This is a genomic window from [Clostridium] citroniae WAL-17108 (assembly GCF_000233455.1).
GTDB classification, from domain to species: domain Bacteria; phylum Bacillota; class Clostridia; order Lachnospirales; family Lachnospiraceae; genus Enterocloster; species Enterocloster citroniae.
This window is the reverse complement of the sequence record NZ_JH376420.1, coordinates 1,369,297-1,425,220: the sequence shown is the minus strand read 5'-3', so window position 1 is coordinate 1,425,220 and position 55,924 is coordinate 1,369,297. Positions and strand designations below refer to the sequence as shown.

The 55,924-nt window shown below is 48.4% G+C and carries 61 protein-coding genes and 4 pseudogenes (1 of these 65 cut by a window edge); 56 read left to right on the top strand and 9 right to left on the bottom strand.

All coding sequences use genetic code 11. From position 1 onward, the window contains the following. Position 1 precedes the first annotated feature (1 nt). The 6 genes and pseudogenes from HMPREF9469_RS06440 (at position 2) to HMPREF9469_RS06415 (ending at position 5,076) form a co-directional block, all read left to right on the top strand. A complete protein-coding gene (locus HMPREF9469_RS06440) occupies positions 2-946 on the top strand; it encodes a DUF6017 domain-containing protein (protein WP_007860264.1) in 945 nt (314 codons plus the stop codon). A gap of 36 nt (positions 947-982) precedes the next feature. Next, positions 983-1,456: a PcfB family protein gene (locus tag HMPREF9469_RS06435; protein ID WP_007860263.1), complete on the top strand. Its 474-nt coding sequence runs from the start codon at positions 983-985 to the stop codon at positions 1,454-1,456. Continuing rightward, a pseudogene (locus tag HMPREF9469_RS32835) lies at positions 1,453-2,409 on the top strand (type IV secretory system conjugative DNA transfer family protein); the annotation flags it as partial. The gene HMPREF9469_RS06435 and the pseudogene HMPREF9469_RS32835, both read left to right, overlap by 4 nt. Before the next feature lie 90 nt (positions 2,410-2,499). Then, entirely contained in the window at positions 2,500-4,380 is a 1,881-nt protein-coding gene (locus HMPREF9469_RS32830; protein ID WP_007860261.1) for a recombinase family protein, read from the top strand. A gap of 26 nt (positions 4,381-4,406) precedes the next feature. Further along, positions 4,407-4,760 carry a TnpV protein gene (locus HMPREF9469_RS06420; RefSeq protein ID WP_007860259.1) on the top strand — a complete coding sequence of 118 codons (354 nt, stop codon included), beginning with the start codon at positions 4,407-4,409 and terminating at the stop codon, positions 4,758-4,760. 16 nt (positions 4,761-4,776) lie between these two features. Beyond that, positions 4,777-5,076 (top strand): hypothetical protein, encoded by a 300-nt coding sequence (locus HMPREF9469_RS06415; protein WP_007860257.1) that lies wholly within the window; start codon positions 4,777-4,779, stop codon positions 5,074-5,076. Positions 5,077-5,103: 27 nt separating this feature from the next. Here the strand turns inward: HMPREF9469_RS06415 and HMPREF9469_RS06410 are convergent, their stop codons facing one another. Continuing rightward, positions 5,104-5,472, bottom strand: coding sequence for a helix-turn-helix transcriptional regulator (locus HMPREF9469_RS06410; protein WP_007860255.1), 369 nt, complete (start codon positions 5,470-5,472; stop codon positions 5,104-5,106). A 144-nt stretch (positions 5,473-5,616) separates the two neighbouring features. Here HMPREF9469_RS06410 and HMPREF9469_RS06405 point away from each other — a divergent pair, with 144 nt between their 5' ends. The 12 genes from HMPREF9469_RS06405 to mobQ all read left to right on the top strand — a co-directional run bounded on the left by HMPREF9469_RS06405 (position 5,617) and on the right by mobQ (position 14,356). After that, positions 5,617-5,805 carry a helix-turn-helix domain-containing protein gene (locus HMPREF9469_RS06405; RefSeq protein WP_007860253.1) on the top strand — a complete coding sequence of 63 codons (189 nt, stop codon included), beginning with the start codon at positions 5,617-5,619 and terminating at the stop codon, positions 5,803-5,805. Continuing rightward, a complete protein-coding gene (locus HMPREF9469_RS06400; protein WP_007860251.1) occupies positions 5,798-6,490 on the top strand; it encodes a response regulator transcription factor in 693 nt (230 codons plus the stop codon). Before HMPREF9469_RS06405 ends, HMPREF9469_RS06400 begins: the two co-directional genes overlap by 8 nt. A 5-nt stretch (positions 6,491-6,495) precedes the next feature. Further along, positions 6,496-7,413 carry a sensor histidine kinase gene (locus tag HMPREF9469_RS06395; RefSeq protein WP_007860250.1) on the top strand — a complete coding sequence of 306 codons (918 nt, stop codon included), beginning with the start codon at positions 6,496-6,498 and terminating at the stop codon, positions 7,411-7,413. A 135-nt stretch (positions 7,414-7,548) separates the two neighbouring features. Next, positions 7,549-8,475, top strand: coding sequence for an ABC transporter ATP-binding protein (locus HMPREF9469_RS06390; protein ID WP_007860248.1), 927 nt, complete (start codon positions 7,549-7,551; stop codon positions 8,473-8,475). Next, positions 8,468-9,253 carry an ABC transporter permease gene (locus HMPREF9469_RS06385; RefSeq protein WP_007860246.1) on the top strand — a complete coding sequence of 262 codons (786 nt, stop codon included), beginning with the start codon at positions 8,468-8,470 and terminating at the stop codon, positions 9,251-9,253. The genes HMPREF9469_RS06390 and HMPREF9469_RS06385 overlap by 8 nt, the downstream gene beginning before the upstream one ends. 2 nt (positions 9,254-9,255) lie before the next feature. Next, positions 9,256-10,035: an ABC transporter permease gene (locus HMPREF9469_RS06380; RefSeq protein ID WP_006874367.1), complete on the top strand. Its 780-nt coding sequence runs from the start codon at positions 9,256-9,258 to the stop codon at positions 10,033-10,035. Between the two features lie 7 nt (positions 10,036-10,042). Further along, positions 10,043-10,504 carry a hypothetical protein gene (locus HMPREF9469_RS06375; protein ID WP_007860242.1) on the top strand — a complete coding sequence of 154 codons (462 nt, stop codon included), beginning with the start codon at positions 10,043-10,045 and terminating at the stop codon, positions 10,502-10,504. Positions 10,505-10,959: 455 nt separating this feature from the next. After that, positions 10,960-11,373, top strand: a complete 414-nt coding sequence (locus tag HMPREF9469_RS06370; RefSeq protein ID WP_007860240.1) for an RNA polymerase sigma factor — start codon at positions 10,960-10,962, stop codon at positions 11,371-11,373. 103 nt (positions 11,374-11,476) lie between these two features. Next, positions 11,477-11,929, top strand: coding sequence for a hypothetical protein (locus HMPREF9469_RS06365; protein WP_007860239.1), 453 nt, complete (start codon positions 11,477-11,479; stop codon positions 11,927-11,929). A gap of 10 nt (positions 11,930-11,939) precedes the next feature. Then, positions 11,940-12,401, top strand: coding sequence for an RNA polymerase sigma factor (locus HMPREF9469_RS06360; protein ID WP_007860238.1), 462 nt, complete (start codon positions 11,940-11,942; stop codon positions 12,399-12,401). Between the two features lie 28 nt (positions 12,402-12,429). After that, a complete protein-coding gene (locus HMPREF9469_RS06355; RefSeq protein WP_007860237.1) occupies positions 12,430-12,720 on the top strand; it encodes a DUF3847 domain-containing protein in 291 nt (96 codons plus the stop codon). Between the two features lie 190 nt (positions 12,721-12,910). Then, positions 12,911-14,356, top strand: coding sequence for a MobQ family relaxase (gene mobQ / locus HMPREF9469_RS06350; protein ID WP_076917517.1), 1,446 nt, complete (start codon positions 12,911-12,913; stop codon positions 14,354-14,356). Positions 14,357-14,463: 107 nt separating this feature from the next. Here the strand turns inward: mobQ and HMPREF9469_RS06345 are convergent, their stop codons facing one another. Together HMPREF9469_RS06345 and HMPREF9469_RS06340 are read right to left on the bottom strand one after the other, a co-directional pair. Beyond that, the gene (locus HMPREF9469_RS06345) at positions 14,464-14,754 is read right to left on the bottom strand and encodes a type II toxin-antitoxin system YafQ family toxin (RefSeq protein ID WP_002596328.1); all 291 of its coding nucleotides are present in this window, start codon (positions 14,752-14,754) and stop codon (positions 14,464-14,466) included. Next, positions 14,751-15,029, bottom strand: a complete 279-nt coding sequence (locus HMPREF9469_RS06340) for a type II toxin-antitoxin system RelB/DinJ family antitoxin (protein WP_005924829.1) — start codon at positions 15,027-15,029, stop codon at positions 14,751-14,753. The genes HMPREF9469_RS06345 and HMPREF9469_RS06340 overlap by 4 nt, the downstream gene beginning before the upstream one ends. Before the next feature lie 126 nt (positions 15,030-15,155). Here HMPREF9469_RS06340 and HMPREF9469_RS06335 point away from each other — a divergent pair, with 126 nt between their 5' ends. The 29 genes and pseudogenes from HMPREF9469_RS06335 (at position 15,156) to HMPREF9469_RS06200 (ending at position 42,473) form a co-directional block, all read left to right on the top strand. Next, on the top strand, positions 15,156-15,554 hold the full coding sequence (locus HMPREF9469_RS06335; protein WP_007860226.1) for a cysteine-rich VLP domain-containing protein: 399 nt from the start codon (positions 15,156-15,158) through the stop codon (positions 15,552-15,554). 113 nt (positions 15,555-15,667) lie between these two features. Then, on the top strand, positions 15,668-16,417 hold the full coding sequence (locus tag HMPREF9469_RS06330; protein WP_007860225.1) for a phage replisome organizer N-terminal domain-containing protein: 750 nt from the start codon (positions 15,668-15,670) through the stop codon (positions 16,415-16,417). Then, complete coding sequence (locus tag HMPREF9469_RS06325; protein ID WP_007860224.1) at positions 16,414-17,277, top strand: ATP-binding protein; 864 nt, start codon at positions 16,414-16,416, stop codon at positions 17,275-17,277. The genes HMPREF9469_RS06330 and HMPREF9469_RS06325 overlap by 4 nt, the downstream gene beginning before the upstream one ends. A 64-nt stretch (positions 17,278-17,341) precedes the next feature. Beyond that, entirely contained in the window at positions 17,342-17,515 is a 174-nt protein-coding gene (locus HMPREF9469_RS06320; RefSeq protein ID WP_008978040.1) for a transposon-encoded TnpW family protein, read from the top strand. Positions 17,516-17,592: 77 nt separating this feature from the next. Next, on the top strand, positions 17,593-17,958 hold the full coding sequence (locus tag HMPREF9469_RS06315) for a hypothetical protein (RefSeq protein ID WP_007860222.1): 366 nt from the start codon (positions 17,593-17,595) through the stop codon (positions 17,956-17,958). Positions 17,959-18,053: 95 nt separating this feature from the next. Beyond that, a pseudogene (locus tag HMPREF9469_RS06310) lies at positions 18,054-18,887 on the top strand (VirD4-like conjugal transfer protein, CD1115 family); the annotation flags it as partial. Positions 18,888-18,950: 63 nt separating this feature from the next. Further along, positions 18,951-19,091 (top strand): Maff2 family mobile element protein, encoded by a 141-nt coding sequence (locus HMPREF9469_RS31140; protein ID WP_007860219.1) that lies wholly within the window; start codon positions 18,951-18,953, stop codon positions 19,089-19,091. A gap of 583 nt (positions 19,092-19,674) precedes the next feature. Continuing rightward, complete coding sequence (locus HMPREF9469_RS06300; RefSeq protein WP_002569239.1) at positions 19,675-20,163, top strand: hypothetical protein; 489 nt, start codon at positions 19,675-19,677, stop codon at positions 20,161-20,163. 627 nt (positions 20,164-20,790) lie between these two features. Further along, positions 20,791-21,186: a plasmid mobilization protein gene (locus HMPREF9469_RS06295; RefSeq protein ID WP_002594236.1), complete on the top strand. Its 396-nt coding sequence runs from the start codon at positions 20,791-20,793 to the stop codon at positions 21,184-21,186. Next, a complete protein-coding gene (locus HMPREF9469_RS06290) occupies positions 21,158-22,783 on the top strand; it encodes a relaxase/mobilization nuclease domain-containing protein (RefSeq protein ID WP_002594235.1) in 1,626 nt (541 codons plus the stop codon). Before HMPREF9469_RS06295 ends, HMPREF9469_RS06290 begins: the two co-directional genes overlap by 29 nt. Continuing rightward, entirely contained in the window at positions 22,773-23,159 is a 387-nt protein-coding gene (locus HMPREF9469_RS06285) for a cysteine-rich VLP domain-containing protein (protein WP_002594234.1), read from the top strand. Before HMPREF9469_RS06290 ends, HMPREF9469_RS06285 begins: the two co-directional genes overlap by 11 nt. 130 nt (positions 23,160-23,289) lie before the next feature. Beyond that, positions 23,290-24,030 carry a replication initiator protein A gene (locus HMPREF9469_RS06280; RefSeq protein WP_002594233.1) on the top strand — a complete coding sequence of 247 codons (741 nt, stop codon included), beginning with the start codon at positions 23,290-23,292 and terminating at the stop codon, positions 24,028-24,030. After that, positions 24,027-24,881, top strand: coding sequence for an ATP-binding protein (locus tag HMPREF9469_RS06275; RefSeq protein WP_002594232.1), 855 nt, complete (start codon positions 24,027-24,029; stop codon positions 24,879-24,881). Before HMPREF9469_RS06280 ends, HMPREF9469_RS06275 begins: the two co-directional genes overlap by 4 nt. Continuing rightward, positions 24,878-25,072: a transposon-encoded TnpW family protein gene (locus HMPREF9469_RS06270; protein WP_002594231.1), complete on the top strand. Its 195-nt coding sequence runs from the start codon at positions 24,878-24,880 to the stop codon at positions 25,070-25,072. The genes HMPREF9469_RS06275 and HMPREF9469_RS06270 overlap by 4 nt, the downstream gene beginning before the upstream one ends. A gap of 127 nt (positions 25,073-25,199) precedes the next feature. After that, on the top strand, positions 25,200-26,825 hold the full coding sequence (locus HMPREF9469_RS06265) for a recombinase family protein (protein ID WP_002594230.1): 1,626 nt from the start codon (positions 25,200-25,202) through the stop codon (positions 26,823-26,825). A gap of 85 nt (positions 26,826-26,910) precedes the next feature. Next, positions 26,911-27,006 (top strand): annotated as a pseudogene (locus HMPREF9469_RS32825) (Maff2 family mobile element protein); the annotation flags it as partial. A gap of 82 nt (positions 27,007-27,088) precedes the next feature. Next, on the top strand, positions 27,089-27,940 hold the full coding sequence (locus HMPREF9469_RS06260) for a VirB6/TrbL-like conjugal transfer protein, CD1112 family (RefSeq protein ID WP_003431220.1): 852 nt from the start codon (positions 27,089-27,091) through the stop codon (positions 27,938-27,940). Positions 27,941-27,956: 16 nt separating this feature from the next. Beyond that, positions 27,957-28,853, top strand: coding sequence for a radical SAM protein (locus HMPREF9469_RS06255; protein ID WP_007860209.1), 897 nt, complete (start codon positions 27,957-27,959; stop codon positions 28,851-28,853). A gap of 1 nt (position 28,854) precedes the next feature. Then, entirely contained in the window at positions 28,855-29,247 is a 393-nt protein-coding gene (locus HMPREF9469_RS06250) for a PrgI family protein (RefSeq protein ID WP_007860207.1), read from the top strand. Then, entirely contained in the window at positions 29,207-31,603 is a 2,397-nt protein-coding gene (locus HMPREF9469_RS06245) for a VirB4-like conjugal transfer ATPase, CD1110 family (protein ID WP_007860205.1), read from the top strand. The genes HMPREF9469_RS06250 and HMPREF9469_RS06245 overlap by 41 nt, the downstream gene beginning before the upstream one ends. Then, positions 31,600-32,556, top strand: coding sequence for a DNA-methyltransferase (locus HMPREF9469_RS06240; protein ID WP_007709580.1), 957 nt, complete (start codon positions 31,600-31,602; stop codon positions 32,554-32,556). Before HMPREF9469_RS06245 ends, HMPREF9469_RS06240 begins: the two co-directional genes overlap by 4 nt. Continuing rightward, positions 32,553-34,520: a C40 family peptidase gene (locus HMPREF9469_RS06235; RefSeq protein ID WP_007860203.1), complete on the top strand. Its 1,968-nt coding sequence runs from the start codon at positions 32,553-32,555 to the stop codon at positions 34,518-34,520. The genes HMPREF9469_RS06240 and HMPREF9469_RS06235 overlap by 4 nt, the downstream gene beginning before the upstream one ends. A 21-nt stretch (positions 34,521-34,541) precedes the next feature. Beyond that, the gene (locus HMPREF9469_RS06230) at positions 34,542-34,808 is read left to right on the top strand and encodes a DUF4315 family protein (RefSeq protein WP_003508256.1); all 267 of its coding nucleotides are present in this window, start codon (positions 34,542-34,544) and stop codon (positions 34,806-34,808) included. Continuing rightward, complete coding sequence (locus HMPREF9469_RS06225; RefSeq protein ID WP_007860202.1) at positions 34,798-35,538, top strand: DUF4366 domain-containing protein; 741 nt, start codon at positions 34,798-34,800, stop codon at positions 35,536-35,538. The genes HMPREF9469_RS06230 and HMPREF9469_RS06225 overlap by 11 nt, the downstream gene beginning before the upstream one ends. After that, positions 35,535-37,610, top strand: a complete 2,076-nt coding sequence (locus HMPREF9469_RS06220; protein WP_007860201.1) for a type IA DNA topoisomerase — start codon at positions 35,535-35,537, stop codon at positions 37,608-37,610. Before HMPREF9469_RS06225 ends, HMPREF9469_RS06220 begins: the two co-directional genes overlap by 4 nt. Next, positions 37,607-37,975 carry a cysteine-rich VLP domain-containing protein gene (locus tag HMPREF9469_RS06215; RefSeq protein WP_007860200.1) on the top strand — a complete coding sequence of 123 codons (369 nt, stop codon included), beginning with the start codon at positions 37,607-37,609 and terminating at the stop codon, positions 37,973-37,975. The genes HMPREF9469_RS06220 and HMPREF9469_RS06215 overlap by 4 nt, the downstream gene beginning before the upstream one ends. 126 nt (positions 37,976-38,101) lie before the next feature. After that, positions 38,102-41,131: an antirestriction protein ArdA gene (locus HMPREF9469_RS06210; RefSeq protein WP_007860198.1), complete on the top strand. Its 3,030-nt coding sequence runs from the start codon at positions 38,102-38,104 to the stop codon at positions 41,129-41,131. A gap of 4 nt (positions 41,132-41,135) precedes the next feature. After that, the gene (locus tag HMPREF9469_RS06205) at positions 41,136-41,345 is read left to right on the top strand and encodes a transposon-transfer assisting family protein (protein ID WP_007860197.1); all 210 of its coding nucleotides are present in this window, start codon (positions 41,136-41,138) and stop codon (positions 41,343-41,345) included. 366 nt (positions 41,346-41,711) lie between these two features. Next, positions 41,712-42,473, top strand: coding sequence for a hypothetical protein (locus tag HMPREF9469_RS06200; RefSeq protein ID WP_007860195.1), 762 nt, complete (start codon positions 41,712-41,714; stop codon positions 42,471-42,473). 70 nt (positions 42,474-42,543) lie between these two features. Here HMPREF9469_RS06200 and HMPREF9469_RS06195 read toward each other — a convergent pair whose 3' ends face one another. The 3 genes from HMPREF9469_RS06195 to HMPREF9469_RS06185 all read right to left on the bottom strand — a co-directional run bounded on the left by HMPREF9469_RS06195 (position 42,544) and on the right by HMPREF9469_RS06185 (position 44,726). Then, positions 42,544-43,878, bottom strand: coding sequence for a relaxase/mobilization nuclease domain-containing protein (locus HMPREF9469_RS06195; RefSeq protein ID WP_007860193.1), 1,335 nt, complete (start codon positions 43,876-43,878; stop codon positions 42,544-42,546). Continuing rightward, positions 43,839-44,168 carry a plasmid mobilization protein gene (locus HMPREF9469_RS06190; RefSeq protein WP_002584958.1) on the bottom strand — a complete coding sequence of 110 codons (330 nt, stop codon included), beginning with the start codon at positions 44,166-44,168 and terminating at the stop codon, positions 43,839-43,841. Before HMPREF9469_RS06190 ends, HMPREF9469_RS06195 begins: the two co-directional genes overlap by 40 nt. A 201-nt stretch (positions 44,169-44,369) precedes the next feature. Beyond that, entirely contained in the window at positions 44,370-44,726 is a 357-nt protein-coding gene (locus tag HMPREF9469_RS06185; RefSeq protein WP_002584957.1) for a helix-turn-helix transcriptional regulator, read from the bottom strand. A 398-nt stretch (positions 44,727-45,124) separates the two neighbouring features. On the opposite strand from HMPREF9469_RS06185, the gene HMPREF9469_RS31125 reads away from it, so the two are divergent. From HMPREF9469_RS31125 to HMPREF9469_RS06155, 7 genes are all read left to right on the top strand, one after another. Beyond that, complete coding sequence (locus tag HMPREF9469_RS31125) at positions 45,125-45,310, top strand: cysteine-rich KTR domain-containing protein (protein ID WP_003431289.1); 186 nt, start codon at positions 45,125-45,127, stop codon at positions 45,308-45,310. Between the two features lie 16 nt (positions 45,311-45,326). Next, positions 45,327-46,310 (top strand): 23S rRNA (adenine(2503)-C(2))-methyltransferase RlmN, encoded by a 984-nt coding sequence (gene rlmN / locus HMPREF9469_RS06180; protein WP_002584956.1) that lies wholly within the window; start codon positions 45,327-45,329, stop codon positions 46,308-46,310. Between the two features lie 473 nt (positions 46,311-46,783). Continuing rightward, the gene (locus HMPREF9469_RS06175) at positions 46,784-47,221 is read left to right on the top strand and encodes a sigma-70 family RNA polymerase sigma factor (protein ID WP_002604474.1); all 438 of its coding nucleotides are present in this window, start codon (positions 46,784-46,786) and stop codon (positions 47,219-47,221) included. Then, positions 47,205-47,447, top strand: a complete 243-nt coding sequence (locus tag HMPREF9469_RS06170; protein WP_002604473.1) for a helix-turn-helix domain-containing protein — start codon at positions 47,205-47,207, stop codon at positions 47,445-47,447. The genes HMPREF9469_RS06175 and HMPREF9469_RS06170 overlap by 17 nt, the downstream gene beginning before the upstream one ends. Before the next feature lie 47 nt (positions 47,448-47,494). Beyond that, positions 47,495-48,181 (top strand): DUF6870 family protein, encoded by a 687-nt coding sequence (locus HMPREF9469_RS32820; RefSeq protein ID WP_205123935.1) that lies wholly within the window; start codon positions 47,495-47,497, stop codon positions 48,179-48,181. A gap of 95 nt (positions 48,182-48,276) precedes the next feature. Beyond that, positions 48,277-49,959: a recombinase family protein gene (locus HMPREF9469_RS06160; RefSeq protein ID WP_007860184.1), complete on the top strand. Its 1,683-nt coding sequence runs from the start codon at positions 48,277-48,279 to the stop codon at positions 49,957-49,959. A 153-nt stretch (positions 49,960-50,112) separates the two neighbouring features. After that, a complete protein-coding gene (locus HMPREF9469_RS06155; RefSeq protein ID WP_007860183.1) occupies positions 50,113-50,820 on the top strand; it encodes an exosporium glycoprotein BclB-related protein in 708 nt (235 codons plus the stop codon). Between the two features lie 296 nt (positions 50,821-51,116). On the opposite strand, the pseudogene HMPREF9469_RS06150 reads toward HMPREF9469_RS06155, so the two are convergent. The 3 genes and pseudogenes from HMPREF9469_RS06150 to HMPREF9469_RS06135 form a co-directional block, all read right to left on the bottom strand. Then, positions 51,117-51,284: pseudogene (locus HMPREF9469_RS06150) on the bottom strand (ABC transporter permease); the annotation flags it as partial. 199 nt (positions 51,285-51,483) lie between these two features. Continuing rightward, positions 51,484-52,722, bottom strand: a complete 1,239-nt coding sequence (locus HMPREF9469_RS06145) for an SLC13 family permease (protein ID WP_007860181.1) — start codon at positions 52,720-52,722, stop codon at positions 51,484-51,486. A gap of 523 nt (positions 52,723-53,245) precedes the next feature. Next, positions 53,246-54,127, bottom strand: coding sequence for a LysR family transcriptional regulator (locus HMPREF9469_RS06135; protein ID WP_227884119.1), 882 nt, complete (start codon positions 54,125-54,127; stop codon positions 53,246-53,248). Positions 54,128-54,516: 389 nt separating this feature from the next. Here HMPREF9469_RS06135 and HMPREF9469_RS06130 point away from each other — a divergent pair, with 389 nt between their 5' ends. Both HMPREF9469_RS06130 and HMPREF9469_RS06125 read left to right on the top strand, forming a co-directional pair. Beyond that, the gene (locus HMPREF9469_RS06130) at positions 54,517-54,753 is read left to right on the top strand and encodes a DUF6870 family protein (protein WP_040415630.1); all 237 of its coding nucleotides are present in this window, start codon (positions 54,517-54,519) and stop codon (positions 54,751-54,753) included. 17 nt (positions 54,754-54,770) lie between these two features. Next, positions 54,771-55,924, top strand: the 5' portion of a protein-coding gene (locus tag HMPREF9469_RS06125) for a recombinase family protein (RefSeq protein WP_007860174.1). The gene runs 511 nt beyond the window's last position; only the first 1,154 of its 1,665 coding nucleotides appear in the window; it begins with the start codon at positions 54,771-54,773; its stop codon lies off the right edge, out of view.

The following is a 55,924-nucleotide window of genomic DNA, read 5'->3' as shown; positions in this document are numbered from 1 at the left end:
CATGGCAGTTTTCAGAGTGGAACGCAATACGGGATATACCGTTATGAGCAACCACCACTTGCGCAATAAGGAACTCACCTTAAAGGCAAAAGGCTTGCTTTCGCAAATGCTGTCTTTGCCCGAAGATTGGGATTATACCCTTGCGGGCTTATCTCACATCAACCGCGAGAAGATCGACGCAATCCGCGAAGCGGTAAAAGAACTCGAAAAAGCCGGATATATCGTGCGCAGCCGGGAGCGCGACGAGAAAGGACGCTTGCGGGGCGCGGATTATGTCATATACGAGCAGCCGCAGCCGCGAGAGCCGGAAGCAGCTACCAGCGGCGAACAGCCGTCTATATCGGATTACCCTACATTGGAAAATCCAACATTGGAAAATCCAACATTGGATAATCCAACGTTGGAAAAACCTACGTTGGAAAATCCAACGCAATTAAATAAAGATATATCAAGTAAAGAACAATCAATTACTGATTTATCAAGTACCCATTCCATTCCTTTCCATTCCCCAAACCCCTTGCCCTTTGCACAGGACGAAGCGGCTACGCCGCCGGAAAGGAAAAGAACGGAAGCGAAAAGCAATAGCGCAGTAGAGATTTACAGGGAGATTATCAAGGACAATATCGAATACGACCATCTCATTCAAAACTGTAAAATCGACGCAGACCGCCTAAATGAGATTGTTGACCTTATGCTGGAAACCGTCTGCACAGCCCGAAAGACAATCCGTATTGCCGGGGACGACTACCCCGCCGAACTTGTCAAATCCAAGTTTTTGAAGCTGAACAGCAGCCATATTGAATTTGTTTTGGACTGCATGAGGGAAAACACAACCAAAGTGCGCAATATCAAGCAGTATCTAAAAGCGGTGCTGTTCAACGCGCCGAGTACCATTGACAGCTACTATACCGCCCTTGTCAATCACGATTTTTACGGCGGCGAATGAGCATAGCCACACTTTACCGGGAAAGGAGTTGATACCTTGCAGGAGGAAGTAACCCAAAAAACGATTGCCCTATACGTCAAAGTGGGAAAAGGCGCGGCGCGGCTTACCGAACAGGCGTTGCAGAAAGCAATCCGAAAGTTTTTGGAGCAGAAAAGCAAGCCCGCGCATGGGAAACAGACCATGCGCCAGCTTATGAAGCAGAACGCGGGCGTTTCCAACATCGAGATCACCGACAGCAATATTAAAGCCTTTGAGAGTACGGCGAAGAAATACAACATAGATTTTTCGCTGAAAAAGGTTAAGGGCGAGCAGACCCGTTACCTTGTGTTTTTCAAAGGCCGGGACGCGGACGTTATGACCGCAGCATTTCAAGAGTTTTCCGCAAAGAAGCTGAACCGGGATAAAAAGCCCTCTATCCGCAAAGCCCTTGCCGCTGCAAAGGACAAGGCGAAGCAGCTTAACGCCGCCCGCGACAAGGTAAAGAAAATAGACAGGGGGCGCGAGATATGAAGCAAATAAACTACAAAAAGCTGATACTTCCGAATATCCCCTATGTGTTCTTTGTCTATCTCTTTGATAAAGTCGGACAGGCGGTGCGACTTGCCCCCGGCGCGGATATATCCGCAAAGATACTGAATATCACAAAAGGATTTTCCGCAGCATTTGAAAACGCCTTGCCGAGCGTGTACCCGCTGGATTTGCTTGTTGGCATTGTAGGCGCGGTGGTTATCCGCTTGATTGTCTATGTCAAAGGGAAAAACGCAAAGAAATACCGCAAGGGCGCGGAGTACGGCTCTGCCCGATGGGGCAACGCCGAAGATATAAAGCCCTACATTGACCCGGATTTTCAGAACAACATCATTTTGACGCAGACCGAACGCCTTACCATGAACAGCCGCCCGAAGCAGCCGAAATATGCGAGAAATAAAAACGTCGTGGTGATCGGCGGCAGCGGCAGCGGCAAGACAAGGTTTTTCGTAAAGCCTAATTTAATGCAGCTTCATTCTTCCTACGTCTTGACCGACCCAAAAGGCACCGTCCTAATCGAGTGCGGAAAGCTGCTGCAACGGGCAGGCTACCGCATTAAGGTACTGAACACGATAAACTTTCGGAAAAGTATGCACTATAACCCCTTTGTCTATATCCGCAGCGAAAAGGACGTGTTAAAGGTTGTCAATACCCTTATTGTCAATACCAAAGGCGAGGGAGAAAAAAGCGCGGAAGATTTTTGGGTGAAAGCCGAGAGATTATTATATTGCGCGTTGATCGGCTACATTTGGTATGAAGCCCCCGCCGAGGAAATGAACTTTACAACGCTGCTTGAACTTATCAATGCAAGCGAAGCACGCGAGGACGACGAGGAATACCAAAGCCCCGTTGATCTGCTCTTTGCCGATTTAGAAGAACGCAGCCCCGACCATTTCGCGGTGAAGCAATATAAAAAATACAAATTGGCGGCGGGTGATATATGCTCTAAGTGACTTCTTAATCATGATTTTGTCATGGTTAGTGAAGCAATCACTTAGAGCATTTTTGTTTCAGGAGGTACAGCTATGAGAAACGAAAAAATCACCCCACTGTACGAGCGCCTGAGCCGGGACGATGAGTTACAGGGCGAGAGCAATTCCATATCCAACCAAAAACAGATGTTAGAGGATTTTGCCCGCCGGAATGGACTGCCAAACCCTACGCACTTTACCGATGACGGTATCTCAGGCACCCGTTTTGACCGCCCTGGATTTTTGGCGATGATGGAGGAAGTGGAGGCAGGGCGTGTAGAGGCAATCGTCATCAAGGACATGAGCCGGTTGGGGCGCGACTATCTGAAGGTCGGTCAGGTCATGGAGGTTTTGCGGCAGCGTGGAGTTCGGCTGATCGCCATCAACGACGGTGTGGACAGTCTGAAAGGCGATGACGATTTTACCCCGTTCCGCAACATCATGAATGAATTTTACGCCCGTGATACCAGCCGGAAAATCCGCTCTGTGTTTAAGTCAAAAGGCATGAGCGGTAAGCACCTGACAGGCACCGTGATTTACGGCTACTTGTGGGATGAAAAGCGGGAACATTGGCTGGTAGATGAGGAAGCCGCCGAAGTGGTACGCCGTATCTTTTCCCTCACGCTGGAGGGATATGGGCCTTATCAGATCGCCTGCAAATTATCCGCAGACCGGATTGAAATTCCTGTCGTACACCTTGCCCGCTTCAACGAGGGTGTGAACCGTTCAAAGCCGGTCAAAGACCCCTATGGATGGGGATCATCTACCATCGTGAACATTTTGAAAAAACGAGAGTATTTGGGGCACACCATCAATTTCAAGACCCGCAAGCACTTTAAGGACAAGAAAAGCCACTATGTTTCTGAGGACGAGTGGACGATCTTTGAGAATACCCATGAAGCCATTATCGACCAGCAGACCTTTGATCTGGTGCAGAAAATCCGCAGCAATGTACGGCGTTATCCAAACGGCTGGGGCGAAGCAGCTCCCCTCACAGGCTTACTCTATTGTGCCGATTGTGGCGGCAAGATGTATGTCCACCGCACCAACAATGGCAAGCGGATTTCTCAATATACCTGTTCCAATTATACCAAAGTTCCGTGTGGGACACTATGCCTTACACAACACCGTATCAATGAGAGTGCTGTTCTGACATTGGTTTCCGACACACTCCGGGCTATCGCTGAATATTCGAGAAATGACCGGACGGAATTTATTCACACTGTTCAGGAGACGCAGGTTGCTCAACAGAGTGCCGATATATCGAAAAAGCGCAGGCGTCTGGCTACTGCCCAAAAGAGAGCCGGAGAACTGGAAAAACTGATTTGCAAAATCTATGAGGATAACGCCCTCGGCAAGCTGCCGGATACACGATATAAGGCGCTTGATGCACAGTATGCCAAAGAGCAGGACACACTTGAGATTGAAATTGCGGAGTTGGAAAAGGCTGTTACCGGCTATGAGCAGAGCCAGAAATCAGCAGAGAAATTTATAGCCCTGATTGATAAGTACGAGAATTTTGACACGCTGACAAATACCATGCTCAACGAGTTTGTAGAGAAAATCCTTGTCCATGAACGCTCCCGAAAAGGCAGTCAGGATACCACGCAGGAAATTGAAATCTACTTTAATTTTTTAGGACGCTATATTCCACCATCCTTACAGCCGGTTCCTTTAACCACGGAGGAACAGGAAGAACTGCGGAAAAAAGAAGAACGCAAGGACAGGCTTCATCAGAACTATTTGAAGCGGAAAGCCAGCGGCGCACAAAAACGATATGAGGACAAAATCAAGGCGAAGAAAAAAGCGGAAATGGACGCTAAGAAATCCCTGATCCGGGCTGAGGACATGAAAAAAGGCGTTTATTCTACTGTTAGCCAGCTGCCTAAAGAAGAACCGCGCAAAGGCAGCATAGCAGCCAGCGCAGCGGTTTAACCATCACGGAGCAAAGGAGCATGAATATGAATAAGTTGACTTACATTCGTTGTGGAGATTATGATATACCCAACCTAAAACTTTCTGAACAGCCGGAAACTTCTATCGGCAAGTACGGCAGGATGCGAAAATCCTACCTGAAGGAACATCGTCCTATTCTCTACAACCAACTGCTGATGAGCGAGAAGTTGTATCCACACCTGTTAGAGATTGACCGGACAGCGCAGGAGCGTATGGACACCATGTTACCTCACATGATGGAGGCTGCGGGTGTCACGGAGGAACTGAAAGCCTGTGATCCTATGCGTTGGGTGGGGCTGATGAACACATTAACGGCACAGATTGAGGAAATTTTAATCAGGGAACTGATTTGCAGCTGAATGGGAGGTGCGGGAAATGCTGACCTTTGAAAAGGTTTTGAAAGTGTTTCAGGCATATCTGGATGATGATCCTCTGTATGAGGTGGTGCAGACCAGCCACGGTTATACATTGATGGCATGGGAACCTCACCGGAATGACTGGTACAGCGCCGAAATACAGAAAACTCCGGAGGATTTACGGAACGCTTTGTTGGGTACATACGCCAACTTTCTGGAAGATAAGATTACCGGAAATGACCGCGAGCTGACTGTGACAGAAACCGGAGAAATCCAGCAGAGGTGCCGGGAACTTTGGGAAAAGTGCCGGGAAACTTGATATAGAAACGCCAGAAGGAGGCCGCGATTATGCGTCCTCCTTCTGCTTCGCAGTGTGTTCCATTTTGAGCGCCCCGTCTATGGCACCTTCGATAATCGGCAGGTATTCTTCAGGGCAAAGCTTCAGCTTGTGGCTGACCCGTTGCCGCTGTTCGCTTTCTTCCCGCATGATCTCCGGGTTAAAATACCGTTCCACAGGAAGTCCGCAGATCTTAATCAACTGGATCATCACAGGCAGGCTCGGAATCGCACCTTGATTCTCAATGTTGGCAAGATACCGCCATTCAATCCCAACCATTTCTGCCAATGTTTTTCGTGCCAGACGCTTTGCCTCTCGTGCGGCTTTGACATCTGCGCCGAAGGTTTCAAAACCGGGACAATCTTCAACTTTCGCCATATAACATCACCCGGTTACATTGTATAATTCATACTTTGCCCGTGGAATGTTGCTATATGCAGGTTAGTTGAAGTTTATAATTCATATTTCGTTTCTTGCATTGTTCGAGAAAGAGAACTATAATATATCCTATGGAGGTGCGAAATGGACTATATGACATTGAAAGAGGCCGCCGAGAAATGGGGCGTAACACCTCGTAGGGTAAATTATTATTGCGCCGGAGGGCGTATCCCCGGCGCTGTGAAAATGGCTGGTGTTTGGCTTCTCCCAAAAACTGCGGAGAAGCCGATTGATGGTCGGACAAAACAAGGAAAGGAACTGCGCCATGAATAAAATTTTGATTATAGATGATGACAGAGAACTGTGCGCTTTGATTAAACGCAGCGTACAATCGGAACATATAGAAGCTGATTTTTGTAATACCGGAAAAGAGGGCTTGCAGAAATTAAAAGACCAGGAGTATCAGCTTGTGGTGCTGGATGTGATGATGCCCGGTATGGATGGTTTTGAAACGCTGGAAGAAATCCGCAAAGAGAACAGCCTGCCGATTTTGATGTTTACATCCAAAAATGACAGCATTTCTAAAGTGCGGGGATTACGGGCTGGGGCGGACGATTATCTGACAAAACCGTTTGATATGGACGAACTGATTGCCCGAATTGTTTCTCTCATTCGCCGCTACACTCGCTTTAATCAGCAAGCCGGAGCTGTGCAAAAACTGGATTTTGACGGATTGCAGATTGACCTTGAAAATCGTTCTGTTACGACGGCAAACGGCACTTTTGAACTTCCGCCAAAGGAATTTGATCTGCTCCTGTACTGTGCAAAGCATCAAGGAAAAATTTTGACCAAACAGCAGATTTATGAGGAAGTATGGGGTGAAGAATATTTCTATGACGACAGCAACATTATGGCGATCATCAGTCGGCTTCGTAAAAAATTAGAAGTCAATCCTTCAAGCCCAAAGTATATACAAACGGTCAAAGGGATTGGCTACCGGTTTAATAAGGAGGTGTAGCCAGCATGGAAATCATCGTTTTCTTGTCCATTGTGATTGCTGTTGTGGCTGTGTTGACCTCCATCTTTCTTGTCCGGCGTGTAAAAAAGCAAATTGCAGAAATGACCGATGCACTGGTTGATGTGAAAAATGGAAATGGCAATCGGCGTATTTTGTCTGCAACAAATGAACTGACAGCACCTATTGCCTATGAAATCAATGAGATCGTTGTGGCCTATGAAAGCAGACTTTCAACTGTACGGCAGACAGAGGAAACCAACCGCCAGCTTATGACGAGCCTTTCCCATGATGTGCGAACGCCCCTTACTACTCTGATTGGGTATCTTGACGCTGCACACAAAGGACTGGTCACAGGAAGAGACCGGGATGATGATATTGAAACCGCCCGACGAAAAGCCCATGATCTGAAAGAATATATTGATGTACTCTTTGACTGGTTCAAGTTAAATTCTGACGAGTTTGCTTTAGAAATCCAGAGCGTTGAGGCCGCAGAGCTGACAAGAAATATCCTGATTGACTGGATACCGATTTTTGAGGATAAACAGGTTGATTATGACATTGATATTCCCGAACAGCCTGTCCGGGTAAGATTGGATATGGACAGCTATATGAGGATCGTCAACAATCTCATTCAAAATGTAATCGCTCACAGCCATGCAGACAAAATCAAAATTGTCCTGTCAAAGAAGGAAAATAACATGGAGCTGCTGCTGGCGGATAATGGAGTAGGAATTGAGAAAGAAGATTTGAAACACATTTTTGAACGGCTTTATAAGTGTGATAAAGGACGCTCTGAGAAAGGCAGCGGTCTTGGTCTTTCTATTGTCCACCAGCTTGTAGAAAAGATGGGTGGAAGCATAACAGTTGAAAGTGTACCAGGAAAAGGGACTGAATTTATGTTGTTTTTTCCTTTGGAGATTTAAGCGGGTTCCCGTCTTTATGGCGGGAACCCTTGTCATTTTGGCCGGATTCTAAATTGCAAGGTTAATGCAAGGTTGCGGCAAGGTTAATGCAAGGTTGGCGTGATAGAATACCTTACAGAACAGGAGGTTTTGAATATGGATACAAATTACATCATTGAAACAAAAAATCTGACGAAGCAATACGGCTCACAAAAGAGTGTGGCTGACTTAAATATCCATGTGAAGCGTGGGAGAATTTATGGTCTGCTGGGCAGAAACGGAGCCGGAAAAACCACTACTATGAAAATGTTGTTGGGCTTAACGAAGCCGACCTCCGGTGAGGTCAAAATCTGGGGAAAATCTTTGCAGGGGAATGAAAAGAAATTGCTGCCCCGTATCGGCAGCCTAATTGAGTCCCCCGGCTTTTATCCCAATCTGACCGGCACAGAGAACCTGCGTATCTTTGCTACTCTGCGGGGCGTACCAAACAATCATGCCATCAAAGACGCTCTGGATTTGGTAGGACTGCCCTACAAAGATAAAAAGCTCTTTTCCCAGTATTCTCTTGGTATGAAGCAGCGGCTTGCCATCGCCCTTGCTGTTATGCACGATCCGGAACTTTTAATTTTGGATGAGCCGATCAACGGTCTTGATCCCATCGGTATTGCGGAGGTACGCTCCTTTATTCGGGAGCTTTGCGACGCAAGAGGAAAAACCATTTTGATTTCCAGTCACATTCTTTCGGAGATTTCCTTGCTGGCTGACGATATTGGAATTATAGACCACGGTGCATTGCTGGAAGAAGAAAGCCTTGCTGAGTTGGAGCAAAAAAGTAGTAAGCATATCCGGTTTACACTCTCTGATACTGCGCAGGCGGCAAGAATTTTGGAACGAAATTTCCATGAAAACCATTTCTCTATACAGGACGACCACAATCTGCGCCTGCACAACCTTGATCTGCCTGTGGGGAAAATTGTAACTGCCTTTGTAGAAAATGGATTGGAGGTATCGGAGGCGCATACTTGTGAAGAAAGTCTTGAAGATTACTTCAAGCGTGTGACAGGGGGCGAAGGAATTGCTTAAACTAATCAAATGCGAATTTTTGAAATTGAAACGGAAGAAATTTATTCCGCTGATTATTCTGGCTGCTTTTCTGTTTCCAATCCCGCTGACTTATCTGATGACAACGCCCTCTATGATGGAGCGATATACGGATCAGGCAGATGCTTTCGACGGACTATTTAACATGGTGTTAGGATATGGTATCCAGTTTTTATTGCCCTGCATTATCGGTGTGATTGCCGCTATCCTGTTTTTTATGGAACGCGACAACGACACATTCAAAAATCTGCGTACAATTCCCGTAACCAGCACGCAAATGGTGCTTGCAAAAATTGTTGTCCTGTTTCTCTTTGGAATTGTTTTTTGTGTGGCTTCTACCATTGCAACAATTCTTTGCGGATTTGGAACATTAGAAGTTTATGGAACAGGCTATAAATTGTTTTTAGCAGTTGAAACAGGAATTTTCATTACGGCAGGAACACTCCCGTTGATTGTTCTTGTTGTCTTTTTCAGTAAGACCTATGTTTTTTCCATTTTGCTGTGTGTCTTTTACAGCGTTCTGAACATGAGTGCTACGGCATTGTTTGACACACTGCCTAAAACCATGTTATGGCTTCTGCCCACGCCACTGACTACATTTTGGAGTGCAGGAGATATGGCGGCTCATGGAATAAAAATGGACTTGGAGCAAATGACAGGGCTAATTCCTTCAACATTTCAAGTTGTATTCATTCTTGGGATCATGGCATTAGTTTCGTTCTTACTGATTGACAGATTATATAAGCAGAGGGGGGAATAAACATGGTTCGCATTGTAAAAACAGAATTTTATAAATTGAAAAGGTATCATATCCTTTGGGCGGGTGTTGCGCTCATGCTCCTATCCGTCTTGCTGACCTTGTTTACCTCTATGGCGAATGATGGTTCCGTTTGGGATTTCGCCTATCTTACAGAACAGGTCATCAAAAACAATATGTCCATGATTTTTCCGATGTGTATCAGCCTAATTGCTGGATATATGATTTCTCGTGAGCAGACGGATGACACATTGAAAAATATTCTGACTGTGCCGATCTCTTTTAAGAAACTGCTGACCGGGAAATTGATTGTGTGCGGCGTATTGTCTATTATTTTCGGGCTGATATGCAGCCTGTTTACAATCATAGCAGAAATGATTGTGGGATTTCCCGGCTTTGAAATTTCCTTAGCACTAAAAGCAACCTTGCAGATTACCGCGGTTAATTTCTTTTTATATCTTGCGGTTCTGCCGATTATCGCTCTTACTTGTCGGAGGGCGGGCAGCTTTTTAGTCGGTGTAATCATTGCTTTTGTCTATGGATATGGAGGGATGTTTGCCGCAGGAAATATGACATTAGCAAACCTTTATCCGATTACCGCAAGTCTCGGAATGGTAGGCTACCGTAGCTATGATACCGCAGTCAACTGGAATATCGGAACCTGTTCTTGCAGTCTTGTGCTTGCTGTTGTTATTTCTGCCATCTTGATTTTGTGCATGAAAGAGCGAGAAGCAACCCAAACAAAGAAAAAGGCCAAAAAGGTAGCACCAAAGAAAGGCTGGTGATGATTTTATGAAGAAAACAGTTTTAGCATTGGCATTTGTTCTTTTTGGAAGTTTTATGCTTTCTGGCTGTTCAAAAGATGAAATTCTCGATCATTATAATAATATCGTTCAGTCAGCTGGAACCATAGAGCTTACAGGAAAGTTATCTTTGGAAGGAACAAAAGAAAAAGGGATCGATGATTATACGGGAACTTATACGGCTGATTATGAGAATTTTTCAGATACAGAGTATGTGTTCGGAGGAACTTCCATAAAAAGAGAAGCCGGTAAGGAGCTGTCTATTGACTGCACTTTGGAGGTTACGGAAGGTACTGCAAAAGTATTTTGGATTTCTGGATCGGATGAAGCAGTCACTTTGATTGAAACAACCGGAACTTATAGTGACACAATTACACTTCCTGATGGTGGAAATTATATCGGCATTGAGTGTGAGGACTTTACTGGAAACATTGAATTGAATATTGAATAACATTCTGCCGCACGACGGCAAAAGAAAAAAGCCGTCGTACAGCAGACACATTTCCACGCGCCTATGAAGCGGCGGCTTTGAGAAGATCAGAGCCGCCGTTTCTTTTCGTCTATCCCAATCTAACGACGACCTAACACCGTGTAAATCCACGGCGGCACATAGGAGGATTGCCGCCGTGTCTATTTTTGCCTTTTTTCACAGTCCCCATGACCTGCACCAGCTAAAAAAAGCCTGTTCCCAGCAGCGGAGCAATGCGGTCAGAAGTATGCACTATACCATGTAACTAAACAGCAAAATATACTCTATTACGCTCGTATGGCTTTATGCCGTCCGGGCGCTTTTTTGTCCCTATGGAGCCGAAACATCGGGCCAGCATGGCCCGAACCCTGGCCCCAGTGCCGTTCTCCGCCGCCCCATTCAGATTTACCAAAAAAATCTGAATGGAGGAAAGACAGATGGAAGTTACCATCAATTATAACGGACAAGCTGTGGCCGTGGAGGTTACGCTGGAAGTCTATGAATTTCTTGACCGGGCCGATCATAAAACGGAGAACCTGTTCCATGAACAGCGGCGGCATTGGGATGGCCGGGAGTTTGACGAGTACATCATTACCACCGAGGGTGTAGGGGTCTACGGCGAAACGCCGGAGGAATACCTTTGCCGCATGGAAACGCTGCATGAGCTGATGGCTGTTCTGGACACCTGTACCGAGGCCCAGCGCCGCCGGTTCCTGCTCTATGCGCTTGACGGGCTGAGCCTTGCAGAGATTGGTGTGCTGTGCGGCTGCTCCAAAGTGGCTGTGTATCAAAGTGTGGAGGCGGTCAGAAAAAAATTTATAAATTTCTTTGAGAACAGGCTTAACGAATGACCTGTTTTCTGGCTACCAAGTGAAAGGGATCATTTCCCTTATCTCAGCGAGGGGCGGACAGCGGACGAGCTGTCCGCCTCTCCGATTTTCAGGAGGTAAGCCTATGAAAACAATCAATCTGCGGTGGATGTATCCCCACTACCGGCATGACGAGTTTGTGGATGTTACGGACGAGGTATGGGCAGCGATGTATCAGGCCAAGCGGGAGATGGAGAACTATGAGCGTTGGAAAGTCTACCACCGCGCCTACTACTCTCTGGACGCATACAGCTGGCTGGAAAATTACGCACTGGAACACAGCAGATCGCCGGAAGATATTTTGCTGGAACGAGAAGAAATGACCACCCGCCTATACCTAATTGCAGCTTTGCCGGTGGCTCTGGCTCATGCCACTCCGACACAGGCCCGCCGTGTTCACGCCTACTACATTGCTGGTATCAAGCAGCCGGAAATCTCTCGGATAGAGGGCGTCCACAGCAGCAAGGTCAGCGTTGCCATCCGTCGAGGTCTGCGGAATATGCGCCGCTGCTATGATGGCTTTTTCCAAACAGAGTGAGGGCATGCCTATGCAGACCATCAATCTCAAACAATATTATCCATTTTGCAAAGAGGACATTTTTGTGGAGGTGTCCGATGAGATCGTCGAAGCGTTTCTTCTGGACAAGAGAGCCGAGGCCGCCAGAGATCGCAAGATGTTCCGGTATAAGGCGTTTTATTCCCTCGATTGTAACGATGGAATCGAAAATGCCGCCATCGGCTGGGCGCAGCCATCGCCGGAGGACTACCTGATAGAAAAAGAAGAATTAGCCGAATACGAAGAACTGATACGGCGATTGTATGAAGCCATTTCCTCCCTGCCGCCTATGCAGGCTCGCCGTGTTCACGCCCGCTATATGCTGGGTATGAAAGTGAAAGATATTGCCGCAATGGAGGGTATCACGCCAGCACAGGCGGGAAAATCCATCCATGCCGCACTGCGGAGACTGCGCCGGTACTTTGCTCGACAGAAATGGACGGTCAATCTATGAGTATTTCCAAAGAAAAGAGGTGCCTGACATGAACGAAAAAATTACAGCCCACCCACAAAAAGAAGAACGGGAGGAAGTCCTGAAGGAGATCCGGCAGCTTGAAAACCGCAAGAAGATTTTGGAGAACAAGCAGCGGAACGAAGAACGCAGGGTTCGCACCCGCCGCCTGATTGAGCGCGGAGCCATTTTGGAGGGGATTTTCCCACTGGCTTCCAACCTTTCCGGCGCAGAGGTCAAAGCATTTCTGATTACCCTGTCCCATCTTCCGGGGGCTGCGGAATTAACTGCAAACCTGCCAAAATCCGGGGACACGCCATAAGTCCCTTGTTTACAAGGGCGCACTTATACACCGTTGCCGGTGCTGTGCGCCCTGCCGGGGGCGTTGCGTACTTCGTCCGCGATGGGAAGCTACGCTCCCCAAACCCCTTGTGCGCTCTGCGCAGTCGTCGGACACCCGCTTTGCGTTTGTCCGGCTCCACAGAGCCTGCTATCCCCCTCACTGAAAGGAGGTGTTCCCCATAGATTTCTGTCATATCCCCGTCAGTATCATCAAGCGCAGCGCAGGCCGTTCTGCCGTTGCCGCAGCTGCTTACCGCAGCGGAACCAAGCTGACAAATGAATGGGATGGAATGACCCACGACTACACCCGGAAAGGCGGCATTGTCCATGCGGAGATCATGCTGCCTGCCCACGCCCCGCCAGAATTTGCAGACCGTTCTATCCTCTGGAACAGCGTGGAGCAAATCGAGAAAGCAAGGGACAGCCAGCTTGCCCGTGAGATCGAGGCAGCCCTGCCCCGTGAACTGTCCGGCGAACAACAGCTTGCCCTTGTGCGTGCCTATGTGAAGGACAATTTTGTAGACAAAGGAATGTGCGCCGACTTTGCCATCCATGACAAGGGAACCGGCAACCCTCATGTCCATATCATGCTGACGCTCCGGCCTCTGAAAGAAAACGGACAGTGGGGCGCAAAGTGCCGCAAGGCATACGATCTGGACGAGAATGGACAGCGTATCCCGGATGGGAAAGGCGGCTGGAAAAATCATCGGGAGGATACGACCGACTGGAACGATAAAGGAAATGTGGAGATTTGGCGGGCAGCGTGGACAGCCTACACCAACCGGGCGCTGGAATCTGCCGGTAGACCGGAGCGCATTGACCACCGCAGTTACAAGCGGCAGGGCATTGATAAAATTCCCTCTGTCCATCTGGGGCCAGCTGCCAGCCAAATGGAAAAGCGCGGTATCCGCACCGACAAGGGGGAAGTAAACCGACAGATCGTCGCCGACAACAAACTGCTGAAAGAAATTAAAGCCCGCATTACCCGTCTTTATCGCTGGTCGAAAGACGAAGCGGAAAAACCACAAACACAGCAAAGCAGCTTGACTGCTTTGTGGGAGGCCCAGCAGCAGTTGAACACTCCCCGCACCCGCACCGGCAAAATCCGGGCTTTGCAGGAAAGCGCTGCACTATTCAGCTTTTTACAGGCAAACGGCATCCAGTCTATGCAGCAGCTTCATGAAAAAATCGCTGATATGAACAGCCGTTACTATGACCTTCGCGGAAAGATTGTCAAGGCTGAGCGCCGGATCGCCATTCTTACCGAACGCGGGGAGATGTGGGAACAGTACAACCAGTACAAGCCCATCCACAAACAGCTTGCCAAAGTAAAGCCGGAAAAGCGGGAACAGTTTGAGCAGCGCCACAGCCGGGAACTGATCCTGTATGACGCAGCAGCCTGGTATCTGAAAGAACTGAAAGACAGCGGCGAGGGGATCACCCCGAAGGCATGGCAGCGGGAGATCGACCAGCTGACCGCCGGAAAGCAGACGGACACGCTTGCCATGAAATCCATGAGGGAGGATTTGAAAGCAGTGGAACGGCTCCGCAAAACCGCCGAGCAGCTGTCCCGACAGGAACGGGACAAGTCTCACGACCGTGGGCCGGAGCGGTAAAGGCTACCGCGTTTTGGCGTACCTCTGTCAAGTGCGTCGCGTTTCACGACATACCTTTGCATACAGAAAAACCGCCGTACAGGTTTCCCCATACGGCGGCAGACTGTTTATTTGCCGAACAAGTCGCTGTGTGTGCCGGTGCGGGCCAGCGTCAGCACCAGAACATCATCCTCTATGCGATAGACAAGCAGCCAGTCCGGGAGAATATGACATTCCCGATGGCCCGCCCAATCGCCGGACAGGTCATGGTCGCGGTTCTTATCCGGCAGCGGTTCGCCCATTGCCAGCAATGCTACGACCTGCTCCAGCAGCTCAATCTTCAAGCCACGCTTTATGGCTCGTTTGTAGTCTTTTTTGAAACTGGTCGTGTACTTGACGGTATATTTGGTTTCTTTCATCTTTTCAGGTCAGCAAACAACTCGTCAAGGTCATTGTAGCCCTTTACAGACGGGTCTTTTGCAATCCTTTCCGCTTCCAGCATGGCAGCAACCGTTTCTTTGTTCGGCTGTTCCAGCCTTACCTCAAAGGGAATGCCGCCTTCACGAAGCGACTGGCGCACAAAGATGTTAAACGCCGTAGTCAGGTTCATGCCAAGTTCAGTAAACAGTGCGTCCGCCTGCGCTTTCAAATCTGCGTCCATGCGGATACTGATGTTTGTGGTATTTCCAGCCATACGATCAACCCCTTTCTGCTGGCAATTATAGTATATGCCATTTGCACGAAGAAAACAATACTTTGCACGAATATTTAACAATAAATTCATTCGAGGAGGTTACACGCTTTATGAAAGAAATCATTTATGAAGAACAACAAGACTGAACCTATCCCTGTCATGGATTACCGCCAGTACCGCAGAGCGCGGAGGCTGGTGCATGAGTGCTGTAACTACATTGACGGAAACTGTATCGCCCTGGACGATGGGGAGGAATGCATCTGTGTCCAGTCCATTTCCTACTCCCTGTTGTGCAGGTGGTTTCGGGCGGCGGTATTGCCGCAGGATAAGGAACTGGAAACGGCGCTGTTCCACCGACTGAATGCTAAGAAATGCGCTGTATGTGGGGCGCTGTTTACCCCCGGTTCTAACAGGGCCAAATATTGCCCGGAATGTGCCGCGCGCATGAAGCGGATCAACGCCGCAAAGCGCAAGCGGAAACAACGGGAGAAATGTCACGCTTTAGGGGCTGAAAAACCCTTGTAAATCAAGGCTTTTTTCGAGGGTGTCAAAGGCAGGCTGATAGATTTATCCTCTGACTCCTAAAATAGCCTTAAAATGCGTACAGAATCCCAAGAGAATCCCCAAGGAGGAACCCTATGTCAGACAATCGAAAATATTATTACCTGAAACTCAAAGAAAACTATTTTGACGATGATTCTATCGTGCTGCTGGAAAGTATGCAGGACGGTGTGCTGTATTCTAACATTCTGCTCAAGCTGTATCTGAAATCGCTGAAACATGGCGGGCGGCTCCAGCTTGACGAGGACATTCCTTACACGGCGCAGATAATCGCCACCATCACCCGCCAGCAGATCGGCACTGTGGAGAGAGCCTTGCAAATCTTTTTGAAGCTGGGTCTTGTGGAAGTGCTGGACAGCGGCACATTCTACATGAGCAACATCGAACTTTTAATCGGCCAGTCCTCTACCGAGGCTGAGCGAAAGCGGGCTGCAAGGCTTCAAAATAAGGCTCTTTCTGCGCTCCGGACAAGTGGCGGACATTTGTCCGACATTCGTCCACCAGAGATAGAGATAGAGTTAGAGAAAGAGATAAAGATAAAGAGAGAGATAGAGAAGGTACGCCCTGAAATGGGGCACCCTTCCCACACCTATGGCCGTTACCAGAATATTTTCCTGACGGATGAAGAACTGGCTGACTTGCAGGCCAGTTTTCCTGCTGTATGGGAACAGTACATCGAAAAACTGTCCGAGTACATGGCTTCTACCGGCAAGCGTTATCAGAGCCATGCAGCGACCATCCGGCGCTGGGCCGGTGAGGACGCTAAAAAAACTGTCACACCCTCACGCAACCGGGATTACAGCGTAAAGGAGGATGAAACTGTATGATTGAGATTACCGCAGAAATCCGGGCGTTCATCGACAAGGCAGCTGCCGGTGTGGAATTGGCTGAGGACGAGTATATAGACTTGTCAGACGGGCTCATTCACTGTAAGAAATGCGGCGGCCAGAGGCAGACCGTTGTGCCATGCTTTGGGAAATCCGGCTACTTTATGCCGCGTTGCATCTGCCAGTGCCAGCGGGAAGCTGAGGAGCAGCGCAAGGCTGCTGAAGAACGGCAGCGCCGTATGGAGCGTATCAAACGCCGAAAGGCACAGGGCTTGCAAGACCGTTATCTGTACGACTACACATTTTCCAATGATAACGGGCAAAACCCATTGATGGACAAGGCTCATGCCTATGTGGAGAACTGGAAAGAGGCATATAAGAGCAATATCGGGCTTTTGCTGTTTGGAGATGTGGGAACCGGCAAGTCTTTTTTCGCCGGATGTATTGCCAACGCTCTACTTGACCAGGATGTGCCGGTGCTGATGACGAACTTTCCCACCATTCTGAACCGCCTGACCGGGATGTTCGCTGAGGACAGGTCGGAGTTTATTGCCAGCTTTGATGAGTATGACTTGCTTATCATTGACGATTTGGGTGTAGAGCGCAGTACCGAATATGCTATGGAGCAGATGTTTTTCGTCATTGACAGCCGCTATCGCAGCCGCAGACCCATGATTATCACAACAAACTTGAAACTGTCCGAGCTGAAAAACCCGCCTGATCTGGCCCACGCCCGTATCTATGACCGTATTTTGGAACGGTGTGCGCCGATCCTCTTTGACGGGAAGAATTTTCGGGAAGAAAATGCCGGTGCTACCCGACAGACAGCAAAAGACATTGTAAACAGTAAGCACGACTGATTTTTTACCGGGCGGCACAGACCCGTTCGGAGAAAGGAGCGCCATGAACAAAGAACCCCGCACTATGCAGGTGGCAGACGCCGTTACTGCGTCCAGAGCGCCGGAAAACACGCCGGCGATGGTAAAGAAAATCGGTAAGACGACCTACAAGGTTCATGTCCATTTCAGCAATACCAGCACAGAAACCATGAGCGATAAAATCAAGCGTATGCTCAAAAATGAAATTCAGCAGATGTGACAGACTGATAAACGAAGCCGCCTTGTGCTAAACTGATGATGGTATGCACCAAAATTTTTGTCAAGGAGGACACAAAAATGCTTTACACAGAAAAAGAGAAACATGAAATTGAGCGAGTAAAGGAAGTCTTTGCGGAACATCTGCGGCAAAGCCCCGATTTTGAACTGCTCTGGTCGGACAAGGTGGGCTATGTCTGGCTGACGATTGGCGTAAATCCGCTTTATGTGGATACCGGTATCAGGATAGAATCAGCCGCCGATCTCTGCGGCAGGTGTTTGGACGATGTTGCTACGGATGTTTTGTATATGACGGGCAACGATCATGCACTGGAAGCAGCCGACCCGCTGGAATTGGCCGAAATCAAGCGGCGCTGGGAGTCATATATCAACCAGCTGCCAGACTACGCGTATCTCTGCAAAGACCTGCTGAACGGAAAAATGTAATCTATCAAACGAGGTGTCAGGAGCCATACAATGCTTCTGGCACCTTTTTTGTAGATTTTTTGTGAATTTGATTAAAAAGTCCTTGACAATTTGTCTCTGGCAAAACGGCAAAATCAATCCTTATTTCTTGCGGTGCGCGTCTTGCCCCTTTTGATATAGAGGAACTCCGGGAACTCATGTCCTATGATGAATTGGAACTTGATACATTGGGCGACAGGAAAACCGCGCTTTTCCTCATAATGAGCGATACCGACGACACCTTTAATTTTGTTATCGCTATTCTGCAATCGCAGCTTTTCAATTTGCTTTGTGATAAAGCGGACAACGAATACAACGGCAAATTGCCTATTCATGTCCGGTTTTTGCTTGATGAATTTGCCAACATCGGGCAGATACCCCGCTTTGATAAGTTAATTGCGACCATTCGCAGCAGGGAAATGTCCGCTTCTATCATTCTGCAATCGCAGAGCCAACTAAAAGCCATTTACAAGGACGCGGCAGAAATCATACTTGATAATGCCGACAGCACCTTGTTTTTGGGAGGACGTGGGAAAAATGCAAAGGATATTTCGGATAACTTGGGACGGGAAACAATCGACAGTTTCAATACTTCCGAAAATCGCGGCACGCAGGTTTCTCATGGACTTACTTATCAAAAATTAGGAAAGGAGCTGATGACACAGGACGAAATAGCAGTTATGGACGGTGGGAAATGTATTTTGCAGCTACGCGGTGTGCGTCCCTTTTTAAGCGACAAATACGACATCACGAAACACCCGAACTACAAATACCTTTCCGACTTCGACAAAAGAAACGCTTTTGACGTGGAACGGTATATGTCTACCCGTCCGGCAATCGTAAAGCCCGATGAAGCCTTTGACATATACGAAATAGATTTGTCCGACGAGGACGCAGCCGCCGAGGAATAACGGCGGCATTTTCATTTTCAACAACTTTTTTTGAGCCGCACAGCGGCAGAAAGCGAGGTTTATATGGAGTTTTTCAACAGCGCAGTTGGTGTATTGCAGACTTTGGTTATCGCGCTTGGCGCAGGTCTTGGCATTTGGGGTGCCATTAACCTCATGGAGGGTTACGGCAACGACAATCCGGGCGCAAATGCTCATGTGCGGTAAAGTAATAAAAAGATTTAGGTAGCCGCCTTAACTATTCCTAAATAAGATAATATGCACAGTATTTTCTCGTAAATAGAAAATAAATTATTGCATTTTACCAATTATTATGTTAAAATGACAATGTAACAAAGAGCTATGTATTTTTAAGGAAAGGGAGGAACTTATAAATTTAAGAAAATCTATTTTAGCACTTTCAGTAGTAGCTGGAATTGTAGCTGCTCCAATGACTGTATTTGCCGCTCATACTCATAGTTGGGGTTCTCCCCAGTACTATGGATATGAAGATGAAATGCCTGGTATATATGATGACTGGGATAAATGTGCGACACGTCATGTATATAATTACAAACAATGTTTAATTTGTGGAGAAGTAAGCATTTATGAAGTTGAGACGATTGAAATGTCTCACAAATGGGTGAATGGTGCATGTGTATATTGCAACAAAGGTTACGCGAAAGAGATAAATTAACATAGTATCATTACCGGCAAGTTTATAATCAAAAAATAGAAAGCATTGAGAATATTTCATAATTTCTTGAAAGTACTCTCAGTGCTTTCTTTGATAATATGAAAGGAGAAATAAATGCAAAAAAAACAACTTTCTGTATTAGTACTAATTATTTTATGCTTTTTATTAGGATGTAACAGAGAAACACCAAAAGATGAATCTCAACAAAATTATGAAGATGAATCTAATATTTCTAAAACAAATGGAGAAGAACTTGTAAATATAAACAGTGAATTGTTAGGTTCGACTCCTTTTGATATCCAAATCGATAAAACAGCATTGCAGACTAGAAAAGAAACAGAAACAGAAGTTACAATAAAGACAAATTTAACAGACTGGGGTTATACTGTTTCTTCTGAAAAAGGGAAAATATCTGATATAAATAAAAATTCATTCATATATATAGCACCTAAAGATGAGAGGGATGATACTATAAAAATACAATTATCGGACTATGAAAATGGCATATCATATGAATATACAATTCCACTTATTTTTGCGGGAAACAATGAACATTCTTTAGATAAATTCAAGGAAAATCTTTCAAGATTACCTAATAGTTAGTAAAGAGTCGATAGACTAAAGTACCACCATCCTCTTTTATTTCAACTGAATATCCATCCCGCCGCACCGCAGCGGCACATGAAGCAGTAAATCCGAAAAAGATTTGCTGCTTTTTTTGCGTCCATTTTTGGCAAATTTCCAAAAGTTCCGTATTAGACAGTGAAACCAAAAAAGGCTGCCATTTTTTTCAGACAGCGGGCAAAACGCAGCTTCCGAAACGCCTTATTGTCGGGAAAGACCGAGCCGCCGGAAAAGTTCTTGCCGGAAAGTCCGTCCATTCTGCTCTTTTGTGGTTTGTAGGGAGTAAGGGAAAAACGCCAGCCCGCAGCCTTTTATAAAAAAAGCTGGTTATAGATTTTCTGAAAAAGTGGCAGTAGCAAGTGAACGGCAGGCCGGCAGTTTCTTAGAGCAAGATTCTACCGAGGTGCCAAAATTCGCTTATCGCTCATTTTGCCCCTGCGGGAATCTTGTTGGGGAGTGCCTTCCCCAAACCCTGCTTATGCGGCTTGCGCCGCTGAAAAACCCCTCAAAATATTTTTCGGATTTTTCAAAAACAGTTCCGCTTCACACCCTGTTTTTCTCCTATTAGTGAGAGGACACCACGCACAGAAAGGAGGTCAACCACCTATGAAACGATACAACACGCCGCACCGCAGCCGGGTAGTCAAAACACGCATGACCGAGGAAGAATACGCCGAGTTTGCCCAGCGGCTTTCTGCTTACCACATGAGCCAAGCCGAGTTTATCCGGCAAGCCATAACCGGGGCAGCCATACGCCCCATCATAACCGTTTCCCCCATCAATGACGAGCTGCTTGCCGCTGTCGGGAAGCTGACCGCCGAATACGGGAGGATCGGCGGCAACTTAAACCAGATAGCCCGGACGCTGAACGAGTGGCACAGTCCCTATCCGCAGCTTGCCGGGGAGGTACGGGCGGCGGTTTCCGACCTTGCTGCCCTAAAGTTTGAAGTCTTGCAGAAAGTGGGTGACGCTGTTGGCAACATTCAAACATATCAGCTCTAAAAACGCCGACTATGGCGCAGCGGAAGCCTATCTCACATTTGAGCATGACGAGTTTACCATGAAAGCCACCCTTGATGAAAACGGGCGGCTGATACCGAGGGAGGATTACCGCATTTCTTCCCTCAACTGCGGGGGCGAGGATTTCGCTGTTGCCTGTATGCGAGCCAATCTCCGCTATGAGAAAAACCAAAAACGGGAAGATGTGAAAAGCCACCACTATATCATCAGCTTTGACCCACGGGACGGGACAGACAACGGCTTGACCGTAGACCGGGCGCAGGAGCTGGGCGAGCAGTTCTGCAAGGAGCATTTCCCCGGACACCAAGCCCTAATCTGCACCCACCCGGACGGGCATAACCACAGCGGGAATATCCATGTGCATATCGTCATCAACTCCCTGCGGATTTACGAAGTCCCGCTTCTGCCCTACATGGACAGACCAGCCGACACGCTGGAGGGCTGCAAGCACCGCTGCACCAACGCCGCTATGGAATATTTCAAGAGCGAAGTCATGGAAATGTGCCACCGGGAGGGGCTTTACCAAATCGACCTCTTGAACGGCAGCAAGGAACGGATAACCGAACGGGAATACTGGGCGGCAAAGAAAGGGCAGCTTGCCCTTGACAAAGAGAACGCCGCCAGAGAAGCCGCCGGACAGCCGACCAAGCCCACCAAGTTTGAAACGGACAAGGCGAAGCTGCGCCGGACGATACGGCAGGCACTTTCCCAAGCTGGCAGCTTTGACGAGTTTTCTTCCCTTTTGCTGCGGGAGGGTGTGACCGTCAAGGAGAGCCGGGGGCGGCTTTCCTACCTCACGCCGGACAGGACAAAGCCTATCACAGCCCGAAAGCTGGGGGACGATTTTGACAAGGCTGCTGTCCTTGCCCTGCTCACGCAGAACGCCCACAGAGCTGCCGAACAGACCAAAGCCATACCCGAATACCCTGCCGCAGTTAAAAAGCCGTTACAAGGGGAAAAAGCTGCAAAAACCACCCCGGCAGACAACACCTTGCAGCGCATGGTTGACCGGGAAGCCAAGCGAGCCGAGGGCAAGGGCGTGGGCTATGACCGCTGGGCGGCAAAGCACAACCTAAAGCAAATGGCAGCTACCGTTACCGCCTATCAGCAGTACGGCTTTTCCTCCCCGGAGGAACTGGACGAAGCCTGTTCTGCCGCCTATGCCGCCATGCAGGAAAGCCTTGCGTGGTTGAAGCAGGTGGAAAAGACGCTGAACGGGAAAAAGGAGCTGCAACGGCAGGTGCTTGCCTATTCCAAGACCCGCCCTGTCCGGGACGGGCTGAAACAGCAGAAAAACGCCAAAGCAAAAGCAGCCTACCGTCAGAAGCATGAAAGTGACTTTATCATAGCAGACGCAGCCGCCCGCTATTTCAGGGAGAACGGCATTTCCAAGCTGCCGAGCTATAAATCCCTGCAAGCAGAGATTGAAAGCCTTATCAAAGAGAAAAACAGCGGCTACAACGATTACCGGGCAAAACGGGAGGAGTACCGCCGCTTGCAGACTGTCAAGGGCAATATCGACCAGATTTTACGCCGGAGCGAGCCGCAGCGCAGAAAGGAGCAGAGCCATGAACGGTAATATCCCCCGCATGGACTACCGCCAGTACCGGGCAGCCCGCCGCCTTGTGCATGAGTGCTGCAACTATGACAGCGGGAACTGCCTGCTGTTGGAGGACGGCGAGCCTTGCGTGTGTGTACAGAGTATCAGCTATTCGCTGCTCTGCCGCTGGTTTACCGCCGCTGTCCTGCCCCTTGATGAAGCACTGGAAGCCGCCCTCTTGCGCCGGGGAAGCCGGAAACGCTGCGCTGTCTGCGGGGCGTTCTTCTTCCCAAAATCCAACCGGGGGAAATACTGCCCGGACTGCGCCGGACGCATGAAGCGGATAAACGCCGCCAAACGGAAGCGGAAACAAAGGGAGAAATGTCACGCTTTAGGGCATTTCAAACCCGCATAAATCAAGGCTTTTTTGGAGGGTGTCAAAGGGTGCGTGATACATTTATCCTTTTCCCTTAAAAACGCCCCCTAAAAGCGTAACAGAACCCACAGACAGACACCACAAGGAGGTGAACCCTATCGCTGATTATATGACCGCAGGAACGGAGCTGCCCGCTTACCTGCCTTACCCCCGTTTCCTGCTGGAAACAGACCTATCCCACACCGCAAGAGAGTTATATGCGCTGCTGTTAGACCGTTCCACCCTTTCGCAGAAGAACGGCTGGCAGGACAGCGAGGGACGGACATACATTGTCTACCCCATAGCAGAGATAGCGGAAATGCTGGATAAAGGCTGCACCACCATAAAGGGCGCACTGAACGAACTGGACGCTGCCGGGCTGCTGGAACGCAGACGGACGGGCTTTTCTGCCGCCAACCGTCTGTATGTGAAAGTGCCGCCTATCCCAGTGGTACAGTTTTCCGACCAACTGACGGACGGAAAACCGCCCCTCATAAGGGCGGGAAACCGACCAACTGACAGCCGGAAAACTGACCTTATGACGGTCGGAAAACCGTCCCCTAACCAAACTAATATAAACAACCTAATAGAGAGCCAAACAAAAGGAGCGAGTGAGGGGCAGCCCCCCGCCGCTTATGGCAGATATAAAAATGTATTTCTTTCTGACACAGAACTTTTGGAGCTGGAACAGGACTTCCCCGGCAAGTGGGAGTATTACCTTGACCGCCTTTCCTGCCACATCGCTTCCACCGGGAAGCAGTACCAGAGCCATGCAGCCACCATTTACAAGTGGGCGCAGGAGGACGCTGCCAAAGAGAAGCCAAAGAAAGGCATACCGGACTATTCATTCAAGGAGGGAGAAAGCCTATGACCGATACAATCCACAACACCATACTGCCTATGACCGACACCACAGCCGAGCCGGAGGATTACACCGGGGAGGACGGGCTTTTATACTGCGGCAAATGCCGGAAACCCAAAGAAGCCTATTTCCCGGAGGGCAAGACCTTTTTCGGGCGTGACCGCCACCCGTCAGAGTGCGACTGCCAGCGGGCAGCCCGTAAGGAACGGGAAGCCGCCGAGAAGCGGCGCAGCCACCTTGAAACGGTGGAACGGCTGAAACGGCAGGGCTTTACAGACAAGACCATGCAGGACTGGACATTTGCCAACGATAACGGCAGCTGCCCGCAGATGAAGAACGCCGCCGGATATGTGGCACGCTGGGAACAGATAAAGGACGGGAACTACGGGCTGCTCTTGTGGGGCAGGGTAGGCACTGGGAAAAGCTATTTTGCCGGGTGTATTGCAAACGCCCTCATGGAGCAGGAAGTCCCGGTGTGCATGACAAACTTTGCAGCAATATTAAACGACCTTGCCGCCAGCTTTGCGGGCAGGAACGAATATATTTCCCGCCTTTGCAGCTTCCCCCTGCTCATCATTGACGATTTTGGAATGGAGCGTGGCACAGAATACGGTCTGGAACAGGTCTACAATGTGATTGACAGCCGCTACCGGAGCAGGAAGCCGCTGATTGTGACGACCAACCTCACGCTGGAGGAATTGCAGCACCCGGAGGACACCGCCCACGCCCGGATTTATGACCGCCTGCTTGAAATGTGTTCCCCTCTCTGCTTTACCGGGGAGAATTTGAGGAAAGCCGCCGCACAGGGAAAAATGGAACAGCTGAAACGGCTGCTTGCCGGAAAGGAGATTTGCCTATGACCGACACCCAGAGAAACAAACGCCCTGCCCGCCGCCCGGACTGCGTGACCGAAACGAGGATAGGCAACACAATCCTTGTGGTGTCTGGCTTTTTCAAGGAGGGGGCGACCGACACCGCCGCTGACAAGATGATGAAAGTGCTGGAAGCAGAAGCCGCCGCCGGATATTTGACCTGTGATAAGCCTGATTGAAAAACCGTCATTTTTACCGACCGTAAAGAAGCAGATTTGACGCTTTTGCCGCTATACAGACAGCCGCCCCATGTGGTACAATCAAGGTACGGAATAGTGGGGCTGGCTGTCGGAAACGGAGGAATTTATGTTAAGACAGACCACCCAGCAACTCATTACCGCCCTTTACCCAAGACTGTCCCATGAGGACGAGCTGCAAGGCGAGAGCAATTCCATTTCCAACCAAAAGAGGATTTTGGAAACCTATGCCAAACAGAATGGATTTTCTAATCTGCGCTGGTACACCGACGACGGTTATTCCGGTGCGAACTTTCAAAGACCCGGATTTCAAGCCATGCTTGCAGACATTGAAGCAGGGAAAGTCGGGACAGTTATCGTCAAGGATATGTCGAGGTTAGGGCGAAACTACTTACAGGTGGGAATGTACACAGAAATGATTTTCCCACAGAAAGGTGTCCGCTTCATCGCTATCAATGACGGAGTGGACAGCGCACAGGGGGAAAATGATTTTGCCCCGCTGCGGAACATTTTTAACGAATGGCTGGTGAGAGATACGAGCAAGAAAATCAAGGCAGTAAAACGCTCTAAGGGCATGAGCGGAAAGCCCATCACAAGCAAGCCCGTCTATGGCTACCTCATGGACGAGGACGAAAACTTTATCATTGACGAGGAAGCCGCCCCGGTGGTACGGCAGATTTACAGCCTTTGCCTTGCCGGGAACGGTCCGACCAAGATAGCCCGTATGCTGACCGAGCAGCAAATCCCCACGCCGGGGACGCTGGAATACCGCAGGACGGGCAGCACCCGCCGCTACCACCCCGGCTATGAGTGCAAGTGGGCGACCAATACCGTGGTTCATCTGCTGGAAAACCGGGAATATACGGGCTGTCTGGTAAACTTTAAGACCGAGAAGCCGTCCTACAAGCTGAAACACAGCATAGAAAATCCCCCGGAAAAGCAGGCGGTTTTTGAGAACCACCATGAGCCTATCATTGACCGGGAAACGTGGGAACGGGTGCAGGAGTTACGCAAGCAGCGCAAACGCCCCAACCGTTATGACGAAGTGGGCTTGTTCTCCGGCATACTCTTTTGTGCCGACTGCGGCAGCGTCATGTACCAGCAGCGATACCAGACGGACAAGCGCAAGCAGGACTGTTATATCTGCGGAAGCTACAAGAAACGCACCGCCGACTGCACAGCGCACTTTATCCGCACTGACCTCTTGACCGCTGGCGTACTCTCCAATCTGCGGAAAGTTACCAGCTATGCGGCAAAGCATGAAGCCCGGTTTATGAAGCTTTTAATCGAGCAGAATGAGGACGGGGACAGACGCAGGAACGCCGCCAAGAAAAAGGAGCTGGAAGCCGCCGAGAAACGCATAGCCGAGTTATCTGCTATCTTCAAGCGGCTGTATGAGGACAGCGTAACCGGGCGCATATCGGACGAGCGTTTCACAGAGCTGTCGGCAGACTATGAAGCCGAGCAGAAAGAACTGAAAGAACGTGCCGCCAGACTGCGGGAAGAACTTTCCAAAGCGCAGGAAGCCACCGCAAACGCTGAAAAGTTTATGAATGTGGTACGCAGGCACACTACCATTGAAGAACTTACCCCTACTCTGCTGCGGGAGTTTGTGGAGAAAATCGTTGTCCATGAAAGCGTTGCCCTTGACGGGAAACGCCGGGGCAAGTTACGCAGACAGGAAATCGAAATCTATTATTCTTTTGTCGGCAAGGTAGAACTGCCCGACACCTAACCGCCCGACCTATCCGACATACCTCATGTGCCGGATAGGAACGGCAAAATTTTTTACACTTCTATTACTTCTTTATCACACATAAGCAAAGAGCCAGGGCATGAAGCAGCTCATGGCGGGCGGCGGCGTCGCTTTGATCGGCGGCACCCTTGTTCCCCTGCTTTCTCAACTTTTTGGATAATGCCTAAAACAAATACCACCCGCCGCGCCCTCTCGGAAACGGGAGGGCGCGGGAAAGGAGGGATTAACTTTTGATATGGCAGATGATTGAAGATTGGTTTCGCGGCATTTTGACAGACGGGATTTTATCGAACCTTTCCGGCTTGTTTGACAGCGTAAATACAGAGGTTGGAGAAATCGCAACACAAGTCGGCACGACCCCCGCCGGGTGGAACGCGGGCATATTCAACATGATACGCAGCCTTTCGGAAAACGTCATTGTACCGATTGCGGGCGTTATCATTACCTTTGTCATGTGTTATGAACTAATCCAGCTTGTAATTGAAAAAAACAATCTGCACGATCTCGACACTTGGATTTTCTTCAAATGGATTTTTAAGACCTTTGTTGCGGTGCTGCTGGTAACAAACACTTGGAACATCGTCATGGGAGTTTTCGACGTTACGCAGAGCGTCGTCAATCAGAGCGCGGGGGTTATCATATCCGATACAAGCATAGACGTTACCACCGTCATTACCGACATTGAAGCAAAACTCGACGCTATGAGCGTGGGCGGTCTTTTGGGGTTATGGTTTCAATCCCTCTTTGTAGGGCTTACCATGAAAGCCCTGTCAATCTGCATTATGCTTGTGGTGTATGGGCGCATGATTGAAATATATCTTGTAACGAGCGTTGCCCCTATCCCGATGGCAACAATGGTAAATCACGAATGGGGCAGCATGGGACAGAATTACTTAAAATCTTTGCTTGCGCTTGGTTTTCAGGCGTTTCTGATCTTGGTGTGTGTCGGCATTTATGCGGTGTTGATACAAACAATCGCAGCGACCGACGACATTTCCGGCGCGATCTGGGCTTGCATGGGCTATACCGTCCTCTTGTGCTTTACGCTTTTCAAAACGGGAAGCCTTGCAAAGAGCGTCTTTTCGGCACATTAAGGGGGTGAGTTATGATTTGAAAATCGGTTTAATCGACGTTGACAGCCATAATTTCCCCAACCTCTGCTTGATGAAGCTATCCGCGTATCATAAAGCAAAGGGGCATACGGTGGAATGGTGGAACGCAAAGGGGCGGTACGACCTTGTATATAAAAGCCGCGTCTTTACGGACACCTATTCCAAAGACACGATAACCGTTACCAACGCGGAACAAGTTATTTTCGGCGGTACGGGCTACGACACGAAAAACCGCTTGCCGCCGGAAGTGGAACACAGTTACCCGGATTATTCTATCTACCCGCAGTTTTTCGGGATTGCCTACGGCTTTTTAAGCCGGGGTTGTCCGAGAAATTGCGGGTTTTGCATTGTCAGCAGTAAAGAGGGACGCAAAAGTGTTAAGGTTGCGGATTTGTCCGAGTTTTGGAAATGGCAGCCGGAAATAAAAATCATGGACGCTAATCTGCTTGCCTGTCCCGACCATGAAAATCTCATTGAGCAGCTTATACGAAGCCGCGCATGGGTGGATTTTTCGCAAGGGCTGGATATTCGCCTTGTGAACAGGGATAATGTCAGCCTGTTAAATCGGGTACGGATAAAAGCGGTACATTTTGCATGGGATAATCCCGACGAGGACTTAACCGGGTATTTCCAACGTTTTTTGGATTTGACCGCCATTAAGAGCAGCCGCCAGCGGCGCGTGTATGTTCTTACCAACTACGGCAGCACTCACGAACAGGATTTATACCGCGTGAACACCTTGCGGGCTATGGGCTTTGACCCGTATGTGATGATTTACGAGCGTCCAACCGCCCCGCCTGTTACCCGCCATTTGCAACGGTGGGTAAATAACAAACGGCTTTTCTATGCTGTCCCCCGTTTTGAAGATTACATTCCGGGCAGAAAGGAGGTTTGAAATGGCGTATGTAACCGTCCCAAAGGACTTAACAAAAATCAAAAGCAAGGTAATGTTCAACCTTACGAAACGACAGCTAATTTGTTTCAGCGCGGCGGTAGCAATCGGACTGCCGCTGTTCTTTTTGGTAAAAGACAGCGTTGGAACAACCACAGCGGCATTGTGCATGGTGCTTGCCATGCTGCCTATGTTTTTGCTTGCCATGTACGAGAAAAACGGGCAACCGCTGGAAGTGATTATTCGGCAATTTGTGGAAGTGAAGTTTCTTCGCCCCAAAGAGCGACCTTATCAGACCAACAATTTTTATGCCGCCCTTGCGCGGCAAGAGCAATTAGATAAGGAGGTACGGGCGATTGTCAAAGGAAAAGAAAAACACCCAAAACGAAAAGCGTAAACTTTCCCGACAGGAAAGAAAACAGATAGATACCCTTATCCGACAGGCAAAGGGCGACGGGAAGCCCCATACGGCGCAGGACAGCATACCGTTTGAGCGAATGTATAAGGACGGGATTTGCCGCCTTGCAAACGGGCGGTATTCCAAGTGCATTGAGTTTGAGGACATCAACTATCAGCTTGCGCAGCCGGACGACAAAACCGCCATTTTTGAAGCCCTTTGCGATATGTATAACTCGTTCGACGCTTCTATCAGCGTGCAGCTTTCCCTAATCAGCCGCCATGCGAACAAGGACGATTTCAAGAACAGTATCACGATTGCGCCGCAGAATGATGACTTCGACAGTATCAGAGCAGAATACACCGAAATGCTTAGGACGCAGCTTGAACGCGGAAACAACGGGCTTATCAAGACCAAGTTTCTCACCTTTACCGTTGAAGCAAAGGACATTAGATCGGCGCGGGCGCGTCTTGCCCGCATTGAAACGGACACCCTCAACCATTTTAAGGTGATCGGCGCGGCGGCGCGGGTATTGGACGGGAAACAGCGTCTTGAAGTGCTGCATGGGATTTTCCACCCGGACGGGGAACGCTTTAACTTTGCGTGGGAACGGCTACCCGCAAGCGGTCTTTCTGTCAAAGACTTTATCGCCCCGTCCTCTTTCCGATTTGGCGACGGGCGAATGTTTCAAATGGGCGGCAAGTTTGGTGCGGTTTCCTTTTTGCAGATCGTCGCGCCGGAACTTTCCGACCGTATGCTTGCTGACTTCATGGACGCGGAAAACGGGATTATCGTCAATCTGCACATTCAGAGTATCGACCACAACGAAGCAATCAAGACGATTAAGCGCAAGATCACCGACCTTGACCGCATGAAGATTGAAGAACAAAAGAAAGCAATCCGCAGCGGTTATGACATGGATATTATTCCGTCCGACCTTGCCACCTACGGCGGGGAAGCAAAAAACCTACTCCGCGATTTGCAGAGCCGCAACGAAAGAATGTTTCTGCTTACGCTGCTTGTCTTAAACCTTGCAGATACCAAGCAGAAATTGGATAACGAAGTGTTCGGGGCGGCGGCAATCGCACAGAAATACAACTGCATTTTGACCCGCCTTGACTACCGGCAGGAACAGGGGCTTATGTCCTCTATCCCGTTGGGGGAAAACCTTATCCATATCCAGCGCGGCTTGACGACCAGCAGCACCGCCGTTTTCGTTCCCTTTACGGTGCAAGAGCTGTTCCAAAGCGGCGAAGCATTGTATTACGGCTTAAATGCCCTTTCCAACAACATGATTTTGTGCGACCGAAAGAAGCTGAAAAACCCCAACGGCTTGATACTCGGCACACCGGGCAGCGGCAAAAGTTTTTCTGCAAAACGTGAAATCACAAACGCTTTTCTTATCACGTCCGACGACATTATCATTTGCGACCCCGAAGCCGAATATTACCCCCTTGTCGGACGTTTGAAAGGACAGGTTATCAAGGTTTCGCAGAACAGCACGCAGTACATTAACCCTATGGATATTAACCTCAATTACAGCGAGGGCGACACGCCCATAGCCTTAAAGAGCGATTTTATCCTTTCCTTTTGTGAGTTGATTATGGGAGGTAAAAACGGGCTGGAAGCTGTCGAAAAGACCTTGATTGACCGCGCTGTTATCAGCGTGTACCGCAACTACCTTGCCGACCCGAAGCCCGAAAATATGCCGATTTTGGGCGACCTCTACGACGAGATCAAGAAGCAGCCGGAAAAGGAAGCGCAGCGTATCGCGGCGGCATTGGAACTCTATGTAAACGGCAGCTTGAACATTTTTAACCACAGGACAAACGTTGACATTCATAACCGCCTTGTCTGCTTTGATATTAAGGAACTCGGTACGCAGCTTAAAAAAGTCGGTATGCTTATCGTCCAAGACCAAGTATGGAACAGAGTAACGGTAAACCGCAGCGAGGGCAAGGCGACGCGGTATTACATCGACGAGTTTCATTTGCTGCTCAAAGAGGAACAGACCGCAGCATACAGCGTCGAGATTTGGAAGCGTTTTAGGAAGTGGGGCGGTATTCCGACAGGTATCACCCAAAACGTGAAAGATTTGTTGTCGTCCCGCGAGGTGGAGAACATCTTTGAAAACAGTGATTTTGTGTATATGCTCAACCAAGCCCAGGGCGACCGGGAAATCCTTGCCAAGCAGCTTAACATTTCACAGCAGCAAATGACCTATGTAACCCATTCCGAAGCGGGCGAGGGACTTATCTTCTATGGCAACGTGATTTTGCCCTTTATTGACCGTTTCCCAAAAGATACGGAACTCTACCGCGTGATGACGACCAAGCCCGGCGAGGTGTCAGCATGAAGATAGAAACGGATAAAATCTATTGCGGCGACAGCTTGCAGGTGCTTCAAACCTTGCCGGATAACTGTATGGATTGTTGCGTAACGTCCCCGCCCTACTATGCTTTGCGCGATTACGGCACAGACGGGCAGATCGGACGGGAAGCAACGCCGGAGGAATATGTTTCCCGCATTACAGCGGTTTTCCATGAGGTAAAGCGGGTGCTTACGCCGGAGGGTACTTGTTGGCTGAATATCGCGGACACTTATTGCGGCACAGGCAGCAAAGCCGACCACCAAGACCCGAAATATCCCAAAGGCAGGAACGGGCAGCAAGTGGCGGTAAACCACCGCGCCCCCGGCTGCAAGCCGAAAGACCTAATCGGTATTCCGTGGCTTGTAGCCCTTGCCTTGCGGGGCGACGGTTGGTATTTGCGCAGTTCTATCATTTGGCACAAGGGAAACGCCATGCCGGAAAGCACGCGGGACAGACCGACGCGCTGCTATGAATATGTGTTTCTGCTTACCAAGTCGAAGAAATATTACTACGATTGGCAAGCAGTAGCCGAGCCGATAGCCCCCACAACGGCGGTACGGCTGAAAAGCGGAGTTGGGAAAGGCAACAAATATGCCGCTACCGTTCCGGGGCAAAACCAGCCGCAGAAAATCAACCGTCCCCGCAGGAAAGGCGCATACACCGACGAAATGATTTCCCCCGTCCGCAGCCGCCGCAACGTTTGGCAGATCAACACAGCTTCCTATCGCGGCGGGCATTTTGCAGCGTTCCCGCCCAAACTTGCGGAAACGTGCATTTTGGCGGGCTGTCCTGTCGGCGGGATTGTGCTTGACCCGTTTTTAGGCAGCGGCACGACCGCAGCGGCGGCAAAAAGCCTTTCCCGCCGCTATGTGGGTATAGAGATCAACCCCGAATACTGCACCCTTGCAAAACAGCGTATTGGAGGTGATGAACATTGAGCAAGGAATTAAAAGCCCCCGACAAGGTAACGCAGAAAATGACCCGCGACGGGGCGGTTGCGGAAAACCTTACGACGGGCGAAACAACGAGTATCAGCGAAAGACCGCCGGAGGAAAACTATTCAGCCCCCGTAGCGGGAGCAGCGGAAAAAGCCACCCAACGTATTGGCACAGAGGTTAGCCGCCACTTTGAAAAGGGCGCGGAGAAAAAGACCCTTGACGCAGCACAGCTTAAAACCCATACGTCCCGCTTGCAGTTTTCCGAAGCGGAACGGGCAACGCCGGACCTGCAAAAGGCAATCAAAAAATCCGATACGGCGGCTGACCGTTTAGACAAAGCGCGGGCAGCTATCCCCAAACAGACCAAAATCACAAAAGAGCGCGTTTTTGACGAAGCCAAAGGCAAAGCAAAGACGCGCCTTGCTTTTGAAAAAACGGATAAGCCCCCAAACGGCAAGTTGCGTCATAACCCGTTATCCCGTCCGGCGCAGGAATTGGACGCCGCCGTACATGGAAAAATCTATGAGGTGGAGAAAGAAAACGTCGGTGTGGAAAGCGGACACAGGATAGAACTTGTGGGCGAGAAAGCGGGCGGCATGACGACGCGGGCAGTAAAACGCGGCATACGCAGCCATAAGCTGAAACCTTACCGGGCGGCGGCAGCAGCCGAGAAAAAGGCAGCAAAGGCAAACGCCGATTTCCTCTACCAAAAGGCGCTGCATGATAACCCCGCCCTTGCGCACTCCAACCCGATTTCCCGTTTTTGGCAAAAACAGCGCATTAAAAAGCAGTATGCAAAGGCGTTGAAAACGGGCGGCAAGGTGAAAAAGACCGCCGAAGCCACCGCAAAGGCGGCGAAGAAAACGGCGCAGGAAACCAAACGGGCGACGTTCTTTGTCGTCCGGCATTGGAAAGGCTGCTTGATTGTGGGCGGGATTGCCTTTATCGTGCTTCTGTTTTTCGGCGGCTTGTCCTCTTGTTCCCTGTTCGGCGGCAACAGCGGCAGCGGCTTGATTGCGTCGTCCTATCTCTCCGAGGACGCGGATATTACAGGCGCAGAAAGCGCGTATGTCGCTATGGAAGCCGAGTTACAGGATATGCTGGATAACATCGAAAGCGAATACCCCGGCTATGACGAATACCGGGTAACGGCTGACGAGATCGAGCATGACCCGTATGTGCTAATCTCTATCCTCTCCGCTTGGCATGAGGGCGTGTTTACTCTCGATGAAGCGCAAAGCACCCTTGAAATGCTCTTTGATAAACAGTATATCTTGACGGTTACGGAGGAAGTCGAGGTACGCTACCGCACCGAAACGCGGACGGACAGCGAGGGCAACGAATACGACGTTGAAGTAGCCTATAACTATTACATTCTCAATGTGGATTTGGAAAACTTCAACCTCTCCCATGTTCCCGTTTACATTATGGGCGAGGAACAGCTATCCATGTACGCTATGTATATGTCGTCGCTTGGGAACAGACCCGACCTTTTCCCGCAATCCGGCTATATTTCAAAATACTATGAAAACCCGCCAGCGGATTATGAAATCCCGCCCGCCTATCTGGAAGATGAACAGTTTGCGCGGCTCATTGAGGAAGCGGAAAAGTATGTCGGTTTTCCTTATGTGTGGGGCGGCAGCAGCCCGGAAACCTCTTTTGATTGCAGCGGTTTTGTTAGCTATGTGCTGACGAACAGCGGCTTATACAATACGGGCAGACTTGGGGCGCAGGGGCTTTACAACATTTCAACCCGCGTTTCCAACCCGCAGCCGGGGGATTTGGTTTTCTTTACGGGTACATATGACACACCGGGGGTATCTCATGTGGGTATCTACGTTGGCGAGGACGGGGACGGAAGCCCCGTCATGCTGCATTGTGGCGACCCGATACAATACGCAAAACTTGATACAAGCTATTGGCAATCCCATTTTTACGCCTATGGGCGGCTACATTACAACTGACTTTGAAAGGAGTTTATTTCTATGGCAAACACGAAACTTGACCGTATCGAACGGGATATTGAGAAAACGAGGGCGAAAATCCTTGAATACCAAAAAAGGCTGAAAGACCTTGAAGCGCAGAAAATCGAGGAAGAAAACGCGCAGATCGTTCAAATGGTGAAAGCGGTACACCTCGACGGGGCGCAGCTTGCCGCGTTCCTCTCCGCTTACGCCAGCGGCGAAATTGCCTTGCCGCAGCCGGACGCAGACTATACCGACGAACAGGAGGAAACCGAAGATGAAGCATAAAAAACTGTTTCGCAGCGTTACAGCTTTGCTTGCCGCCCTTGTACTCATGGGCGGCTTTTCTGTTACCGCTTTTGCGGGCGGCGGTGATGTGAGCGACGAGCCGCCTACCCCCGTAACCGAAACCGAGCCGGAAGAAACGACGGGCGGCTATGAGCCGCAGCCCTTAACGCCGGAGGGCAACATGAGCCTTGTGGACGACATAACGGGCGAAGCGTCCGGCGATAAACAATTTATTACCGTCGTTACGAAAAACGGAAACTATTTTTACATCATCATTGACCGCGCCGAGGACGGAGAAAACACCGTCCATTTCCTCAATCAAGTTGATGAAAAAGACCTTTTGCAGCTTATGGAGGACGAACAGACCGAAACCCCCGCTTGTAGCTGTACTGAAAAATGCGTTGCCGGAAGCGTCAACACCGATTGCCCCGTTTGCAGCGTCAACATGAGCGAGTGCGCGGGCAAGGAAGCCGAGCCGGAGCCGGAAGAAACCGAGCAGCCGGAGCCGGAGGAAGATAAAGGCGGCGGCATGGGCGGTGCTATTCTGCTTGTCGTGCTGCTTGTTGCCGCAGCGGGCGGCGGCGCGTTCTACTACTTTAAGATTTTGAAGTCCAAAAAGGACGCGGCGAAAGGCAGCAACAACCTTGACGACCTTGATTTTGACGAGGACGACGAGGAAACGGAAGAAGTCGAAACCGAACAGACCGAGCAGGAGGACGAAAATCTATGAAATTGGTAATTGCAGAAAAACCGAGCGTCGGGGCGGCGATTGCCGCCGTTATTGGCGCAAATGAAAAGTGCAGCGGATATTATGAGGGCGGCGGCTACCTTGTGTCGTGGTGTGTCGGGCATTTGATTAGCCTTGCAGACGCGGCGACCTACAACGAGCAGTACCGTAAATGGAAGTACGACGATCTCCCCATTGTCCCGCAGGAGTGGCGGTTTATCGTTGCCAGCGGCAAGGAGCAGCAGTTTTCTATTCTCAAAGACCTTATGCACCGCAGCGACGTTACCGAGATTGTCAATGCGTGCGACAGCGGGCGCGAGGGAGAACTCATTTTCCGTTTTGTCTATGACCAGGCGAATTGCAAAAAGCCCTTTTCCCGCCTTTGGATTAGCAGCATGGAAGAAAGCGCAATCCGCGAGGGCTTTTCAAACCTCAAAGACGGGCGCGGTTATGACAACCTGTATCAATCCGCGCTTTGCAGAGCAAAGGCCGATTGGCTCATTGGCATTAACGCGACCCGCCTTTTCTCTATCCTCTACCATAAAACATTGAATGTCGGCAGAGTGCAAACGCCCACCCTTGCAATGCTGGTAAACCGCGACTATGCAATCAGCAGCTTTAAGAAAGAGAAATATCATGTCGTCCGGCTGGACGTTGGCGGCGTTGCCGCCCTTTCCGAAAGGCAGGACGACGAAGCGGCGGCGCGGCAGATGAAAGCGGCTTGCGAGAAATCGCAGGCCGTTTGCACTTCTCTTAAAAAAGAGAAAAAGACCGCAGCCCCGCCGAAACTGTTTGACCTTACTTCTTTGCAGCGGGAAGCAAACCGCCTATTTGGATTTACGGCGAAACAGACCCTTGACTATGCGCAAGCCCTCTATGAAAAACGGCTTTTGACCTATCCCCGCACCGACAGTAAATATATCACTTCCGATATGGAGGGCAGCACAAAGGAACTCATTACCGGGCTTTGTTCGCTGCTTCCCTTTATGCGGGACGTGAAGCTGCAAGCAGACCTTACAAGGGTTTGCGACAACAGCAAAGTAACCGACCACCACGCTATTTTGCCGACAGCCGAGTTTTTGAAAACGGGCTTTTCTTCCCTTACCGACAGCGAAACAAAACTTATGACCCTTGTATGCGCGAAGCTGCTTTGCGCCGCAGCCGCGCCCTATGAATATGAAGCGGTTACGGCGGTTATCTCTTGCGGCGGTTATACCTTTACCGCAAAGGGAAAGACGACGCTTTGCGAGGGGTGGCGTGAGATTGAAAAGCTGTCCCGCGCCGCGTCCGAGGAACAGGACGAGGACGCAGAGCCGGAAACCGTTTTGCCGCCGCTTGCCGAGGGGCAGACCTTTGACAATCCGGCAGCGGAGATCTCCGAGTGTTACACGCAGCCCCCGAAAGCATATACCGAAGATACGCTTCTGTCCGCTATGGAGAACGCGGGCAAGGAAGAAACGCCGGAGGACGCAGAGCGCAAAGGGTTAGGCACTACCGCAACGCGGGCGGGTATCATTGAAAAACTCATTAGTGCGGGCTTTGCCGAGCGCAAGGGCAAAAAGCTAATCCCCACAAAGGACGGGTATAACCTTGCCGCTATCCTGCCCGAAGTCCTTACGTCCCCGCAGCTTACGGCAGAATGGGAAACCCGCCTTACCGGGATTGCCAAAGGCAGCGACAGCCCGGACGATTTCATGCGCAGCATTGAGGAAATGACAGCGGGGCTTGTCAAAACCTATTCCGCGATTTCCGAAGATAAAGCGAAGCTGTTTACCCCGCAGCGGGAAGCAATCGGCACTTGCCCCCGTTGCGGCGCGACGGTTTACGAGGGCAAGAAAAACTACTACTGTTCCGACAGGGCTTGCAGCTTTGTCATGTGGAAAAATGACTTGTTCTTTCAGCAGCGCAAAAAGACTTTCACAAAGGCGATTGCCGCCGCCCTTTTGAAAGACGGAAAGGTAAAAATCAAGGGTATGTACTCCACCAAAACGGGAAAGACCTTTGACGGGGTTGTGCTGCTTGCCGACACAGGCGGCAAGTATGTAAACTTCCGCGTCGAGCAGAACCGAAAATGATTAGGCTTGATGAAAAGCAGTATCGAGCCGTTAAGAAAATGACCCGCGCCGCGTGCGCCAACAACGATTGCGGGAACTGTCTGCTATTGGACGACGGGGAAACTTGCGTGTGTGTGCAGAGTATCAGCTATTCGCTGTTATGCCGTTATTTCCGCGAAGCGGTTTTACCCGCAGACAGGCAGCTTTGCGAACAGATCACCCGCAGCGGGGAAACCGATTTGAAGCGTTGCGCGGTATGCGGCAGCACGTTTGCGGCGGGCAGCAATCGGGCGAAATACTGTCCCGATTGTGCGGCAAAGATACGCCGCAGGCAGAAAGCGGAAAGTGAGAGAAACAGGCGTTTACGGATAAAAACAACTACATAGCAAGCACAGCAAACGAGTACCCGTTTGCGAGAAATGCCCGCGCTGCTCTTGGAACGGCGCGGGCATTTTGCTTGTTGGGATAGTCCCAAACCCTTATATGACCGAGAAAGGACGTGATGAAACAATATGCCGTACACCTCATACGACCATGACAAATTAGAAGCCGCCGAAACCATGCGGATAGAACGCCGGATATATTTTGAAGCAAAGGACGGAGATATTGCCCCTTATGCTTCCTTGCCGATTGCGCAGCTACTTTCCATGCGCAGCGAAAGCGCGGCGGCAGAACAGGCGATTTTTGACAGCTTAAAGGAGCAAGCCGCCGCATGGGAAGAACAGGCGGGGAAAACGCTTTTGCTGGATAAAGCACTTGAATATGTGAGAACGCCGCACGTCCAGCACACCGCTAATGAGTGGCAGAAAAATGAATATGACCGATATACCCGCAGCAACCGGGTATATCAGATGAATTACTACATTTACGAGAATACCCGCTATGACAAAGAAGCGCAGAAATCTATCCCGTATTCATGGACGCTTACATGGAGCGTGCGCACCAACAGCCCAAGCAGAACCCAAGCGAAGATTGCCGGACAAGATAGAAAGGTTTTCACCGATAAGGCGGCTATGGAAAAGTATCTGAATGGGCGTATCAAAGCGTATGACCGCTTGTTTACGGAAATCTCCCCGCCTATCCCGCAGGAGTACGCCGACTATTTCAAAGTAAACGGTATGCTCATGCCGGACTACACCATAGAGGGCGAAGAACCCCCGCAGCAGCAACAGGCGGCAGCTATCCCCGAAAATACCGGGCAGGAAAAGGAGCGTGAACACATGAGCGAACAGTTTTCTATTATGATAGGCAACCGCAGCCGCTTTGAAGCGGGCGACCCAAGCGGCTATTGGCTGGATATGCCTGCCACAAAGGAGCAGTTACACGAAGCTATGCGGAACGTAGGCATTACCGCAGACAACCCGCAGGATTTTTCCATTCGCGGCTATTCCGACGACCCGGAGAAACATATTGCTTTGCCTTATGAAATGGTATGCGCCGCCGACGTGGACGAACTCAATTTTCTTGCGGCGCAGCTCGAACAGCTTGACCCCGCCGAGGTTGGCAAGCTGAACGCAGCTTTGCAGCAGAAAAACGGGCTTGCAAATATCGGACAGGTAATTGACTTCACCTACAACGTGGATTTTTACGTCCATATCCCCGAAGTACATACCTACCGCGATTTGGGCGACTATTACTTATATCAATCCGGCATGGTACAAATGCCCGAAGAATGGAAAGGCGGCATTGACCTTACTACTTTCGGCAGGAACGCCGCCGCGCAGGAAAAAGGCGCGTTTACCGAATACGGCTATATCGTGGAAAGCGGCGACGAGTGGGAACGGCAGTTTGAGGGGCGCGAAGTGCCGGAGGAATACCGCATTATGAGTTACCCGCAGCGGTCGCGCGGCGAACAGGACAAAGCCTATATGGACGCAGCCGAAACGCAGCAAGCAGCCGTACAGGCCGCAGAGCCGCAGCAGCCCCGCCCCGTCGTCCCCATTATCCTTACTTCCGAAAAGCCCGCCGAAAAGGTAAAGGAGATCACCGCCCGTTTGGAACAGGGCGTACAAGCGATTTTTGACAGCGACCGCTACAAAGAGTTTCTAACCGCTATGTCGAAGTTCCATGATTATAGTTTGAATAACACTATCCTAATTGCTATGCAGGGCGGCAATTTAGTAATGGGCTTCCGTCAATGGGAAAAGGAGTTTGACCGCCATGTAAAGAAAGGCGAGAAAGGCATTAAAATCTTTGCCCCCGCACCCTACAAGGTGAAAAAGCTGGTTGATAAAATCGACCCCGAAACGAGAAAGCCCATGCTTGACCGCGAGGGAAAAGTGGTAAAGGAAGAAACGGAAATCACCGTCCCCGCCTTTAAGGTTATAACCGTCTTTGATATTTCGCAGACCGAGGGCAAGGAGTTTCCCGACCTTTCCGTTAAACCGCTGCTTGCCGATGTGGAGCAGTACGAGGATTTTTTCGCCGCCCTTGAAAAAGCGTCCCCCGTCCCGATTACTTTTGAACAGATTACAAACGGCGCAAACGGGTATTTCAGTCTAACCGACAAGCGCATTGCAATCAAAGAGGGCGTGAGTGAATTACAGGCGGTAAAGACCGCCATTCACGAAATCGCCCATGCGAAGCTGCACGACGTGGACTTGAACGCCCCGCCGGAAGAACAAAACCGCGTTGACCGCCATACCCGCGAGGTAGAAGCGGAAAGCGTCGCTTACACCGTCTGCCAGCACTTTGGGCTTGATACGTCCGATTATTCTTTCGGCTATGTGGCGGGTTGGAGCAGCGGCAAGGAAATGACCGAGTTAAAAGCGTCCCTTGAAACGATACAGGCCACCGCAAAGGAACTCATTACCGAGATTGAGGGGCATTTTACCGAGTTGCAGCAGCAACGGCAAGCCGAGCAGGAACAGCAAACCCCCGTATTTGACAAGCTGCCGCCCGAACAGCAGCAAGCCTTGTCCGACACCGTAAAAAACACCTTGCAAATGCTGGTTGACGCAGATAAGCGGATTTATGGCGACGTTACAGGCAAGACCCTTGAAGCAATCGCGGCGCAAGGATATTCCTACAAGGACGGGCAGCTTGAAAAGCAGCAGCCGGAAGCGACCCCCGAAAGCCTTTTGACGGGTGAAACCGTTAGAACGCCGAGGGGCAATTTTCATATTACCGATATGAGCCGGGAACAGATCGAAGCGTCGGGCTTTGGTTTTCACCATGCGTCGGAGGACGGGAAGTATCTCATTATGGGGAACGGCACACAGGCTTACGCCATAGCCGCCGAGCAGCCGCAGCGGGATAATCCCTTAAAGCACGTCGAGGACACCATAGAGCAGAACGACAACAATTTTGACGGGATTATCAATAACACGCCGCAAACGCCCACCGTCGCAGATTTGGAGCAGCGGGCAAAGGCGGGCGAAGCAATTTCCGTTACCGACCTTGCGAAAGCGGTAAAAGCCGAGAAACGGGAGCAGCCGCAGAAAAAGCCCTCTATTCTGAAAAAGCTGGACGAGTATAAGAAACAGGCGGCGCAGCAGCCGAAAGATAAACAGAAAGAGCATAAAAAGGATTTGGAGGTTTGATAGCATGAATATCTGCTTTACCATAGAGGAAGAAAACATTGTTGCGATCTACGCCGAGGACAGCCGAGAAACAACGCTTGAAAATATCCTTGCCGCCATGCCCTACATGGACGAGGATATGCGTCAGCTTGCCGCCGCAACGGTAAACAAGCTGCAAGCCATGACGGACAGCGAGTTTTCTGAACGGGAGTTTATCTTGACCGACGAGGAATAGTCCATAGAAAACAGGGGCGCGGTTGCCGATTTCCGGCGCCGCGCCCCTGTTCTTTTTTGTCCTTGCGTGGACAATTAGAAAGCCGTTTTTGCGGGTTTGAATATAAAGTATCGTCTACGCCGTTTCCCCGCGCTGGAAGCCGCAGAAATACAGGCGTTTTCAGCCCTTAACATTCCACTTGTTACCCTTGCTTTTCTAAATTAACCGAGCAACAATTTTGAATTTGCATGGGTGATAGTAAAACCCATTTTCTTTAATCCATGTCTTTTCATATTTCTTGGTAGAATGAAACAGTTGGATATGGTATAATAAAAAAGCACATTGTGCTTTTTAGAACTCTAAATTCAATAAATGAGGTGCAAAGGAATGAGGAAACTTCTATGTGCCATTTCGATGGCAGCTTTATTGGTAAGTATGACGGCCTGCAATTCATCGCAGGATAATTTTACGCCTGATTATGAATCGGCGATAGGGGCAATTTTTATAAACAATGAGCAAGAGTTGCCGGAAAATACAAAGGTCTATGCGGATTTTGCAGATAATAGCTACTCATTTGATTTGGACGCTGCTTGCGTATATTATTTCTCTGCCAGTGCAGATGTTGCTTATGCTGGAGATCAGAACTTTACCAGTATGACGTTTGGGGCAAACTTGGACAATGATTCCGTGGGTGCTGAAGGCGCGATAGCATATCTTCCGCAAGAGGAATCCGAAAACTCTGTTACAGCTTACTATCTGTATCATGATGAAGAAGGGGTATATTTTGATACAGAAACTTATTTTGACCGCATGGAAATCACTGATCAATGTGCCATGACAGGAATTGATTATTCCTGCCAAGTTACATTTGAAATTCAACAACCGACAACATCTTTTTCCATGATATATTATGATGAAAACCATTCGGAAATCTCCAAAACAGATTACACCCCAGAGGAAGTTACTGACTATCAAACCTTTGAATTAGGGAGTGAAGTTGGTTCGGTGGAAATCATTTGTTATGACGCTAATGGTTCAGAATTAGAAACAATGACAATTACTCCGGATAATCCCAGTACGGTGATTTGTTTTGATGATGGAGGGCAGATTCTTGCCAGCCGGTATCTCCGCTTTACTTGGGAAAAGTAATCTTGAGTTATCAAGCAGTACCAGTAAGGACAGCCGAGTAAATCGACTGTCCTTTTTATTTATGTTTGGTTTATCGCTCCTGCTCCCGCGCCTTGCTTTGGGACGGGTAAAGAATACTATCGACGTTCTTTTTGACAATGCCGTACTCCTGCATTTGCTTTTTCGCTTGGCGGTAATCCTCATACAATTTGCTTTTCCTGTCGTTTAAGCTGCTATACTCCTTGCGCAGCGCGGCGAGATCGGGCAGCTTCTTTATCTGCATTTCCCGGAGTGCCTTTGCCGCAGCTTCAAACAGGATAATTTCGCTTTCATGCCCCCGCAGATACTTTTCCTTGTCCCGCGACTTCTTGTATTCCTCGTAAATCGGTTTTAACTGTCGGTATGTGGTGGTGTGCTTGATAAGCAGCGACAAATCAGACATACGCTGTTCTACCTCTTTAACCGCCCTTGCCGCCGCGTCATGGGCGGTCATAATATCCGCAATTTTGCTTTCAAGGTCGCTGTAATACTCAATCTTGTTTTCGGTTAGGAAGTTCATGCTTTTAGCAGCCTGTTTCAGATTATGGATTTTCGCCCACCGTTCATAGCCCGCCGACTGTTGGGCTTTGATACTGTTTTCAAGATCGACGACAAGCCGGATTTTCTTATCTTCCCGCAGCGTTTTTGTTTTGGCAACATACACGCCCTTGATACGCTCCTTTATCGCTTCTTCCGTATAGGCCGCGCCGAGCGTCTTTGTGCGGGTAAACCGTTCCTGTCCGGCAGCGCGAAAGGAAATGTATTTGCCCTGTTTGATTTCATACCCCATTTCCTGCAAGCGGCGCAGCAGTTCGTCAAAATCTTTCACTTGGGGAATGAGAGTATCTATCGCCGTTTTCAGCTTTGCTTTGTAGCTTGTCCCTTGCTTTTCGGCGGTGTATTCTGCATAGCTTTTTCCCTTGTCCTGTCCCGGTACGACGACGGATAGCCCATGCTCTTTACATATCCTGTCGCTGGTGCGCCGGATAAAGTGATAGCTTTGCTTGTTGGAATGGTACTTTTTGTAGTCAACGAAGCTAACCGCGTTGAAAATCAAGTGATTATGCAGATGGTCTTTATCGACGTGAGTTGTCAAAACAAACTCATACTTGCCGCCTAATACCGCCCCGGCAAGTTCCATGCCGATTTTGTGCGCTTCTTCCGGTGTGGTTTCTCCCACCGCAAAGGATTGTATCAAGTGCCGCCCTAAATGTGTGCCGCGATCTCCGGCAGCTTCCCGCGTCCATGCAAACTCAATATCGGCGGTTTCCAGCCCGCAGCCGAAAGAGGACGCAAGCAGCTTCCCGTCTGTCTTTTCGGGATTTAAGATATAGTCTATCGCAGCCTTTAAGGTTGATTTAATAGGGTGCGTCTTTGTAACCGCCATATCTCGTCCACCGCCTTTTTAATGTCCTCTATATCCTGCCTGTAAACCGTCCCCGTCGCATTGGCGCGTTTTGCAATTTGGTTGATGTTCCGGCTCACCGCTTGCAGTTCCCGGATATATGCTTTTGTGTCGCTTCGGTCAACGACAAGAATATACCCGTCTATCGCCATTTTACGGAAGTATGCCCCATACTGCTTTATGGGAAGCTGCTTCATCTTCTCGTCGATCAGCCGCTTTTCTTCTTCCGTAACGTAAAACTTCATCTGTATATTTCTCTTTCGGTTTTCCATTTCCGCACCGCCTTTCGGTATAAGGGTTTGGGATTATCCCAACAAGCATTTTCCGCAAACGGGTACTCGTTTGCTGTGCTTGCTATCTACTCCATACCCCCACCGAAAGGCGGTATTTGTTGCGCGTTCCTTTGATTTTGGACGCAAAAAAAGATTGCAGCCGCCATGCGCTGCAATCTCCCGATTTCTCATATTGTGAGGTTAATCCTCTGCTTTTTCGACTTCCGTTATCTCCCTTGCTGTTGCGGTTACAATCCGTATGCCTTTATCGCTCATACCGTCCAGCAGCGCGTCAAGCTGCCGCCGCCCGGTGGATTTCTCCGCATTGCTGTTCGGGAAGAAAAATTGATCTACCGAAATATGATACCGGGTTACAAGGTCATAGAATACCTGTAAACTCGGCTGTTGTCCCTTGTTCTCGATATTCGCAAGGTAGCGCGGGGAAATATATAACTCGTCGCTTACCTTTTTGCGGCTCTCGCCGTATTCATTTCTCGCGGCTTTTATAGCTGCCCCGAAAGCCTTAAAGTCGTACAATGGTACGGGTCTTTTTGCCATTTTCATTCACCCTGTTACATTTTACAGTTCACCTTTCTTTTTGGATATGTCCACACAATTCATATCATTAGGTTAAATACTTCCTGTTGTGTATTGACAGTAGACTGATTTTCTGATAAAATAAAATTTATGTAAAAGGAGGCGGCGTTTATGTTGCATAGCATGCGTATTAGATAAGCATTGAAAAAAAGGATTTTCCCATTTTCAACATGGGCTTTTTTGTCATGCTTATTTTGCGGATGCTATACAAAAAACTAACGACGTATAGATATAGTATAGACATAGTGCAAGCTATGCCTTAGTTTTGTTGTACTGCTCTGTGCATTATAAATGCAGGTCAATGCTCATGTTGAGGATTGACCTGCATTTTTTTGTGTAAAAAGGACGAGTGAAATATAATGCTTAAAAAATATTGGATAAAATGTCCGATTTGTAACGGAAAGACGAGAGTTCAAGTATTTCATAATACTGTATTAAAAGATTTTCCTCTTTTCTGCCCTAAATGCAAATTGACGCATATCATTGATGTAGAAAAATTAGAGATTGTAATCAAAAATACAGAAAAACAAACTTTTATTATTTAGAAGAAAGGATATAAAAATGAAACGTTTACCTAAATATACGCCTGCGGAAGTACGGAATGATCCATACGGATTTACTTACAAAGAAATGTCGGAAGTTATTGGCGAGAATGAAGCAAAAGCCTTATATGAAGAATTATATAAGCAATTACCACGCAAAAAAAATCTATCAATGTTGGTAAAAAATATTTGCAAAAGCAGTGATACTGAAAAGTATGTTTACGAACTGAAAGACAACAAATACATTGAAACGGTTTTTATCAAGCGGCGAGATGGTGGAACTGTTTGCGTGAGCACACAAGTCGGTTGTCCTGTTGGTTGTATTTTTTGTGAGTCCGGGCGAAATGGCTTTGTTCGTAATCTAACATCGTCAGAAATCGTACAACAGATTATATTGTTGCGTCGAAAAGTAAACCGTATCGTTTTTATGGGTATGGGAGAGCCTTTATTCAATTATGACAACTTGATAAAAGCAATCCATATTCTCCGAGATAGATATGGGCTCAACTTTCCAACCGACGGCATTACCATATCAACAGTTGGTCCGGTCGATCAATTAAAAAAATTGCGCGAGGAACATCTTAAAATTCAGTTGACAATATCTTTACACGCAGCAACACAATCTGCAAGAAATCGTATTATTCCTCACATGCGCATATATGCTATTGAAGATGTTGTTAAGCAAGCCTTATCCTATTCTGAAAGGCATAATCGCAAAATTGTCTTTGCGTATTTGCTTTTACCGGGTATAAATGACCGGCCCTCAGATGTAAGACAACTTGCAAAATGGTTTCGGGGCAAAAAAGTTATGATTAACGTGTTACAATACAACCCAACAAGCAATTCAAGAATTAAAGCACCACAGAAACGGGAAATAGTTGCATTCAAACATCAATTAGAGCAAGCAGGACTTGAAGTTACTATGAGAGTTTCTCATGGCAGAGAGATTAACGCGGCTTGTGGACAGTTAGCTAACACATATAATAAATTCAAAAAAAAATGATTAAAAGTGCCAGACGCATAGACGCAGAGCCGATAACGCATTAGGTCAAAAAACCTATGTGTTATCGGCTTTTTTATTTAATATTGCGCAAAAGCCGCTGTTCCCTATTATAGAATGGATTGCGGGTAGTGTATTAAAGTCGCCCTTTTTTAAGGATACGGCGGTATCGGGGAGGTATCGCCGTGTCCATTTTTATTTACTGTAACCCGCCTAATGCTTTGCGGTCAAAAAAAGCTATGCTCCGCAAGCGGGATATTCCGGCTATGAATGTGAACTGTCAATACATTTAGCTACTGCTTACATTTCCTTTGCGCCCGTCCGCGTCTTGCGGACGGGCGCATTTTGCTTTTTTCAACTTTTTTCTGAAAAGCGCACTCAAGAGCCATCTCCCGAACGGGTACGGAGCGAAAGGGGCAGAGAGGACAAGCCCTTAACTCCCGTCCTCTACTCCACGCGGGAAGGAGGTGAACTCTATGGAGCTATCTTCTTCCGACAAGGAAAGAATACAACATCAGTACGACGCATTAGCAAAGAAAACTTTGGTCGGCGAAGCGAAAAGCCACCGCCGCACTCTTGCGAAACGCGCAGCACGCGAAGTTACTTTTTCGGATTTGAGCGAAAGCGAACTCGCGCAGCTTTTCACAACGGACGAATACGAAAGCGATTATTTCCGTTTTCAAGTGTCCGGCTTTGATGTACTCGTCAAAAATGAACTGCTTGCCGAAGCCCTTAACGCTTTGCCCGAAAGGAAACGCGACATTATCCTTTTGTCCTACTTCTTGGATATGAGCGACGCGGAAATTGGCGAACTGCTGAATGTTGTACGCACGACGGTTTTCCGGCACAGGAAATCCGCGCTTGCGAAAATCAAACAGTATTTGGAGGGAAAAGCAGATGATGAATACCGTTAGGAAATCTGAAAATCTGTTGCCGTTCCCTGTCATTTCCGCAGCGGCAAACGGCGACACAACCGCCATGTGCGCGATCTTGAAGCATTACGAGGGTTACATAGCGAAACTTTGTACCCGCACGCTGAAAGACGACGCGGGCAATACCTATTCCTATGTGGACGAGGAAATGCGTAACAGGCTGCAAGTGCGCCTTATTACCCGCACCCTTGCTTTTCATGTAGGATAATCTTTTAGCCCATGCGGGGAGCGTGTCCCCTTTCCACGATTCCCGTTATGGGCTATTTGTCGTTCCGCAAAAGCATATCCGCTGTTGATGTGCTTTTGCAGGCCGACAAAGCCTATTGTAACTTGACAAAGAAAGCGACCTTTGGTGCGCAGCATAACAGGCAACGGGTACATTCCGTCTGTATCGAGCCAGTCGGCGGGTACGCCATGACAGCTTTTCCCCTACGGGGAAAAGTCGAGCGACAACTACCGCGCCGTAAAACAGGTTTAGCAGCTTGTGGGCGACGACATACAAGGCGGCACAATGATACTCCCGCGTTGAACACCCTCAAAGTATTGCGCGGCGCACCCATAAGCATGGGCCGGGGTGAAACTCCCGTGAGGTTGCAGCTAACAACCGCCCGTTTCAGCCTTATTTCTCATATCGTACAAGCCGGAGCGCATATTCTGTACTATGCCGCTAACCGGGAGGGAAAGAAGATGATTACCAAGTTACAACTTCAACAAATGAGAAATGTTGATATTACACAGGTTGACCGCAGCACTTTGGTTGATATTCGTAATATCCATATTGACAGTTCTTTGCCAGCAGCAAAGAAAATGCAAAGCTACTTTGAGCAGATTGTAAATCCATACTGTTTTCTTTGTGGTGATACACCCGTAAGAATACGGTTTGTCGCAGAGGATAGAACGCTAAAGCAATCATTGTGTGATTACTTTTTAAGTCTGAAATAACCGCCGACTTTCCCTAACTCTACGGGTAAAGACCTTGTGATTACGGGGCGAAAATGGTATAATTAACTCGTAATTATAGGGGGAAAGGAGGTATAATGCCCCGCATACGCAAAGACAAAATGGCACGCAGTTATGCAGAGCCGTTTTGGAAAATTGGGCTATACATTCGACTATCCAGAGAGGACGACAACGAGGACGAAAGCGAGAGTGTTATCAACCAAGAAAAGATACTCCGCGACTTTGTAGACAGCTATTTTGAGCCGGGAACCTATGTGATTGTAGACGTGTTTGCCGACGACGGATTGACAGGCACCGACACAGCGCGACCAAACTTCAAACGGCTTGAGGGCTGCATTGTCCGCAAAGAAGTAAACTGCATGATTATCAAATCCCTTGCACGCGGTTTCCGCAACCTTGCCGATCAACAAAAGTTTTTGGAGGAGTTCATACCCATTCACGGCGCAAGGTTTATTTGCACAGGCACGCCATTTATTGACACTTACGCTAACCCCCATTCTGCAAGCGGTCTTGAAGTACCTATTAGGGGAATGTTCAATGAGCAGTTTGCCGCGACCACTTCCGAAGAAATCCGCAAAACATTCAAGATGAAACGGGAGCGCGGCGAGTTCATAGGCGCGTTTGCCCCTTATGGCTACAAGAAAGACCCAAACGACAAAAACAGCTTGATTGTAGATGAAGAAGCAGCGGAAGTTGTCAAAAGCATTTACCATTGGTTTGTCAATGAGGGGTACAGTAAAATGGGGATTGCAAAGCGGCTTAACCAAATGGGAGAGCCGAACCCCGAAGCCTATAAGAAGAAAAAAGGCTTTAAGTATAACAACCCTAATTCCGACAAAAACGATGGTTTGTGGTCTGCCAGCACGATTGCAAGGATATTGCAAAATGAAGTTTATACGGGCGTAATGGTGCAAGGCCGTAACCGCGTAATAAGCTACAAAGTACACAAGCAGATCAACGTCCCCGAAGAAGAATGGTTTGTCGTCCCCAACACACACGAAGCGATTATTGACAGGGAAACATTCGAGAAAGCGCAAGCCCTACATAAGCGCGACACAAGGACAGCCCCCGGCAAACAGGAAGTCTATCTCATGTCCGGCTTTGTCCGTTGCGCGGATTGCAAAAAGGCCATGCGGCGCAAAACCGCCCGTGATATTGCCTACTACTCTTGCCGTAGCTACACCGATAAGAAGATTTGCAGCAAACATTCTATCCGGCAAGACAAGTTGGAAAACGCGGTATTGGCAGCGTTGCAAATGCAAATTGCCCTTGTAGATCGGCTTGCAGAAGAAATTGAACGGATTAACAACGCGCCTGTTATCAACCGGGAAAGCAAGAGATTATCCCATTCCTTGAAACAGGCAGAAAAGCAGCTAAAACAGTACAATGACGCTTCCGACAGCTTGTACCTTGATTGGAAAAGCGGTGAGATTACCAAAGAGGAATATCGCCGCTTGAAAGGCAAGATTGCAGAACAGATACAACAGCTTGAAGCGAACATCTCCTATCTGAAAGAGGAAATGCAGGTAATGGCTGATGGTATCGGAACCGACGACCCGTATCTAACCGCCTTTCTGAAATACAAAAACATTCAGAGCCTTAACCGCGGGATTATGGTTGAACTCGTAAAAGCGGTTTGGGTGCATGAGAACGGGGAAATAACGGTTGACTTCAATTTTGCCGACGAGTACCAGCGAATTATTGATTACATTGAGAATAACCACAACGTTATCCGAGTGATTGAGAACAAGGCAATCTAACGGCTTGCCTACTCAACACAAAGGAAAATCTAATGTTGTGCATAAATACACGGCTCTACTGGACCTACTGGAGCCACCGGCCCTATCGGGGCCACCGGAGTCACTGGAGCAGCAGGAGCGACCGGCCCTACCGGAGCCACCGGAGTCACTGGAGTGGCAGGAGCGACCGGCCCCACCGGAGTCACCGGCCCTACTGGACCTACCGGAGCCACCGGAGCCACCGGCCCTACCGGGGCCACCGGAGTCACTGGAGCGACCGGCCCCACCGGAGTCACCGGCCCTACTGGACCTACTGGAGCAGCGGGAGCGACCGGCCCCACCGGCCCCACAGGTATTGCAGGCAGTTCTGCAATCATCCCATTCAGTTCAGGCATTCCGCTGTCACTCACAACAATTGCGGGTGGTTTGGTTGGAACGCCGGGCTTTGTGGGCTTTGGATCTTCCGCACCGGGAATCAGTATTGTGGGAGGAGTGATCGACCTTACAAATGCAGCGGGCACATTGACTAACTTTGCATTTTCAATGCCAAGGGATGGTGTGATAACCAGTATGTCCGCATTCTTCAGTACAACAGCGGCTTTAAGCCTTGTTGGAAGTTCAATTACGATTACCGCCCAGTTGTACAGATCCGCCACACCAAATAACAGCTTTGTAGCTGTTCCGGGAGCGGTAGTGACCTTGGCGCCGGCTCTTACAGGCATTCTGGCAATTGGAACATTATCTTCCGGTACAGTAACCGGCCTTTCAGTAACTGTAACAAATCAGACCCGTTTGCTTCTGGTCTTCACAGCCACGGCATCCGGTCTGGCACTGGTGAACACAGTGGCCGGGTATGCAAGTGCAGGTTTGGCTATTTCATAGACCTGTGCAATGAACATTTTAAATAGATAGTCTGATCATGTGGGAAAATCCAAATTATGGGTTTTCCCATTTTTCCATGGAGGAATTACTGTGGCGGAAGGATTCCTCCCGTGAACCCCTTCTGGAGAAGATCATCCTGTAAAAGGGGTTCCTAACAGAACACACGTGTCCATTAAAAACAGGCTGCCACTTCAGCGGAATGGATCAGCTGGAATGACAGCCCATAGCATCAATAATCCAGGGTGTTAGGATCTTCGCCACAGCAGAGGACTTGTTCCAATGCGTGGAAATCTTGCCTACTTACTGGTGTTGATCTTTTTTTCTGCTAATGCAATGATCTGGTACAATACTCCTGACACAATGCACAGGATCACAATGGAGGTAACCACCATTGTCATGGCAAAGGTCTGTGATCCATAGGTGATGAGATATCCCAGGCCTGCTTTGGCGGATAGGAATTCACCTGATGGTGTTATAATAGGGCTGAAGCGACTGGACAAGTATAGCCTCTGATTCCCTTTCAGAAAGTACTTGCTATATAATCCGGCAAGTGCCCCAAAGCAAAGCAACAGGCTCCGAAGAGCCTGTTGTCTATTGTGTCTCTCATATCTTATCTATCTTATTGTTCATTATGCGGCTAACCAGGTAAACCACAAAAGGGAATTACAGATAAATGACCGCACAAAGAACGGTTGTTACGATTCCAAAAAGAACTACTAACGGAAGACCACACTTTACGAAGTCCTGGATGGTATATCCGCCGGCTTCCATAACGATCAGGTTATTTCCAGCGCCAAATGGGGATGCGAACACACCGGATGCACAGATGCTGACAACCATTGCGCCTGCAAGAGGATTGATTCCAGCTGCCTGGCAAAGCATAAGGGCAATTGGAAGAACCAGTACAGTTGCAGAGGAGTTCATCAGGAACTGAGTGATCAGCAGCTGAAGGGCAGCAATACCGCCAAGCAGTGCGATGGGAGAGAAGCCTGCAAGAACAGGTGATAACTGGGTTACAAAAAATTCAGCTGCTCCTGTGCTGACAAGTGCCTTACTAATTGGGAAAACGCCTCCCACAAGGAATACGGAAGAAACCGGGATTGCCTTAATAGCCTCATCCATGGTAATACATCCTGTTAAAACAACAAGCACAGAGCCGATAACACCAGCCAGCATGATCGGAATAACTTCGGTTGCCATTGCAAGAATTGTAAATACGAAAATAGCTGCACAGTAAGGCATCTTTTTCAGATTGTAATCTTTTGTCCCATCCACGGTGACATTGATATCCCTGTTTGGAAGCAGCTTAACGCCGATAAACATCATGTATAAGATACCAACGATCAGTAAGGGAACACCAATCAGTGAGTACTCGAAAAAGCCAAACTCGCGAAGTCCGTTATCCTTTAAAATACCGTTTGCAACAATGTGGGGCGTAGTACCTGCAAGCGTGATACATCCGCCCAGTGAGGCAAAATAGGAAAGCGCAAGTAAAAGTCTTGACCTTTTAATGCCGGCCTTCTCAGCCATGGAGCTAACAATTGGCATCATACAGGCTGTGGAACCAGTATCATTCAGGAATGCAGAAATACCGCCAGCCACAATACCGGTTCCTGCAAGCAGGCCTTTTTCATTTTTACCCAAAACCCCGATAATCTTTGTGCCAAGAAAATCAGCAAGCCCTGTCTTAAAAAATGCAGAACCAATGATACAGAAACAGATCATAAAAATGGATGTGGAGTTGGTGAAATCAGCAAAGGCAGTGTCCGCCTTAATGATTCCAAAAAGCGCAAGAACGGTGGGAACCAATGCTCCGGTGATAATAATGGGTATTGGTTTGAAAACTAAAAGTAAGATAGTGATAACAAATACTACGCAGGCGATAGTTGCTTGTACAGACATAGCATAACCCTCCTCTTATTGTCTTAACTATTTGATCAGGCCTTGACGTAAAACAGGGATCGACCTGGATTTATCCTCTTGTACATTTGTCAAGATGGATCAGTCAGATCCTCAGGATAAATGGCTGATCTTTTAATTGCATTATGTACCATGGTACTTATGAAGCATCAATCAACATAAGATTGTATTTCTGGAAATAACACTCTCATTTTTCTTTGCAGGTTAACCGTCTTTTTTCCCATATTTGCCATAAAGCAGCGGTACATTTCCTGATCGGCAACCTACGGATGATCCGGAATCTCCCCTTTCGGATCATCCTTAAGCTTGGTATGATATTTTCCAGAAACAAACTCCTCCTTTCAATAAAATTTGACACTTCCATTAAACAACTCTTGAAAATTTATTTACTACTAGATAATAACACTAATAAAATTGAAAAAAAAGCAGAAAATTTAGACACATTGTATCTAAAAAAGTGACGTCAAAAAAAGGCAATTAAACATTGCCTTTAGTTGAGCTGTATTTATTGAAAAAAATATGGTATATTTTCCCTGCAAAAACTAATAAAATGCGCGGTAGCAGATGATAACGGATACTCGGTTGATACGATCACATACCGGTCTGCGCTGACATTTCCGCTTTCTTCTCCTTCAATGTCTACAAGAGGGCGCACAAAGACATCTTGTGCCGCCAGGTCTTTTACATCAGATATGCAGACGATCCCAATCCCTGCCATGGCCTGGGCCAGCATGACAGTATAGAGCCTTGAGCCTGATACACAGGCAATGTTCGGATGAACCCCAAGCTTTTGAAAGGATAGCTGTAAAACATTTTCAAAGGTTCTGGGGATAGCAAGAGGGATATTATCTAAATCCCGTATAGATACCGTATCAACATCTTCTGATATCCATGGGTTGCCTTTTGCGCAGCAGACATGAAATTTCTGTTTGATCACCAATTCTTTCCTGACTAACGGGGGCAGGGCCTTCTGTTGTCTGACAAAGCCCACATCGATCTTATTCTGTACTAAAAGCTCTGTGATCTCCTCAGACGGCCGTTCAAAGATACTGTATCCGATCCGTGGATGGGCGACTTTAAAATTTGTCAGTATATTATTAAGCACAAAATCAGGATGCGCCATGGTAAGTCCGATCCTTACCGTTCCGGCCACACCGTTTAATAGGCAATCAATATCTCTGTGGGCAGTTTCTTCATGGCGTATGATCTGTTTTGCAATTGAATATAGAATTTTACCCGATTCCGTTAATTCCAATCTTTTTGATTTCCTGATAAAAAGTGGTGCATTATATTCTTCTTCCAATAGCTTTACCTGATTAGACAGCGCAGAACGTACGATATGTAATTCTTTTGAGGTTTGGGTCAGTGTTCCATAATCTGCAATCATTATAAAATTTTTATAATACTCAACATTCATACTTATTTACATGATGTTTATAAAGGCAAAACATCATAACCTCCTTGTGATCTGTCGTAATAATCCTCCATCAAGATTTCCTTCAAGTGATATGCAGTAATTGTTAGATTTTGCTAGAATATAACAAATAAAACACTAAATTATAGTTATATAAATAATATTAACAGAAAAATAGGGTGATTTCAAGAATTTAACAGTTTCTTAACGGCTCTCAACCAGCTGGAGATTTATGGAGGCTACCGTCCGCCTTAATGACGGAAGGATGCCTCCATAAAATGTTAACTGGCATGAAATGCTGTTATAGGACAATGATTAAAAATCATATAATGGATAAATGGTATTTTGAGAAGGAAATGCAGATGAATGTTGACAAAAGCAATGAGACTGCAGCGGATAACAATAGCCTGGCAGATATATTATCTGTGGACATTGACCGATCAATGCCCCAGGATGCAAAAATACAGGATTTTATACAAAAAATCGGGAATCCGTATTGTTTTAAATGCAGAGACACGGTCGTTACGGTCCGGTTTTCCGATACGGAATATACGTTTGAGGATGGTGTGATCCAATACCTAAAAAACAAAATGCTGTAGATTTAGGGGTGTTTTTTATGTTTCAGACGATCTATCGGGCGTTTCTTTATTATCGCCTGTCTAAAGAGGATGATTTAGAGGTTAGCCGCAAAAACTCCGCGCAAAAAATCAAAGATGAGAGTAACAGTATAACCAACCAAAGAGGCCTGGCACACAATTTCCTGCAGAATCACAGGGATATTTTGCTGGTAGATGAATTTTCAGATGATGGTTATACCGGGCTGGATTATGAGCGCCCGGGTTTTCAGAAAATGATGGCCCAGATTAAAAAAGAGAAGATAAATTGTTTGATTGTAAAGGATTTTTCCAGACTGGGGAGAGATTATCTGGAAAACTGCCGCTATATTGAACGGATATTTCCTCAAATGGGAATCCGCTTCATCTCAATTAACGATGGTTATGACAGTGCCGCAGAGCGTATGCCGTCCGATCATATTATTGTCCCGTTTAAAAATCTGATGAATGAAACTTATTCCAGGGACACTTCTGTGAAAATACGCAGCCATATGCTGGTAAAGCGTGAGGAAGGTGATTTTATCGCCCCCTTTGCTGTCTATGGTTATAAAAAGGATAGGGAAAATACCAATTTGCTGATCCCCGATCCCTATGCTTCAAAGGTGGTGGCGGAGATATTCTGCATGAAGATAAAAGGGATGAGCCAGAAGGGCATCGCGGACCACTTAAACGATCAGGGGATCCTGCCCCCGTTAGAATATAAGGCATATACGGGAAGCCGGTTTAGGACCTCGTTCAAGCGCAAAGACAAGCCGGAGTGGAGTGAAAATATGATCGCCCGTATTTTGTCCAACCGCGTATACACAGGAGTCGTAGAGCAGGGAAAGGTGAAAAAGGTAAACTATAAGACAAACAGGAGAAAAGCTGTTCCAAGAAAGGAGTGGATTGTTTGCAATGATAAACACCAGCCTGTTGTTGACAAATTTGTTTTTGATATTGTTCAGCATTTACTGGAAACAGATACCAGGGTAGCGCCCGGACGGGAGGTGCTGTATCCCTTTTCAGGGTTGCTGTATTGTGCCGACTGCAAAATGCCCATGATCAGGAAACGAGATATACAGGGCGCCAAAGAGTATATTTATTATATTTGCAGCAGCTGGAAAAACAACGGCGGGTGCAGCAGCCATCGGATCAATGAAAAGGTGCTCAGTGAAGC

Bases quoted from the DNA above. Each gene is read 5' to 3' on its own strand.
- HMPREF9469_RS31140 (WP_007860219.1), top strand. From the start codon at position 18,951: ATGGAGTTTTTCAACAGCGCAGTTGGTGTATTGCAGACTTTGGTTATC.
- HMPREF9469_RS06260 (WP_003431220.1), top strand. From the start codon at position 27,089: ATGATTGAAGATTGGTTTCGCGGCATTTTGACAGACGGGATTTTATCG.
- HMPREF9469_RS06340 (WP_005924829.1), bottom strand. From the start codon at position 15,029: ATGGCTGGAAATACCACAAACATCAGTATCCGCATGGACGCAGATTTG.
- HMPREF9469_RS06345 (WP_002596328.1), bottom strand. From the start codon at position 14,754: ATGAAAGAAACCAAATATACCGTCAAGTACACGACCAGTTTCAAAAAA.
- HMPREF9469_RS06210 (WP_007860198.1), top strand. From the start codon at position 38,102: ATGCCGTACACCTCATACGACCATGACAAATTAGAAGCCGCCGAAACC.
- HMPREF9469_RS06395 (WP_007860250.1), top strand. From the start codon at position 6,496: ATGGAAATCATCGTTTTCTTGTCCATTGTGATTGCTGTTGTGGCTGTG.
- HMPREF9469_RS06170 (WP_002604473.1), top strand. From the start codon at position 47,205: ATGATGAATACCGTTAGGAAATCTGAAAATCTGTTGCCGTTCCCTGTC.
- HMPREF9469_RS06390 (WP_007860248.1), top strand. From the start codon at position 7,549: ATGGATACAAATTACATCATTGAAACAAAAAATCTGACGAAGCAATAC.
- HMPREF9469_RS06370 (WP_007860240.1), top strand. From the start codon at position 10,960: ATGGAAGTTACCATCAATTATAACGGACAAGCTGTGGCCGTGGAGGTT.
- HMPREF9469_RS06220 (WP_007860201.1), top strand. From the start codon at position 35,535: ATGAAATTGGTAATTGCAGAAAAACCGAGCGTCGGGGCGGCGATTGCC.
- HMPREF9469_RS06300 (WP_002569239.1), top strand. From the start codon at position 19,675: ATGCAAAAAAAACAACTTTCTGTATTAGTACTAATTATTTTATGCTTT.
- HMPREF9469_RS06190 (WP_002584958.1), bottom strand. From the start codon at position 44,168: ATGGAAAACCGAAAGAGAAATATACAGATGAAGTTTTACGTTACGGAA.
- HMPREF9469_RS06320 (WP_008978040.1), top strand. From the start codon at position 17,342: ATGCAGGTGGCAGACGCCGTTACTGCGTCCAGAGCGCCGGAAAACACG.
- HMPREF9469_RS06325 (WP_007860224.1), top strand. From the start codon at position 16,414: ATGATTGAGATTACCGCAGAAATCCGGGCGTTCATCGACAAGGCAGCT.
- HMPREF9469_RS06200 (WP_007860195.1), top strand. From the start codon at position 41,712: ATGAGGAAACTTCTATGTGCCATTTCGATGGCAGCTTTATTGGTAAGT.
- HMPREF9469_RS06145 (WP_007860181.1), bottom strand. From the start codon at position 52,722: ATGTCTGTACAAGCAACTATCGCCTGCGTAGTATTTGTTATCACTATC.
- HMPREF9469_RS06250 (WP_007860207.1), top strand. From the start codon at position 28,855: ATGGCGTATGTAACCGTCCCAAAGGACTTAACAAAAATCAAAAGCAAG.
- HMPREF9469_RS06360 (WP_007860238.1), top strand. From the start codon at position 11,940: ATGCAGACCATCAATCTCAAACAATATTATCCATTTTGCAAAGAGGAC.
- HMPREF9469_RS06240 (WP_007709580.1), top strand. From the start codon at position 31,600: ATGAAGATAGAAACGGATAAAATCTATTGCGGCGACAGCTTGCAGGTG.
- HMPREF9469_RS06270 (WP_002594231.1), top strand. From the start codon at position 24,878: ATGACCGACACCCAGAGAAACAAACGCCCTGCCCGCCGCCCGGACTGC.
- HMPREF9469_RS06365 (WP_007860239.1), top strand. From the start codon at position 11,477: ATGAAAACAATCAATCTGCGGTGGATGTATCCCCACTACCGGCATGAC.
- HMPREF9469_RS06280 (WP_002594233.1), top strand. From the start codon at position 23,290: ATGACCGCAGGAACGGAGCTGCCCGCTTACCTGCCTTACCCCCGTTTC.
- rlmN (WP_002584956.1), top strand. From the start codon at position 45,327: ATGAAACGTTTACCTAAATATACGCCTGCGGAAGTACGGAATGATCCA.
- HMPREF9469_RS06420 (WP_007860259.1), top strand. From the start codon at position 4,407: ATGAATAAGTTGACTTACATTCGTTGTGGAGATTATGATATACCCAAC.
- HMPREF9469_RS06215 (WP_007860200.1), top strand. From the start codon at position 37,607: ATGATTAGGCTTGATGAAAAGCAGTATCGAGCCGTTAAGAAAATGACC.
- HMPREF9469_RS06295 (WP_002594236.1), top strand. From the start codon at position 20,791: ATGAAACGATACAACACGCCGCACCGCAGCCGGGTAGTCAAAACACGC.
- HMPREF9469_RS06175 (WP_002604474.1), top strand. From the start codon at position 46,784: ATGGAGCTATCTTCTTCCGACAAGGAAAGAATACAACATCAGTACGAC.
- HMPREF9469_RS32820 (WP_205123935.1), top strand. From the start codon at position 47,495: ATGGGCTATTTGTCGTTCCGCAAAAGCATATCCGCTGTTGATGTGCTT.
- HMPREF9469_RS06375 (WP_007860242.1), top strand. From the start codon at position 10,043: ATGAAGAAAACAGTTTTAGCATTGGCATTTGTTCTTTTTGGAAGTTTT.
- HMPREF9469_RS06205 (WP_007860197.1), top strand. From the start codon at position 41,136: ATGAATATCTGCTTTACCATAGAGGAAGAAAACATTGTTGCGATCTAC.
- HMPREF9469_RS06160 (WP_007860184.1), top strand. From the start codon at position 48,277: ATGCCCCGCATACGCAAAGACAAAATGGCACGCAGTTATGCAGAGCCG.
- HMPREF9469_RS06415 (WP_007860257.1), top strand. From the start codon at position 4,777: ATGCTGACCTTTGAAAAGGTTTTGAAAGTGTTTCAGGCATATCTGGAT.
- HMPREF9469_RS06195 (WP_007860193.1), bottom strand. From the start codon at position 43,878: ATGGCGGTTACAAAGACGCACCCTATTAAATCAACCTTAAAGGCTGCG.
- HMPREF9469_RS06230 (WP_003508256.1), top strand. From the start codon at position 34,542: ATGGCAAACACGAAACTTGACCGTATCGAACGGGATATTGAGAAAACG.
- HMPREF9469_RS06335 (WP_007860226.1), top strand. From the start codon at position 15,156: ATGAAGAACAACAAGACTGAACCTATCCCTGTCATGGATTACCGCCAG.
- HMPREF9469_RS06285 (WP_002594234.1), top strand. From the start codon at position 22,773: ATGAACGGTAATATCCCCCGCATGGACTACCGCCAGTACCGGGCAGCC.
- HMPREF9469_RS06400 (WP_007860251.1), top strand. From the start codon at position 5,798: ATGAATAAAATTTTGATTATAGATGATGACAGAGAACTGTGCGCTTTG.
- HMPREF9469_RS06265 (WP_002594230.1), top strand. From the start codon at position 25,200: ATGTTAAGACAGACCACCCAGCAACTCATTACCGCCCTTTACCCAAGA.
- HMPREF9469_RS06130 (WP_040415630.1), top strand. From the start codon at position 54,517: ATGAATGTTGACAAAAGCAATGAGACTGCAGCGGATAACAATAGCCTG.
- HMPREF9469_RS06135 (WP_227884119.1), bottom strand. From the start codon at position 54,127: ATGATTGCAGATTATGGAACACTGACCCAAACCTCAAAAGAATTACAT.
- HMPREF9469_RS06330 (WP_007860225.1), top strand. From the start codon at position 15,668: ATGTCAGACAATCGAAAATATTATTACCTGAAACTCAAAGAAAACTAT.
- HMPREF9469_RS32830 (WP_007860261.1), top strand. From the start codon at position 2,500: ATGAGAAACGAAAAAATCACCCCACTGTACGAGCGCCTGAGCCGGGAC.
- HMPREF9469_RS06185 (WP_002584957.1), bottom strand. From the start codon at position 44,726: ATGGCAAAAAGACCCGTACCATTGTACGACTTTAAGGCTTTCGGGGCA.
- HMPREF9469_RS06275 (WP_002594232.1), top strand. From the start codon at position 24,027: ATGACCGATACAATCCACAACACCATACTGCCTATGACCGACACCACA.
- HMPREF9469_RS06405 (WP_007860253.1), top strand. From the start codon at position 5,617: ATGGACTATATGACATTGAAAGAGGCCGCCGAGAAATGGGGCGTAACA.
- HMPREF9469_RS06380 (WP_006874367.1), top strand. From the start codon at position 9,256: ATGGTTCGCATTGTAAAAACAGAATTTTATAAATTGAAAAGGTATCAT.
- HMPREF9469_RS06355 (WP_007860237.1), top strand. From the start codon at position 12,430: ATGAACGAAAAAATTACAGCCCACCCACAAAAAGAAGAACGGGAGGAA.
- HMPREF9469_RS06440 (WP_007860264.1), top strand. From the start codon at position 2: ATGGCAGTTTTCAGAGTGGAACGCAATACGGGATATACCGTTATGAGC.
- HMPREF9469_RS06410 (WP_007860255.1), bottom strand. From the start codon at position 5,472: ATGGCGAAAGTTGAAGATTGTCCCGGTTTTGAAACCTTCGGCGCAGAT.
- HMPREF9469_RS06315 (WP_007860222.1), top strand. From the start codon at position 17,593: ATGCTTTACACAGAAAAAGAGAAACATGAAATTGAGCGAGTAAAGGAA.
- HMPREF9469_RS31125 (WP_003431289.1), top strand. From the start codon at position 45,125: ATGCTTAAAAAATATTGGATAAAATGTCCGATTTGTAACGGAAAGACG.
- HMPREF9469_RS06225 (WP_007860202.1), top strand. From the start codon at position 34,798: ATGAAGCATAAAAAACTGTTTCGCAGCGTTACAGCTTTGCTTGCCGCC.